The sequence below is a fragment of the Aurantiacibacter rhizosphaerae genome, assembly GCF_009807005.1.
Lineage (GTDB): Bacteria > Pseudomonadota > Alphaproteobacteria > Sphingomonadales > Sphingomonadaceae > Alteraurantiacibacter > Alteraurantiacibacter rhizosphaerae.
The window spans coordinates 1-56,749 of record NZ_WUBR01000002.1; the positions used below are offsets into that span (position 1 = coordinate 1).

56 protein-coding genes (1 of these 56 cut by a window edge) are annotated in these 56,749 nt (G+C 60.4%); 30 read left to right on the top strand and 26 right to left on the bottom strand.

Translation table 11 applies throughout. The annotated features are described in order from the left end of the window. On the top strand, positions 1–122 hold a 122-nt coding region (locus tag GRF63_RS07525), incomplete at its 5' end, for an NAD(P)(+) transhydrogenase (Re/Si-specific) subunit beta (RefSeq protein ID WP_160485435.1). Positions 123–213: 91 nt separating this feature from the next. On the opposite strand, the gene GRF63_RS07530 is transcribed toward GRF63_RS07525, so the two are convergent. Beyond that, a complete protein-coding gene (locus tag GRF63_RS07530) occupies positions 214–552 on the bottom strand; it encodes a Rieske (2Fe-2S) protein (protein WP_160485436.1) in 339 nt (112 codons plus the stop codon). 225 nt (positions 553–777) lie between these two features. Between GRF63_RS07530 and GRF63_RS07535 the strand changes: the two genes are divergently transcribed. Then, the gene (locus tag GRF63_RS07535) at positions 778–1,734 is read left to right on the top strand and encodes an SDR family NAD(P)-dependent oxidoreductase (RefSeq protein WP_160485437.1); all 957 of its coding nucleotides are present in this window, start codon (positions 778–780) and stop codon (positions 1,732–1,734) included. Positions 1,735–1,736: 2 nt separating this feature from the next. Here GRF63_RS07535 and GRF63_RS07540 read toward each other — a convergent pair whose 3' ends face one another. From GRF63_RS07540 to GRF63_RS07585, 10 genes are all read right to left on the bottom strand, one after another. Beyond that, on the bottom strand, positions 1,737–2,075 hold the full coding sequence (locus GRF63_RS07540) for a DMT family transporter (protein ID WP_202131655.1): 339 nt from the start codon (positions 2,073–2,075) through the stop codon (positions 1,737–1,739). Between the two features lie 111 nt (positions 2,076–2,186). Further along, the gene (locus GRF63_RS07545) at positions 2,187–2,627 is read right to left on the bottom strand and encodes a nuclear transport factor 2 family protein (RefSeq protein WP_160485438.1); all 441 of its coding nucleotides are present in this window, start codon (positions 2,625–2,627) and stop codon (positions 2,187–2,189) included. A 17-nt stretch (positions 2,628–2,644) separates the two neighbouring features. Beyond that, positions 2,645–3,754 carry an NAD(P)H-dependent amine dehydrogenase family protein gene (locus GRF63_RS07550; RefSeq protein ID WP_160485439.1) on the bottom strand — a complete coding sequence of 370 codons (1,110 nt, stop codon included), beginning with the start codon at positions 3,752–3,754 and terminating at the stop codon, positions 2,645–2,647. Positions 3,755–3,817: 63 nt separating this feature from the next. Next, positions 3,818–4,618 carry a hypothetical protein gene (locus GRF63_RS07555; protein WP_160485440.1) on the bottom strand — a complete coding sequence of 267 codons (801 nt, stop codon included), beginning with the start codon at positions 4,616–4,618 and terminating at the stop codon, positions 3,818–3,820. A gap of 84 nt (positions 4,619–4,702) precedes the next feature. Further along, positions 4,703–6,061 (bottom strand): FAD-dependent oxidoreductase, encoded by a 1,359-nt coding sequence (locus tag GRF63_RS07560; RefSeq protein WP_160485441.1) that lies wholly within the window; start codon positions 6,059–6,061, stop codon positions 4,703–4,705. Between the two features lie 106 nt (positions 6,062–6,167). Beyond that, positions 6,168–6,953, bottom strand: a complete 786-nt coding sequence (locus GRF63_RS07565; protein ID WP_160485442.1) for an SDR family NAD(P)-dependent oxidoreductase — start codon at positions 6,951–6,953, stop codon at positions 6,168–6,170. Positions 6,954–6,998: 45 nt separating this feature from the next. After that, positions 6,999–7,394 (bottom strand): nuclear transport factor 2 family protein, encoded by a 396-nt coding sequence (locus GRF63_RS07570; protein ID WP_160485443.1) that lies wholly within the window; start codon positions 7,392–7,394, stop codon positions 6,999–7,001. A 129-nt stretch (positions 7,395–7,523) separates the two neighbouring features. After that, positions 7,524–8,606 carry an NAD(P)H-dependent amine dehydrogenase family protein gene (locus GRF63_RS07575; protein ID WP_160485444.1) on the bottom strand — a complete coding sequence of 361 codons (1,083 nt, stop codon included), beginning with the start codon at positions 8,604–8,606 and terminating at the stop codon, positions 7,524–7,526. 31 nt (positions 8,607–8,637) lie between these two features. Further along, positions 8,638–9,048, bottom strand: a complete 411-nt coding sequence (locus GRF63_RS07580; RefSeq protein ID WP_160485445.1) for a nuclear transport factor 2 family protein — start codon at positions 9,046–9,048, stop codon at positions 8,638–8,640. 43 nt (positions 9,049–9,091) lie between these two features. After that, positions 9,092–9,571 (bottom strand): YybH family protein, encoded by a 480-nt coding sequence (locus tag GRF63_RS07585; RefSeq protein ID WP_160485446.1) that lies wholly within the window; start codon positions 9,569–9,571, stop codon positions 9,092–9,094. 333 nt (positions 9,572–9,904) lie between these two features. Here GRF63_RS07585 and GRF63_RS07590 point away from each other — a divergent pair, with 333 nt between their 5' ends. After that, on the top strand, positions 9,905–10,990 hold the full coding sequence (locus GRF63_RS07590; RefSeq protein WP_160485447.1) for an NAD(P)H-dependent amine dehydrogenase family protein: 1,086 nt from the start codon (positions 9,905–9,907) through the stop codon (positions 10,988–10,990). 101 nt (positions 10,991–11,091) lie between these two features. On the opposite strand, the gene GRF63_RS07595 is transcribed toward GRF63_RS07590, so the two are convergent. Then, positions 11,092–12,117, bottom strand: coding sequence for a helix-turn-helix domain-containing protein (locus GRF63_RS07595; RefSeq protein WP_160485448.1), 1,026 nt, complete (start codon positions 12,115–12,117; stop codon positions 11,092–11,094). A 437-nt stretch (positions 12,118–12,554) separates the two neighbouring features. Here GRF63_RS07595 and GRF63_RS07600 point away from each other — a divergent pair, with 437 nt between their 5' ends. The 3 genes from GRF63_RS07600 (at position 12,555) to GRF63_RS07610 (ending at position 14,777) form a co-directional block, all read left to right on the top strand. Beyond that, a complete protein-coding gene (locus tag GRF63_RS07600) occupies positions 12,555–13,661 on the top strand; it encodes a hypothetical protein (protein WP_160485449.1) in 1,107 nt (368 codons plus the stop codon). Between the two features lie 81 nt (positions 13,662–13,742). After that, positions 13,743–14,534, top strand: a complete 792-nt coding sequence (locus GRF63_RS07605) for a hypothetical protein (protein WP_160485450.1) — start codon at positions 13,743–13,745, stop codon at positions 14,532–14,534. Between the two features lie 30 nt (positions 14,535–14,564). Beyond that, positions 14,565–14,777: a hypothetical protein gene (locus GRF63_RS07610; protein ID WP_337189633.1), complete on the top strand. Its 213-nt coding sequence runs from the start codon at positions 14,565–14,567 to the stop codon at positions 14,775–14,777. A 66-nt stretch (positions 14,778–14,843) separates the two neighbouring features. Here GRF63_RS07610 and GRF63_RS07615 read toward each other — a convergent pair whose 3' ends face one another. Then, complete coding sequence (locus GRF63_RS07615) at positions 14,844–15,599, bottom strand: 2-oxo acid dehydrogenase subunit E2 (protein ID WP_160485451.1); 756 nt, start codon at positions 15,597–15,599, stop codon at positions 14,844–14,846. A gap of 191 nt (positions 15,600–15,790) precedes the next feature. Between GRF63_RS07615 and GRF63_RS07620 the strand changes: the two genes are divergently transcribed. The 3 genes from GRF63_RS07620 to GRF63_RS07630 all read left to right on the top strand — a co-directional run bounded on the left by GRF63_RS07620 (position 15,791) and on the right by GRF63_RS07630 (position 19,728). Beyond that, entirely contained in the window at positions 15,791–16,318 is a 528-nt protein-coding gene (locus tag GRF63_RS07620) for an N-acetyltransferase (RefSeq protein WP_160485452.1), read from the top strand. Between the two features lie 168 nt (positions 16,319–16,486). After that, on the top strand, positions 16,487–16,894 hold the full coding sequence (locus GRF63_RS07625; protein WP_160485453.1) for a response regulator transcription factor: 408 nt from the start codon (positions 16,487–16,489) through the stop codon (positions 16,892–16,894). Beyond that, entirely contained in the window at positions 16,891–19,728 is a 2,838-nt protein-coding gene (locus GRF63_RS07630; RefSeq protein WP_160485454.1) for an ATP-binding protein, read from the top strand. Before GRF63_RS07625 ends, GRF63_RS07630 begins: the two co-directional genes overlap by 4 nt. A 23-nt stretch (positions 19,729–19,751) precedes the next feature. On the opposite strand, the gene GRF63_RS07635 is transcribed toward GRF63_RS07630, so the two are convergent. Further along, positions 19,752–21,638, bottom strand: a complete 1,887-nt coding sequence (locus GRF63_RS07635) for a DEAD/DEAH box helicase (protein ID WP_160485455.1) — start codon at positions 21,636–21,638, stop codon at positions 19,752–19,754. A gap of 314 nt (positions 21,639–21,952) precedes the next feature. Between GRF63_RS07635 and otsB the strand changes: the two genes are divergently transcribed. The 3 genes from otsB to GRF63_RS07650 are packed head-to-tail and all read left to right on the top strand — an operon-like array spanning position 21,953 to position 25,897. Next, positions 21,953–22,687: a trehalose-phosphatase gene (otsB, locus tag GRF63_RS07640; protein WP_237392389.1), complete on the top strand. Its 735-nt coding sequence runs from the start codon at positions 21,953–21,955 to the stop codon at positions 22,685–22,687. Beyond that, the gene (locus GRF63_RS07645) at positions 22,684–24,486 is read left to right on the top strand and encodes a glycoside hydrolase family 15 protein (RefSeq protein WP_160485456.1); all 1,803 of its coding nucleotides are present in this window, start codon (positions 22,684–22,686) and stop codon (positions 24,484–24,486) included. The genes otsB and GRF63_RS07645 overlap by 4 nt, the downstream gene beginning before the upstream one ends. 10 nt (positions 24,487–24,496) lie before the next feature. Continuing rightward, on the top strand, positions 24,497–25,897 hold the full coding sequence (locus GRF63_RS07650) for an alpha,alpha-trehalose-phosphate synthase (UDP-forming) (RefSeq protein WP_160485457.1): 1,401 nt from the start codon (positions 24,497–24,499) through the stop codon (positions 25,895–25,897). Positions 25,898–25,918: 21 nt separating this feature from the next. On the opposite strand, the gene GRF63_RS07655 is transcribed toward GRF63_RS07650, so the two are convergent. Further along, on the bottom strand, positions 25,919–26,341 hold the full coding sequence (locus tag GRF63_RS07655; protein WP_160485458.1) for an MAPEG family protein: 423 nt from the start codon (positions 26,339–26,341) through the stop codon (positions 25,919–25,921). A gap of 91 nt (positions 26,342–26,432) precedes the next feature. Further along, positions 26,433–27,404, bottom strand: a complete 972-nt coding sequence (locus tag GRF63_RS07660) for a threonine ammonia-lyase (RefSeq protein ID WP_160485459.1) — start codon at positions 27,402–27,404, stop codon at positions 26,433–26,435. Between the two features lie 282 nt (positions 27,405–27,686). Between GRF63_RS07660 and GRF63_RS07665 the strand changes: the two genes are divergently transcribed. Further along, on the top strand, positions 27,687–28,742 hold the full coding sequence (locus GRF63_RS07665; RefSeq protein WP_160485460.1) for a 1,9-bis(guanidino)-5-aza-nonane synthase: 1,056 nt from the start codon (positions 27,687–27,689) through the stop codon (positions 28,740–28,742). 21 nt (positions 28,743–28,763) lie between these two features. On the opposite strand, the gene GRF63_RS07670 is transcribed toward GRF63_RS07665, so the two are convergent. After that, positions 28,764–29,720 carry a DUF3137 domain-containing protein gene (locus GRF63_RS07670; protein ID WP_160485461.1) on the bottom strand — a complete coding sequence of 319 codons (957 nt, stop codon included), beginning with the start codon at positions 29,718–29,720 and terminating at the stop codon, positions 28,764–28,766. Positions 29,721–29,820: 100 nt separating this feature from the next. On the opposite strand from GRF63_RS07670, the gene GRF63_RS07675 reads away from it, so the two are divergent. Together GRF63_RS07675 and GRF63_RS07680 are read left to right on the top strand one after the other, a co-directional pair. Beyond that, positions 29,821–30,372 carry a LemA family protein gene (locus GRF63_RS07675; RefSeq protein ID WP_160485462.1) on the top strand — a complete coding sequence of 184 codons (552 nt, stop codon included), beginning with the start codon at positions 29,821–29,823 and terminating at the stop codon, positions 30,370–30,372. Between the two features lie 143 nt (positions 30,373–30,515). Beyond that, a complete protein-coding gene (locus GRF63_RS07680; RefSeq protein WP_160485463.1) occupies positions 30,516–31,721 on the top strand; it encodes a type III PLP-dependent enzyme in 1,206 nt (401 codons plus the stop codon). Positions 31,722–31,743: 22 nt separating this feature from the next. Here GRF63_RS07680 and GRF63_RS07685 read toward each other — a convergent pair whose 3' ends face one another. The 3 genes from GRF63_RS07685 to murI form a co-directional block, all read right to left on the bottom strand. Next, positions 31,744–33,846 carry a putative bifunctional diguanylate cyclase/phosphodiesterase gene (locus GRF63_RS07685; RefSeq protein ID WP_237392390.1) on the bottom strand — a complete coding sequence of 701 codons (2,103 nt, stop codon included), beginning with the start codon at positions 33,844–33,846 and terminating at the stop codon, positions 31,744–31,746. A 194-nt stretch (positions 33,847–34,040) separates the two neighbouring features. Next, complete coding sequence (gene hemA / locus GRF63_RS07690) at positions 34,041–35,261, bottom strand: 5-aminolevulinate synthase (protein ID WP_160486262.1); 1,221 nt, start codon at positions 35,259–35,261, stop codon at positions 34,041–34,043. 105 nt (positions 35,262–35,366) lie between these two features. Continuing rightward, positions 35,367–36,161 carry a glutamate racemase gene (murI, locus tag GRF63_RS07695; protein WP_160486263.1) on the bottom strand — a complete coding sequence of 265 codons (795 nt, stop codon included), beginning with the start codon at positions 36,159–36,161 and terminating at the stop codon, positions 35,367–35,369. 71 nt (positions 36,162–36,232) lie between these two features. On the opposite strand from murI, the gene plsY reads away from it, so the two are divergent. From plsY to GRF63_RS07725, 6 genes are all read left to right on the top strand, one after another. After that, the gene (plsY, locus tag GRF63_RS07700; RefSeq protein ID WP_160486264.1) at positions 36,233–36,886 is read left to right on the top strand and encodes a glycerol-3-phosphate 1-O-acyltransferase PlsY; all 654 of its coding nucleotides are present in this window, start codon (positions 36,233–36,235) and stop codon (positions 36,884–36,886) included. Then, entirely contained in the window at positions 36,883–37,983 is a 1,101-nt protein-coding gene (gene dprA / locus GRF63_RS07705; protein WP_160485465.1) for a DNA-processing protein DprA, read from the top strand. Before plsY ends, dprA begins: the two co-directional genes overlap by 4 nt. Continuing rightward, positions 37,976–38,347 (top strand): hypothetical protein, encoded by a 372-nt coding sequence (locus GRF63_RS07710; protein ID WP_160485466.1) that lies wholly within the window; start codon positions 37,976–37,978, stop codon positions 38,345–38,347. Before dprA ends, GRF63_RS07710 begins: the two co-directional genes overlap by 8 nt. Positions 38,348–38,444: 97 nt before the next feature. Continuing rightward, positions 38,445–41,042, top strand: coding sequence for a type I DNA topoisomerase (gene topA, locus GRF63_RS07715; protein WP_160485467.1), 2,598 nt, complete (start codon positions 38,445–38,447; stop codon positions 41,040–41,042). Next, positions 41,042–41,224, top strand: coding sequence for a hypothetical protein (locus tag GRF63_RS07720; protein ID WP_160485468.1), 183 nt, complete (start codon positions 41,042–41,044; stop codon positions 41,222–41,224). The genes topA and GRF63_RS07720 overlap by 1 nt, the downstream gene beginning before the upstream one ends. A gap of 94 nt (positions 41,225–41,318) precedes the next feature. Then, the gene (locus tag GRF63_RS07725) at positions 41,319–42,725 is read left to right on the top strand and encodes an MFS transporter (protein WP_160485469.1); all 1,407 of its coding nucleotides are present in this window, start codon (positions 41,319–41,321) and stop codon (positions 42,723–42,725) included. 30 nt (positions 42,726–42,755) lie between these two features. Here the strand turns inward: GRF63_RS07725 and era are convergent, their stop codons facing one another. Genes era through lepB form a run of 3 tightly spaced genes read right to left on the bottom strand, consistent with a single transcriptional unit; the run spans position 42,756 to position 45,141 of the window. After that, a complete protein-coding gene (gene era / locus GRF63_RS07730; protein ID WP_419865954.1) occupies positions 42,756–43,676 on the bottom strand; it encodes a GTPase Era in 921 nt (306 codons plus the stop codon). Beyond that, positions 43,673–44,344, bottom strand: coding sequence for a ribonuclease III (gene rnc / locus GRF63_RS07735; protein ID WP_160485470.1), 672 nt, complete (start codon positions 44,342–44,344; stop codon positions 43,673–43,675). The genes era and rnc overlap by 4 nt, the downstream gene beginning before the upstream one ends. Continuing rightward, the gene (gene lepB / locus GRF63_RS07740; protein ID WP_160485471.1) at positions 44,341–45,141 is read right to left on the bottom strand and encodes a signal peptidase I; all 801 of its coding nucleotides are present in this window, start codon (positions 45,139–45,141) and stop codon (positions 44,341–44,343) included. The genes rnc and lepB overlap by 4 nt, the downstream gene beginning before the upstream one ends. A gap of 237 nt (positions 45,142–45,378) precedes the next feature. On the opposite strand from lepB, the gene pgi reads away from it, so the two are divergent. The 4 genes from pgi to gorA all read left to right on the top strand — a co-directional run bounded on the left by pgi (position 45,379) and on the right by gorA (position 51,167). After that, complete coding sequence (gene pgi, locus GRF63_RS07745) at positions 45,379–46,893, top strand: glucose-6-phosphate isomerase (protein ID WP_160485472.1); 1,515 nt, start codon at positions 45,379–45,381, stop codon at positions 46,891–46,893. A gap of 313 nt (positions 46,894–47,206) precedes the next feature. After that, on the top strand, positions 47,207–48,589 hold the full coding sequence (locus tag GRF63_RS07750; RefSeq protein WP_160485473.1) for a DEAD/DEAH box helicase: 1,383 nt from the start codon (positions 47,207–47,209) through the stop codon (positions 48,587–48,589). Between the two features lie 117 nt (positions 48,590–48,706). Beyond that, the gene (locus tag GRF63_RS07755; protein ID WP_160485474.1) at positions 48,707–49,723 is read left to right on the top strand and encodes a hypothetical protein; all 1,017 of its coding nucleotides are present in this window, start codon (positions 48,707–48,709) and stop codon (positions 49,721–49,723) included. A gap of 94 nt (positions 49,724–49,817) precedes the next feature. Beyond that, positions 49,818–51,167: a glutathione-disulfide reductase gene (gorA, locus tag GRF63_RS07760; protein WP_160485475.1), complete on the top strand. Its 1,350-nt coding sequence runs from the start codon at positions 49,818–49,820 to the stop codon at positions 51,165–51,167. A 22-nt stretch (positions 51,168–51,189) separates the two neighbouring features. Here the strand turns inward: gorA and GRF63_RS07765 are convergent, their stop codons facing one another. Beyond that, complete coding sequence (locus GRF63_RS07765) at positions 51,190–51,768, bottom strand: hypothetical protein (RefSeq protein WP_160485476.1); 579 nt, start codon at positions 51,766–51,768, stop codon at positions 51,190–51,192. Between the two features lie 114 nt (positions 51,769–51,882). Here GRF63_RS07765 and GRF63_RS07770 point away from each other — a divergent pair, with 114 nt between their 5' ends. Both GRF63_RS07770 and GRF63_RS07775 read left to right on the top strand, forming a co-directional pair. Further along, positions 51,883–52,326 (top strand): DUF488 domain-containing protein, encoded by a 444-nt coding sequence (locus GRF63_RS07770; protein WP_419865959.1) that lies wholly within the window; start codon positions 51,883–51,885, stop codon positions 52,324–52,326. 32 nt (positions 52,327–52,358) lie between these two features. Continuing rightward, a complete protein-coding gene (locus tag GRF63_RS07775) occupies positions 52,359–52,895 on the top strand; it encodes a DUF421 domain-containing protein (RefSeq protein ID WP_160485478.1) in 537 nt (178 codons plus the stop codon). Here the strand turns inward: GRF63_RS07775 and aroB are convergent. Continuing rightward, on the bottom strand, positions 52,892–54,001 hold the full coding sequence (gene aroB / locus GRF63_RS07780; RefSeq protein WP_160485479.1) for a 3-dehydroquinate synthase: 1,110 nt from the start codon (positions 53,999–54,001) through the stop codon (positions 52,892–52,894). The two genes, GRF63_RS07775 and aroB, sit on opposite strands and share 4 nt — an antisense overlap. Continuing rightward, positions 53,992–54,567, bottom strand: coding sequence for a shikimate kinase (locus tag GRF63_RS07785; RefSeq protein WP_160485480.1), 576 nt, complete (start codon positions 54,565–54,567; stop codon positions 53,992–53,994). The genes aroB and GRF63_RS07785 overlap by 10 nt, the downstream gene beginning before the upstream one ends. A 122-nt stretch (positions 54,568–54,689) precedes the next feature. Between GRF63_RS07785 and GRF63_RS16675 the strand changes: the two genes are divergently transcribed. The 3 genes in view from GRF63_RS16675 to GRF63_RS07795 are tightly spaced (at most 4 nt apart) and all read left to right on the top strand, a layout consistent with a single transcriptional unit that may run on beyond the window. Further along, positions 54,690–54,815 (top strand): hypothetical protein, encoded by a 126-nt coding sequence (locus GRF63_RS16675; protein ID WP_272914660.1) that lies wholly within the window; start codon positions 54,690–54,692, stop codon positions 54,813–54,815. Next, on the top strand, positions 54,812–56,668 hold the full coding sequence (locus tag GRF63_RS07790) for a hypothetical protein (RefSeq protein WP_337189634.1): 1,857 nt from the start codon (positions 54,812–54,814) through the stop codon (positions 56,666–56,668). Before GRF63_RS16675 ends, GRF63_RS07790 begins: the two co-directional genes overlap by 4 nt. Positions 56,669–56,672: 4 nt before the next feature. Then, positions 56,673–56,749, top strand: the beginning of a protein-coding gene (locus tag GRF63_RS07795) for a tyrosine recombinase (RefSeq protein WP_160485481.1). Its footprint extends 802 nt past the window's final position; 77 of the gene's 879 nt are visible here — the first part of the coding sequence; its start codon is at positions 56,673–56,675; its stop codon lies off the right edge, out of view.

Genomic DNA, 56,749 nt, shown 5'->3' on the forward strand with positions numbered 1-56,749 from the left:
GCAGCATGGGCGGCGTGGGCTATGCGGGCGTCGACAATGACGTGTTCTACATGGACCAGACCATGATGCTGCTCAGCGATGCCAAGAAGATGGTCGAGGAAATCGTGAAGGCGATGGATTGATAAAATACCGGCGCGGGACTGGGATGGCGCATCACTGCCCACCGGTCCCGCGCCGAATTGTTAAAAGAGCGGCGCGCAGCCGCTCCTTTGCTCAGGCTTCGCCAATATCGCTCATGACCTTGTCGCCCTCGATCTGGACAGGGTAAGTCCGCAGGCCGCCGCGAATGTTCAGATCCATGAACAGGATGTGCGGATCACGCAGAACCTCTCCCGAATTCAGGTCAAAACGCGCGCGGTGAAGCGGGCACATCACTGTTTCCCCCTCCAGCTTGCCCCGGCACAGGTTCACGCCAAAATGCGGGCACTTGCGGTCTGCCACATAAAAGCGGCCATCCACATTGACCACCATCAGCTTGCGTTTGCCGATGGTGACGGCGCGCATTTCTCCCGCGGGGACTTCAGACGATCGGATGATGTTTGTGTAGCTCATGTTCTTCCTATCAGCTGAATGGAACACTTCCTTACTATATGGATGCCTTACCAATCTTGCGAGGCATAATTGGAGAATGCCTGCGACACCTCTCAGTGGCGGTTCAGCAAAACAGCACTTTTTGCCCGCGCCGATGCGAAATCGACAAGGAGGAGGGCAGGGCAAGGCGTAACTTCGCAACCAGAATGGCAATCAATGTCGCGTGTGGGAGCGGAGGGAAAAACAGTGCGTGAAGATCGATCATCCAAGGGTTCGCCGGCCGTCATCGTCACGGGCGCGGCAGGTGGCGTAGGCCATGATGCGGTGCAGACCCTGCGCGACAGGGGATACCACGTCTATGCTGGTGCGATTGATCCGTGGGAGTGGGACATCGTGTCCGCTCTGGCCGCACAGCCAGCGAGTGCGGGCGAACTGACGCCCGTCATGTTGGACCTGCGCAAGCATGAGCAGATGGCGGAGCTGGCGGAAAAGATTGCGGCATCGGGGGAGCGCCTGGCAGGGCTGGTGTTGAACGGTGCGGCCTCGCCCGAAGGGGTTCCGGCAGAGCACACATCGGTTGCCCTTTTGCGCGATACTTACGAGACGAATGTCATCGGCAATTTTGCGGCGATCATGGCCTGCCTGCCTTTGCTGAAGCGGGATCGCGGGCGGATCATTTTCATCAGCTCTGCCACCACCTTTGCCCCGCCGCCGATGGTGCTGCCTTATGTCACGGCCAAGTGCGCGATGAACGGAATGTCTCACGTGCTGCGGCGGGAATTGAAGAACACGGGCATCGGCGTCAGCCTGCTGCTGCCGGGGGTGATCAAGCACACGTATATGGCGCAGGGCCTGCACGAAGCCACGAAGCACAGGCTGGCGGAAATTCGCGGATGTACACCTGAAGAGGTGACGCATCGCAGTTATGAGCGGGATCAGAACACCGCTCTGATGCAGCCCGAAGGTGGCGCGGATCCGTTTTACGAACAGATGCTGCAGGGTCAGCTGACCACTATCGGTGTTGGGCTTGAAACCGGCTTCATGCCGTCGCTCGTCACGAAGGATATCGTGAAAGCGCTGGAGGCGAGGCGGCCCAAGCCGGTTTACGTGCAGGGCGTGGCATCGCACGCCTTCCGCTTCATATCCTGGTTGCTGTCTTTCCGCGCGCTGGACTGGGTGACGCGGCGCATGGGTTATCGCTGAATTCAGCCCGCGATCTTCGGGGTCGAGAGGTTGAGGCCGATGGCCCCGATCAGGATCAATGCCATGAACCCGGTTTGCGCAAGGGACAGGTTCTGGCGGAACACGGTCCACCCGATAAGAGAGATCGCCACGATCCCCACGCCAGACCAAACGGCGTAGGCGACCCCCATGGGTATGCGCGTCATCGCCATGGCCAGCAGCCACAGGCACACGCCGTAACCCGCCATTGCGGGCAGGCCATATCTCCACCGGGTCAGACCCTGGGAAGCGTTCAGCAGGCTGGTCGACACCACTTCAAGCGCGATCGCCGCCAGCAACAACACCCATGCATTAATGGCCATCTGCGCAAATCCTTATGATGAGGGGCGGCCCCTTGTAAGGACCGCCCCATGAAATGGACGAAGCTTTATGCAGCCATGCGGTCAGCAGATCCAGCCGTCCGCCGCATGGGTTTACCTCAGGTGCTGGCGATAAGCCTCTGGCACCTGCGCCCAGCCTTCCTGCTGAAACTGGACTTTGCCCTCTGCATTCAGCCTGAAATATGTGAAGCCATCGAATTCGATTGCCGCATCGCCGGAATCATAGGCAGCTTCGCCTTCGAACCCTTCGCCGGAGTGCATGAAGAAGCCCCACCGCACGAATAGGTTTCCTTCAGACAGTGCCCATTCCTGAACCGTCAGGCCAACTTTCGCCGCGCTTTGGAAATGCATGAAGGCGTTGCCGTATGCCTCCCAGCTTTCATAAGTCTGGCCGGGGTCCTCAAAATGCAGATCGGGCGAGTAGTAGGCCTGGAGACGCTCCAGATTTTCCTTCGATGGCTGGTTGGCCATCGTCGAGAACGCATTCAGGAACTCCTGCGCGCTGTCGTTATCCGTCACCTTGTCTTTATGCATGATCGATCTTTCCCGTCTTATCGTAGCTTCAGGGCGAACCGGCCACCGTGGCGCGGCGTTTCGAAGAACAGGCGCCAGCCCGGTTCGGCATCGACAATGCTTTCAACGGCGTTCACCAGCCGCGCCGACGTCATCGCCATGGCATCGGACCAGCCACGTCCGGTTCCCTCATCATAGCCGAAAGGAAATTCTGCATTGATCGGCGGGTAGCCGGCGATGTGAACGGCGTAGCCGCCATCATGGCCGATGTTGCGGAAGTCTGGCCCAGCCTGCGGCCCGATGCGGGTGACATGGTTGATGCCGAACACATCCTTGCCCTTGTAAACACCGGCGACGCGGAACATCATCGCCTCTATCGATCTTTCCGCGATCTCCAGACCTGCCTGCCCGGTGTAGGCTTCCTTGGCGAGGGCGACATCCACATCCAGGCGAATATCATCCAGTTCAATATGGAAGGCATCCGCCAGCACGTGCAGCGCGCCGCCCCAGCCGATCTTCAAGGTCTCCAGCCCTTCCGGCGGCATATCCTGCGGACGTGCGCCAAAGCCCAGCATGCGCACTGTGTCGAGCGCACCGTAAGAGCCGTAATCGAGAATTTCCCAGGTATCGATGGAATCGATTTCGCCCGTCGCCGTGCTGGCAAAGAAGGCGAAGGCATCGGTGACGTAACCCGGATCCAGCCCGGCACCCAGCAGGCTGGCGTTGCCTGCCTTCGCTGCATCTTCCAACCGTGCGCGCAGGGCGTCCCCATTCTTGAGGTGGCGCCAGTGCGTGAAGGAGAGGATCGGCGTCAGCACATTCTTGCCGCTCCGCAGCAGCGCCTCGATATGCGGCACGGATTGCGATGAAGGGGAGCCTTCAATTGAAGGATCAGCCAGCGCATCCTTGGGCGCATAGATTACCACGTCTGCATCCAGCGCCATGAAGGCGTCCACGTCATTGCTCACCTTGATGCCGCTGTCGGGATGATCCCCATCGGCAAGCTCTGCCGCGTCCTTGCCAACCTTGTCGTCAGACCAGCACAGGACGCCCACCAGATCCAGCTCCGGGCGACCGAGAATGTAGCGCAAGGCGTACTGGCCGATCATGCCGGTGCCCCACACTGCGACTTTGAAGGATTTACTCATGTCTCAAATCTCCTCGGATCAGCTTTCGCTGTAAACGTGAATTCTTTTCCTGCGTTCAGCGGCTCACAAGGCCGATGGCGCGGTGCCCAGCGGCGCGAAGGTCTGGCCTTTGCCCTCGATACGGGCGATGCGGCGAAGACCGCGAAGGGCGAGGGCAGCAAGCGATGTCGCGATGATGCAGCTGGCGATTGCACCGGCCCAAGCATAGGCATAGTTGCCGGAATCAAGCCCGGATGCGAGCGGCAGGATCATGAAGACGAAGACGCCCGGCGCGATCAGCGGCGCCAGCGGCACCAGCAGCCAGCGCGTGCCGCCCTGGAATGTCGCAAACCAGATGCGCGCCACCAGCACGAAGGCCAGCGCCTGCGTTGCATTCACCAATCCCATATAGGCCGGGAAACCGCCGATCATCATAGGCTGCGGACCGTAATAGGTGAGCATGCCGATGTGGGTCGCGTAAACCTCGAAAGCGCCTTCGGAAACGACAAGATAGAGCCAAGTGCCCCAGAACGCCTTGCCCGATACGCCGGTGCCGAAAGACTTCAGCATCAGATATCCGCCAAGCCCGAAGAACACGATGTAAAGCAGCGCCATCCACCAGGGCACGTGGACGCCAAAGGCCTCAAACGCCTCGTACTGGCCCACGGGCGAGTGATCGACCTTGATCAGGAAAGCGGCAAGGCCTTCCTCCAGCGTCAGAAACAGACCGGCAAACATCAGGATCAGCATGCGGTTGTCACCCTTGGACAGCATGCGCAGCGCGTAGATCAGGGAGAGGACCACAAGCACGCCGAGGATCACCATGATCACCATCTGCGGCATGGCGGGCATTACGGCGTCTACCGGTTTTGGTATGATGTTCATTTGCCTTGTTCCTCATCCTCTATCGGCCAGCCAGCACTCCTTATCGGCGGAGAAGGCGGCCTGTAATTTTCGGCAATTGGCGCTTTATGCTTTCAGTTCGGCCAAGCTCTCTGCGGGAGCATTCCGGCGGCCGATATGCTTGATGATATTGTCCGCGGCCCGCTGCCCCCAATGGATGGCGGAGTTCTGGCCGGTGGTGGTGAAATAGTCCCCCGCAAGCTGAATGGGGCCGGCAGGATCGATCCGACCCTTCATCTCATTCACTGCGCGATAGTGGCCGGGCGTGGGATGCGGGATGGCAAGGTTCCAGCGGGACACTGCCATCATGTCCTGATGCCCCTTCAATTCCGGATAGAGCTTTTCCAGATAGTCGGCGGCGATCTTGCCGTATTCCTCGTCACTGCCCGATTTCACATCGTCCAGCGCGGCTTCGTCAAAATACACGGTGAACAGGCCGTGGCCGGGCGGGGTGATGTCATCCTCGCCCTTGTTATGCTCCAGCCAGATCAGCGCGATATAGGGGTTCTCAACCGTCGGCACCATCACACCGACAGAGCGGGTTTTTGGCTTCACGCTGTAACCCAGGTGAACCAGGAAACCGCGATTGTATTCGATGCGGCTTGCCAGTGGCTTTGCCACCTCAGCCATCTCTTCGCTCATCTCCACCGCCTCTGGCAGGCGGGTCGCCAAGACGCAGGCATCGGCGGTGAGGGATTGCGGCACGCCGTCCTGGGTGAAGTTTACCTCCACGCCGCCAGTGGTGCGTTTGACATCGGTAACGCGCGCATTCACCCGCGTATCCACCTTGGCGGCGAGCAGGTGCGACAGGCGCTGCACCCCGCCGCGCAGGGTGATGAACTTCACCCCGCCAAGTGTTGAGAGTGCAGAGAACCACTCCAGCGCCGAAACCGCGTCACCCCGGTTCAGCGTGCATGCCCGCATCAGCGGGTCGACCAGCACGTCGTAACTCTGCTGGTTCATCCGCTCCATCGCGAAATCCTTCGCGGTGCGGCCATCGTCCACGGCGTGGTTCGCGCTCATGTCCAGCGGGCTGAGCTTTGGCTCCATCGCGCGCATTTCCATCATGGAGCGCGCGATCAGATATTTGCTGCGCAGGCTGAGAGCACCCGTCAGTGCGACGGTGAGCGGTTTCGTGCCGTCAATTTCGTAAAGCTTACCATCGCGGATCAGGCTGACCATGTTGCTGCCGGCAACGAAATCATCATCCACGCCCAGCTCTTTGCACAGCGCGATGTAATCGTGATAGCCGGTGGACACCTGCGTGGCGCCGGTGGGAATGGAATATCCGTTGCGCTCAATCATCTTGGCGCGCCCGCCTACTTCCTCGTCAGCCTCCAGAACGGTGACTTCCCATCCGTTCTTGTGCAGCCTGTATGCTGCACCCAAACCGGCCAATCCGCCGCCTACTACGATCGCTTTCACAGCAAATGTCCTCTAATCTTACAGGGCAGGGCAGGGTGCCCGCGTGGGGGCGGCGCCGCGTCGATAGGCGCACTTGTGAGTGCGTGCCGACGGGGCGCCGCCTGCATCACAGATTGCTCACCGTGGTGGAGCCGCCATCGGCCACAATCGCCTGACCGGTGATGTAAGCGCCAGCGTTTGTGGCAAGGAAGGCGCCCAGGCCGCCGATATCGGCAGGCTGGCCCATGCGGCCCAGCGGGGTCGTCGCCTCGAAATGGGCGAGCAGCTCCTCGTTTTCCCACAATCCGCGAGACAGTTCTGTCTGGATCAGGCCGGGCAGGATCGCATTGATCCGAACGTTCTGGCTGCCCCATTCGACCGCAAGCTGCCGCACCAGGCCAAGCTCTGCCGTCTTTGACACCGAATAGACCGGCGCCGCCAGCGTGCCGAATAGCGCACCGTTCGATGAAATGATGGTGAAGCTGCCACCGCCCTGCTTGGCGATTTCTGGCAGCGTCAGCTTGGCCAGCTGGACCACGGCCTTCACATTGACGGCCATCACGATGTCCCAATCCTCATCAGGGCGCTGCGTAATCGGGCCCATGCCGGGATTGACGGCCACATTGGCCACCACGTTGTCGATACGCCCGAAGGCTTCCAGCGTCTTCTTGGTAAGAGCCTCGAGGTCTTCCTTCTTGCTCATTTCGACAGCCACGGCCAGCGCCTTGCCGCCCGCCGCCTCGATAGCGTCAACGGTGTCCTGCGCGTCTTCCACCTTGCGCGCGGTGACGACTACGGACGCGCCAAGCGCTGCGGATTCCTCTGCAATCGAGCGGCCGATGCCGCGAGACGAGCCAAGCACGATCGACACCTTGCCGGCGAGCGAGAACAATTCACTGGGTGCGTTTGCCATATCAATATTCCTTAAAAATCAGCGGCGCGGGCCATGGAGGATGGATCAACCGAACACATCGTCCACAAGGCGCGTATCCATGTATTCCGTCATCGAATGGACCTTGCCATCCGCGATATGCAGGATGAAGAGATACTGATTGTCGTAGGCCTTGCCGTCCACGCTCTTGCCCTTGCCTTCCATCTCGATCGCCACGCGATCACCCTCTGCAATCATGCTGAGGATTTCGGTCTGGACCGGACCGTCGAGCTTCGCGCTCATCTTCTCGGTCAGCGCGGGCATATCGGCCATGGTGCGCTCACCGGAGAGGACAGAAGTGCCCTTCGTGATGATTTTGAAATCATCGGACACCAGCGACATGATGGTGGCAGCGTCGAAATTGGACACGGCCTCCATGTATTTGCGGGCGATTGCCTTCTTGTCTTCGAGCGTGTCGGACATTGTCTGTTCTCCCTAACTATTTCCGCTTTGCGGCCACATGCTGGCCTGCCTTGCGGTGAGTCCTCAATCTACGCGACAATCCTGCCGCGCTCCTAGAATGATCATGCTGCGACGGTACTATTTTTGCTGCTATCGGCGCAGGTCCGGTTTCCAGTAAAACTCCGGCATCTCTGCGATCATGATGCCCGGTTCGGCATCGATAACCTTGGGGATGGCCTGCACCGATGGGGCCATGGTGGCGAGGTAGGCGGCCGGCGTCGGATCCCTGTCCGTTATGGCCAGATTGTCCTTCATCGATCCCTTGATCTCCAGCCCCAGACGCGACGACGGCGTGCCTTCAACCTCGATGATCCAGTAATCGTCCGATAGCGCAGCGTCGGGCCGCATGGAGCGGTCAAGATACCAGACCACCTGCACCTGGAACATCGGGGTGTCATCTTCAGCATAGGCGATCCATTCGAAGGATACGGTGCCCACGGTGCCGGCCTTTGCGCTGAAGCCATTGTTCAGATTGATGTCGCTGTCTGTCAGTTTGTGGTGACTGCGACGTTCGATATTCTTGATCGGAACGCCAAGGTGATCGGCCAGGTACTGAATGCCCATGGTCAGATAGTTTTCGGCCATGGTGGATGGAACAGCGTTCTGCTCCAGCTCTTCCAGGCTGGTGCCAAAGCCGTAGAGCTTCAGGATCTCTCCGTTCTCCAGGCCGGAACAGTTGAAATATTCTTCAAGCCGGATCTGGGTAATCTCGTTCGACATCCCCGTCATAGTGGCGGCCAGACGTTCATACAGGAAACCCGGATCGATGCCCGTGCCGTGCAGCGTTGCACCGCCCTTCACGGCTGCGGCCTGCAACTTGTCATGCGCGTCCTGCCCGCGCGCTATGGGGTATTGATAGGGCAGCACGCTGATGACGTTGATCCCCGCTTCCAGCAGCGCGATGATCTCCTCGTCATTGCGGAAATCGCCAAAATCGCGCGCGGTGTGCAGCACGACTTCGGGCTTTGCGGCAACGAAGGTGTTTATGTCCGTGGTGATCTGCACGCCGGTTTTCGGCAGGCCGACAAGGTCACCTGCATCAACGCCGTTCTTTTCCGCGCTATAGGCCATGACGGCCACCAGATCGGTTTCGGGCAGGCGCAGCAATTGCCGGATGGCGCTCTGGCCCAGGCTTCCGGGGCCCCAGATGCCAACACGATATGGCTCACGCATTTCTCTCTCCTCGATATTTTGTTGAATAACGTCAGGCTGCTGCGAACACCTCGTTCACCAAGATGCTGTCGAGATATTCGGTCATCGACACGACGCGCCCGTCGCGCACTTTGAACAGCAGCAGATATGTGTTGTTGTACGGCTTGCCCGATGCCGAAGTGGCAGTGCCCGTTGCCTGCACGATCACCGCATCACGCTCGGCAAACATGTCCGTGATATGCAGCTGGATGCCGTTGGGCAGAGTGGCAGTAATCTTTTCGGCCAGGGCGGGCATTTCGGCTGCGGAGTACGTCCCGTGAAGCACCGACGCCGGTGTGTGAACGATGGTGAAATCATCGGTGATCCACTTCGCCATTTCCGGCGCATTCATCGCGGACATGTGCTTCAGAAACTCGCGCACCACACGCTTGTTCGCCTCACCCGACTTATCTGCGCTTTCCATAAAACCTCCGCAAACCTGAATGTGCCCAAGCGCCGCCAGCGCGCTATTCCTTGGACAGGTAATCAACCTCGCCGGTTTCCCAATTGATGGGGAAGGAGCCGTGCTCATGCTGAACTACCCAGCGCCCGTTCTGCTTCACCAGCACATGGGTAACGCGCAGCACCACGCTCATCTGCGTTCCGTCGAGCATGGTGAGATCGGATGAGTGAAAAAGGAAACCGCCCGCCAGATCGCCCGCTTCGGAAACCCACATGGTCGGCTCGCTGGAGCTGTAGCTGTCGAGTGACTTCACCTTGTTTTCAAGAAAGTCGTTCCAGATGTCGATCATGGCCTGCCTGCCGTTGTACTGGCGCGGCGTCATCTGGTCGAACAGCACGAGGCTGTCATTATCGACATAGTGGGTCATGACTTCGGGAATATCGAGGCGCGCTATCGCCTTGGACATATCCGCTTCCATCTGACGAATAGCTTCCAGTTCCCTGGCCTTGTTGGCGCCAGGGCCATTTGCTGTGTCTGCCATCATCCTGCTCTCCTGTAGAATGCCTTGTCGCCCCGGTTTTCCGGCCAGATGCCGACACCGCGATCATTGTGGGATGATCCGCCACTGCGCGGCGCGAGAATCTGCGCCAGCGATCGGGAAGTCACCGCATTTCAGCAGGCTAGGTGGAGCAGCGGCAGGCAGCTTGTACAAAGCCGCTGCGAAGCATCCAATCGTGCTGCTATGTATAGTATGCTGACTGCCGATGGTTGCCAAGGGAAGGTGGGCTTTTCACAATTCTACTCCTGCAAGGGCCTGATTGCCGGGCTCATCATGTCGCGCCCAGGCGGAAAACCGCACGGGCCAAGGGAGAAGAGAATGACCCGTAAACCCTATCGCGTCGCCGTCTGGGGGCCAGGAACAATGGGCAAGGCCGCGATCCGTGAGATCCTGCGCCTGCCAGAAGTCGAACTGGTATCCGTGCTGGGATACAACACGGATAATAACGGCCGCGATGTGGGCGAGTTTCTGGGCAAGGAGCCATGCGGCGTGGCGATCACCACGGATATGGATACATTCCTCGCCGCAAAGCCCGAAGTCATCCTGCACACAGCCCGCGACTTCGCCGATTTCCGCGCCGATGACGAGATCGTGCATGTGCTGGAACAGGGCTTCAACGTCATCAGCGTGCTGCCCTATCAATATCCCGCCGCGCGCGGGCAGGATGTGCATGACAGGCTGCACGCCGCCGGCGTGAAGGGCGGGGCAACGCTGTATGGCACCGGCATCGATCCGGGCTTTTTCTACGAACGCCTTGCCCCGTTGATGACTGGCCTTTCCAGCGAGATCGAACAGATCAAGCTGAAGGAATACACGTCCCTCATCAATCAGGGGCCGGACATTCTGCCGCTGTTCGGCTTCGGCACGACGATAGAGCAGGTGGAGAAGGATCCGATCGCGGCGACCATGGCAGGCAATTACCTGACCATGGGCATGCATTATCTGGCGGATCATCTTGGTCTGCACATCGACAGGATCGAGCGCACGGCGCACCACGTTCTTGCGCCGGAGAAAATGTCCATCGACAGCGGTTTTTCCGTCGAACCCGATACCGTTGGCATGCTGCGTTATGATTGGGTGGGTTATGTGGATGAGAAGCCCATGTTCCAGATCGAGGTGTTCTGGTATCTGAACGAGGTGCTGCGCCCCGATAATGTGCCCTGCGATGATTACTGGGTCATCGAGATCGAGGGCAGGCCGTCCACCCGGCTGGGGCTGGAAGTTGTCGGATCCTTAAAGCGGGCAGAACGGCTGGTGCCGGATAATCCCGCGCCGCTGGCCTATATCGCTTCGATCATTCCAGCCATTCAGGCGATCCCGGCCGTGGTCCGCGCCGATCCCGGTATTCTGGACACCGAAATGCCGCAGTTCCACTGGCTGCCCGATCTGCGCGACGCGAAGTGAATTTCATTCAAATAGAAAAGATGGCGCCGGTCAGGTTGACCGGCGCCTAGGGAGAGATTTGGGAGAGGGTGAGGCGCTGCGAATTGCAGCCCCGTCAGTGACTAATTGCCATCCACCAGCGTGTGCCTGCTGGATCGTCCGCAGCTTCTCAGGAAAGTCGCGGGCGGCAGGCCATAGGATTGCTTGAAGGCGCGGGTTAGATGCGCCTGATCGGAAAAACCCGCCACGGCCGCAGCTTCACCCACGGAATAGCCGGAGTAGATGGCGTGCCGTGCCTTCTTCAATCGCAGGTCAATGATGAACCGCCACGGCGTGGTACCGGTGGATCGTTTGAACTCGCGGGAGAAATGGGCGGATGAAAGTTCCACGCGGGCGGCCATGTCGGCCACGGATAGCGACTGGTCCAGCCGCGATTCCGCCCAGCTTTTCAGCGCGCGAAGCTGGCTGGGTGCGATACCGCCCTTGTTGACGCATGCGCCAACCCGCTTGCCGAACCGCATGGCCAGCGCATCCAGAAAATTGCCGATGATCTCGTTGGAAAGCTGGCGTGTCTTCTCGTCCGCCTGCTGTTCAAACAGACATGCGATCATCGCTTCCATCAGGCTGGCGAGGAGGCGATCGGAGGCACCGCAGACATTCTGCAGCGCGCAATGATGGCCCACGCGATTATCCAGATATCCGCCGTCTATCAGGCAGGTAGCGAAATAGGTGTGGCTCGAATGGCGAAGGGAAAATGGATGACCTTCGGTGTTAATCCAGAATGATTTTGGCGGAAGGCTGGCCGATACCCATTCGTCATCACGCTTGGTTTCCAGCTCAATCGTTTCTTCGCCAAGGTTCAGCACCAGATAGTGGCCGTCGACGACAAGATCCTCGACATCCAGCCCGCGGCTAACGCCCACTTCCAGCTTCATGCCTTCCCAGTTCAGCGCACGCGATGATGCGACAAGGTTGATCCCGTCGAGCGGGTTGACCTGCGCCCCTGTCAAAAGCTTGCGAAAACGCACCTCCGTCTCGAGGCGAGACCGCGTTTGCGGCGCGAAGGACACATTTTCCATCCGGTGGTGCGGGGCGTTGCCCGGTTGCAGCGGGGCAGGGCGGCTGGCCGTTTGAACACTGGCTGACATCTTAAGCCTCCCCCTCATTTGCAAACCGGGGGGCCGCTGCTTTGCGGGCCACCGCAGTTGCAGTGACACGAAGAATGCTCGAATTTGCAGTATCGAGCGAATGATGGCGCAAGTTCATGCCTTATTCCTCTCCATCGAGATTCTTGTCATCAAACACCGGGTATGGCCCATGCTTGCGCTGAATCTTCGATCACGAATGCCAGCCTCGATTAGTGTAGGCTAGCTAACCATACGGCATAGTACCATTTATTTTCGTGAGAGCAAGGTGTCTTGAGCAGGTTTGTAAAATGGCGCGCAGATTTGAACGATAATCGCGGCCAATCACCTTATGAGGCTTCCGCAGTTTTACAAACCAAGTCGAGACGTATTAGAATCGCTAGCATATTGTAAGCTAGCGATTGATACGGTACTGATGTTCCAGCATGAGGAGAGAGCGGGTGGATTCTTACAAGGTCATCGTCTGGGGCACGGGCATGGTTGGGCAATATGCCCTTCGTTACTTGCTGCCGCGCCCTGATCTGACGCTGGTCGGCGTGAAATGTTATCACGATGCCAAGGTGGACAAGGATGCGGCCAATCTTGCCAATGGCGAACATGCGGCCACCGGGATAACCGCTACGAATGATCGCGAAGCCATTCTGGCGATGGATGCCGATGTCTGCATCTTCGTGCCGTTCGATGCTCTCACCGATCCGAGCGTGGAGGGCACGCCGTCATCTGCATGGGTGCCCGATCTGCTGGACCTGCTGCGCAGCGGCAAGAATGTGGTCACCTCTATCCTTTCCATTTCGCACTGGCGCCATCTGAAGAATGGAGAGGCGTTCAAGGCTGGGGTGGAAGCCGCGTGCCAGGAAGGTGGCAGCTCGCTGTATGTCGGCGGTATCGATCCCGGCTTCGTGCCCGATGCGCTGGGCTATATCTCCAGCTGCATCGTCAGCGAGATCACTTCGATCGATACGTGGGAAGTGCTGGACTATGGCTCCTACGAAATCCTGCCTGCCATGCGCATGCTGGGCTTTGGCTCCAGGCCGGAGGATATGAGCGCCGACGGGATCGAGACCCTGCGCACCTGCTGGGGCGGATGCCCGCACATCATGGCAGATGCTTTCGGCGTCACCCTGGACGATGTGCGCGTGGATGTGGATGTGGCGCTGGCAAAAGAAGCCTATGTCTCCGATTCAGGGCTGGAAATTGGCGAGGGAACGATAGAGGCGATCAAGTTCCGCGTGGCCGGCGTGCGCAATGGGAAGGACCTGTTCGCAGTCAACCACGTCACCCGCATGGGGCAGCAATCCGGCCCCGATTTTTACCGGATCGGCCATGATGGCGGCTATGGTATCGACATCAAGGGCTTCCCGCCCGTGAAGGCCGATTTCCCCTTCGGTCTGGAAGGCGGCACCGGCAAGGGATGGTCAGATGCGATGGTGATGACATCATCCCGCCTGGTGAATGCCATTGAAAGTATCACGCTGGCAGAACCGGGCTGGAGGCTCTTCACCGAAATGCCGCGCCAGGGCGGGCGTTTCGCGCTGAAGGACGCGTGATCATCACCCGTTCTGGCCACCCCGAACTATATACCATCAATTTGCGAGTGAAGCGGATATCGAGACGCTGTGGAGAGACCCATGAATCCTGAAAGCACCATTCCAGTCGCCCCGGCACTCAGCATGCCGGAGCCGCTGCAGACGATCTTCTTCTGGGTGTCGCTGGTGGCGGCAATCGGCATGCTGATCTACGCGATTTTCGTGGCGCGCCGCTTCGGCTCTTTCATCCCGGTGTTCCTGGTCATCGGTGCGTTCTGCTCGATCCCGCTGGAATCGCTGGCGGGCTATCTGGGGCACGTCGTCCATCCGGCGGGAGGCAGCATCGCGCTGTTCAGCGCTGTTGATCGCACGATCCCCTGGCACATCGCGCTGGGTTACACTGCGGGCTTTGGCGCGGTTTACCTGGTGATCTACCAGAAGGCGCTGCACGGAACGCTCTACCGCTCCACCGTCTTCAAGACCGCGGCGACCACGGCGGTTCTATATTTTCTTGGCGAGACAATCGGGGTGTCGACGGGCCTGTGGGTCTATTTCGAGCCGCAGCCGCTGTGGATCTGGAAGATGACGGAGCCACCGATCTGGGGCATTCTGAATGCGTCGTCCGAGATTTTCGGAGCCTGCCTGATCGTGTTCCTGCTGCCGCATCTTACCGGCATCAAGCAGGCACTGGTGATCGTGATCTGTCCGATCGCGACTTTGATGGCGCATTTCGGCGCGGGCTTTCCGTGGTACAACGCAATCAATTCATCGGCATCGCCAGCGTTCATGACCGCTACGACGTTCTTGAGCATGGGGCTGGCATTCGTGGTCTGGTGGATTTCATCCATCCTCGCCACTACGCATGACAATTCGATCAAGACAGCGAAGCGGTAGAACTCGCGGGCGCTAGCAGGAGAACGACTGGTGGAACTTAAGACGATCGATAGCGACTCCCTGATGGACGTGAAGGCGCTGCGCAAGGATGGCGACAACCTCGTCATCGAAGGGCGCATCATGGGCGCGCTTCCCATTCAGGCCATGCTGACGCCGGATCAGGCGAGGGCGGCCTTGAAGCTTCTCGACTTCAAGACGCTGCTGTTCCTGCTCACGATCCTGTTTCGCAAGGGGCAGCGCTAATAGTTAGGGGGGCATTTTGCCCCCCTGAAGAATTACCGGATCTGATGCAGGCGTCTCTGCCGGCGCTTAGGCGAACAGGGCCTTGTCATTCAAGGCTTTGCCGAGGGCCACCACGAAGCGCGCCGCATCCGCACCATTGATCACGCGGTGATCGTAGCTGAGCGATACCGGCAGGAACAGCCGCCACTCCGGTGCATCATCCGCGCCGCGCACGGGGCGTTCGATCAGCTTCGTCAGCCCCACAATCGCCACGTCCGGCGAATTGATGATCGGCGTGAAAGACGTGCCGCCGATATGGCCCAGCGAACTCACCGTGATGGAGCTGCCGCTCATTTCCGCCATGCTCAGCCCCTTGTCGCGCGCCTTTTCAGCAAGGATAGCCATGCTCGCGGCTATTTCGGCGGTTGTCTGTGTGTTGCACCCGTGGATCACCGGCACCAGCAATCCGTTCGGCGTATCCACCGCGATGCCGATATTGAAATAACGCTTCAGGATCAGCGCGTCCCCATCTTCTGACAGGGAGGCGTTGAACATGGGAAACTGGCGCAACACCTCTACCAGCGCCTTTGCCGCCATCGCCACCGGCGTGATCTTCTCTTCGGGATTATCCGCATTCCAGGCGCGGCGATTGGCTTCAGCCTCGGTCACATCAACCTCGTCATTGTGCGTGACGTGAGGAATGCCCACCCAGTTGCGGCCCAGGAATTGCCCGGTAAGTTTCTGATAGCGCGTGGTGGGCGTGATCTCGACCTCACCCCATTCGGAAAAATCCATGGCCGGGAAGGGGGCCAGTCTGTCGAGCAGCTCTGTAATCTTGGTCATGCATGCATCCTGAAAGCTGAAAAATCGGTACGATGCTAAAAGGTAAGCTTGCTTACGACAAGGACAAAGTGCGCTTTGGGGAAGGGTGTCCGTTTTCGCAAGAAAGCGCCACGGTTCGCGCAATTGTGGCGAGGCCAACAGAGGGTTAGCGCGCCGGATGAAGATCGTGCCGCTTTTGGAATGAGATAAAGATGACCGAACGCCAAGTAACCCTTGTGCCCGCAGAGGAAGCCGATTTCCCTGAATTCAAGCGGGAACTGCAAGCAGCCTTCTCGCTCCCGCTGATGGAACTGCTGGGGGAGGTGCCGAAGGGCGCCATCCCGTCTGACGAGGATCTGGACGGGATGATGAGCGCTGAGAATGCGCAGGTCCTGCATATCCTTCACGATGGGCGCAAGGTTGGTGGCGCGGTGGTGACGATCAACGAAGAAACGCAGGAAAATTCGCTGGACCTGCTGTATATGGCAGTGGGCAACCATAGCCGCGGGCTGGGCCAGGCAGCGTGGCTGGCGATCGAGGCGATGTTTCCGAACACGCGCAGCTGGGAAACCCACACTCCCTACTTCGAGAAGCGCAATATCCATTTCTACGTCAACGTCTGCGGCTTTCAGATCGTCGAGTATTTCCATGCGCGCCATCCCGGATCGCATGAGCCGCGCCCGGAAGGGATGCCGGAGAATGGAGAGATGTTTCGCTTTATCAAGAAGATGACGCCGTGATGCCGCTCCTGCCCTCGTAGGGGCGCCCCCACTGGCCACGGTTTCGACGTGATCTGGACGTGGTCGCCAAACGCTGGGTCGCACCATGCGGCTTCTACTTAGTAGCCTGCACATTAACCAACAAGTTTACCGCCTTATGCCGTTCCCTGTACTGATCAGGGAAAAGATATGGCGCGTATTATCGTAGTAGACGACCATGAGATCGTTGGGGCTATCCTCAGCGAAACACTGATCGACGCAGGCCATAGCGTGGGCTGGTTGAGCGATGGGGAACAGGCCCTCGCCGCCATGAAACGGCGCCCACCACATCTCGCCATCCTTGATCAGAACATGCCCAATATCAGCGGCAGGGACGTGCTGCGGGCAATGCGGTCTGACGCCAATCTGGTGATGACGCCTGTCATGATGCTGACAGCCATTTCCGGGGAAGAGGACGAGCGCATCTCCTATTACGAGGGCGCCGATTGTTACATGACGAAGCCTTTCGATCCGCAGGAGGTGCTCTTCTGGGCTGAAGAGCTGATCGCGAAAAAGATCACGCGGACATCGCCGCTTGGCTGCGCCACGCATCCGTGAATAGCAAGATGACGCAGGTTACCGACAGACAGCCCGGCTTCTCGATCCCAAGACTGGGCGCAGTCTCGTCCATCCAGTTGGGGATCTTTTGTGCCACCGCGCTGGTGTTTGGCGTGCTGGCCTATTTCAGCGTGATGCTGACGCGCGACGAGACGCGGATTGCTGCGGTATGGATTCCCAATGCGGTGCTGGTGGCGCTGATCATCCGGCAACGCGAAGGCCACTGGCCCGCCATGCTGATCGGCGCAGTGATCGGCAATTTTTCCGCCAACATTCTGGGCGGCGACGAGACGTTGCGTGCAGCTTCCCTTGCGCTTGCCAATGTGATCGAAGTGATGGTGGTGCTGCTGCTGTTGACGCGCCTTGGCTGTGAGCGGCCCAATTTTTCTCGCAACACTGACATCGGGCTATTCGCGCTTGCGGCAGTAGGTGCGGCATCATGCTCCGGCCTTGCGGCTAGCCTGGTGCTGAACCCAGCTGGCCTTGCCGGGGCTTTCGATTTCTGGTGGCCCTGGGCGCGCGGTGATGCATTGGGTCTGCTGCTGTTTGTCCCGGCCATCACGATCATTCTCGATGCCTTTGAGAACCGCAAGGCGCTGACGAAGCGAGCCTTTATCGAAGCCTGCCTGATCATCTGCTTCGGCACGGCGGTGAGCGTCTTCACCTTCTGGCAGACAAGCTATCCCTTCCTGTTCCTGGATGCGCCGGTGGTGCTGCTATATGCCTTGCGCCTCGGCACGCTGGGCAATGCCATTGCCATCATCAACCTGGCAATCGTGGCAACGGTCGCCACCTCGCTGGGTTATGGGCCGATCAATCTGGTTAAGGGCGGCATGGCAGACAAGCTGATGGTGCTGCAGGTCTTCCTCACCAGTTCATTCGCCGTCGGCCTGCCGTTTGCGGCGCTGGTGCAGTCTCTGAAAGAGCGCAAAACGAGCTATCGGCTGCTGGCGGAAAATCTGGCCGATGCAAATCGCACATTCGATACGGTGGCGCAGATTTCTCCTGCAGGCATCTTCCGTTGCGATCTGCAGGGCAAGTGTACCTATGCCAATGCCAAATCCCTGAAGCTGAGCGGGATGACATTGGAGGAGGCGACGCAGGGAAAATTCGCCCGCCATGTGCATCCGGAAGATCGTGACCGCCTGCTGGAACAATGGGCCGCCGAAGTCAAAACGGGCAGGGGTTACGAGGTGGAATTCAGGATTTGCGTTCCGGGAGAACCCGTGCGCTGGATCCATTCGCAGGTTGCACCGGAGCATGACAGCGAAGGCAAAATCATCGGTTACGTCGGCGTGCAGATGGACATTACTGCGCGGCACCACATAGAGCAGGAATTGCGCGACGCGCGCGACAAGGCCGAAAGTGCCGACCGCGCCAAGACCAGTTTCCTGGCGAATATGAGCCATGAGATCAGAACGCCGATGAACGGCGTGCTGGGCTTTGCCGATCTGTTGCTGACCACCAGCCTGGATGAAAAGCAGCGCCAGCATATCGAACTGATCGCGGAATCCGGGCGATCCATGGTTACACTGATTGACGATATCCTGGACCTTTCGAAGATCGATGCCGATGCGATGCGCATCGCCTCTGTCCCGATCGACGTGCGCCATACGGTGGACGGGGCAGTCCGGCTGATGCGCGCCACGGCCACCGCCAAGGGGATCGATCTGAACCTGAGCATTGCCGGAGATCTTCCCACCACGATGGCGGGGGACAAGCTGCGCATCCGGCAGGTGATCTCGAACCTGCTGGGCAATGCCATCAAATTCACCAAGGAAGGCGCGATCAATGTGCAGGTGGCATGCCACCCACAGGGCGATACGAAGTGTATCGAGATACTGGTGAAAGATGACGGCATCGGCATCGCGGAAGACCGGCTAGAAGCGATTTTCGGTGAATTCACGCAGGCGGATGGCGCTGTTGCCTCGAATTATGGTGGCACCGGCCTTGGCCTGGCCATCAGCCGCAGACTGGCTCGACTCATGGGAGGAGATATCACTGTGACAAGCAGAGTTGGCGAAGGTTCTACCTTCCGTTTCGTACTGCCTTTCAGGGATGTCGAGAGGTCAGACCCACAGACTGTTGAGAGAAGCCCTGAAAGGCCCTTGGCGAGTGAGCCTGAGGCAAGCAGCGGCAAGATCCTGATCGTGGAGGATCACCCGATCAATCAGGAACTGATCTCTGCGCTTGTCGGCAATCTGGGCCATGATTTCGATCTGGCGGTGGATGGACTGGAAGCCATCGAAATGGTGGAAAAGACGGCGGGGCAGGGCGTCTACAAGCTCGTGTTGATGGATATCCAGATGCCCCGCTGCGACGGGGTTACCGCCACCAGGAAAATTCGCGAGGCGGGGCACAGCCCGCAGGACCTGCCGATCGTTGCGCTGACGGCCAATGCCTTTGGCGATGACGTGGAAAAATGCCTGGATGCAGGGATGCAGGCGCATCTTGCGAAGCCTATCAATGCCGGCAAGCTGGAGGCCTGCATCGGCCAGTGGCAGCGCGAAGCCCGCAGGCCTGCAAAAAGCGATGGCAACAGCGTGGTGGAGCGGATGCGGCCCAAGTTCGATGAGCTGAAAGAGCAGGTGCACGCCGCCGCGACGGACTGGCTGGCAGGGGCGGAGGGCAAGGAGCCTGCCTGCGCGCAGCAGCTGCGCATACGCCTGCACCAGATCGCTGGCGTAGCGGCGCTGTTCGGGGACGAAAAGATCGGCACGCTCGCCTCTCGCAGCGAACGCTATTTCACTCTCAACGCAGACACACCCGCAGCGCAATCCGCCGATGGTGAAATCGGTGATGCGCTGCGAGAGCTGGTGCAGCTTACCCGCTAAGCCGCGATGATCGCTGGCTGGGCCTAGTCAGGCTTGCGGTTGTGCTGCGACTTGGGCTTGCCTGATTTGAACGGCTTGCCCGATTTGCCACCATTAGGCTTTCCCCCGGCGGGCTTTCCGCCAGAAGGCTTGCCATTAGCAGGCTTTGCGTAGGGCGGCTTCCCGCCAGCCGCGTTGGGCCCGTCCTTGCGCTTCTTCGCCTTGTCGAATTTTTTGCCGTTCGACTTTGGCTTTACGCGGAAGCCGCCGGCATTATCGCTGTTCGGCCCACGTTTGCGATTGGTGCGCGCTTCCACGCGCGGCCCGGTTTCGGACTGCGTGATGGTGACGGGTTCGTCATCCGGGTCCGCACCAGCGGTGCGAGCGGCAGCATCGGCGAATTTCTCGGCAATAGTGCGCGGGATCTGAAAGAAGGTTTCGGCAGGGCCGATGCGAATGGCGCCAATCTCGTTGCGGGTGATATGGCCCCGGCGGCACAGCAGCGGCAGGATCCAGCGCGGATCGGCGTTCTGGCGGCGGCCAATGTCCATGCGGAACCACACCGTATCTTCAAAGCCGGGACGATGCCGTTCCTGCTGCGCGGCCTTGCGCGCTTCGGGCGTGTTGGCGATCAGATCTTCCGGCTCCGGCATGGCAGAGCGATGGGCGTGGACCAGCATGGCCGCGATTTCGGCCGGGGTCTTTTCCTGCAACAGCCGATCCGCCAGATCGCGGTCGGCATCTTCCACCTCAACGGGTTGCAGCAGCTTTTCCAGCAGGCGCTCGCGATCCTTGGTCTTGATAGCCTGCCGGTCTGGCGCATCGGTCCATTCGGCAGTGATCTTTGCGCTGCGCAGCATGGATTCAACGCGCTTGCGACGCGAGAACGGCACGATCAGCACAGCCGTGCCCTTGCGCCCGGCACGGCCCGTGCGGCCGGAACGGTGCTGCAAGGCCTCCGCATCGCGCGGAATTTCCACATGCACCACCAGGCTGAGCGAGGGCAGATCGATACCGCGCGCCGCAACATCGGTGGCAACGCAAACGCGCGCCCGCTTATCTCGCAAGGCCTGCAGCGCCTGGTTACGCTCCGACTGCGAATGCTCGCCCGACAAGGCGACCACGGCAAAGCCGCGTTCCTGCAGGGTGGAGTGCAAATGGCGCACCTTTTCGCGCGTGGCGCAGAACAGGATTGCCGTCTCCGCCTCATGATAACGCAGCAGGTTGACCACCGCGTTCTCGATCTCTGGCGGTGATACGGTGACGGCCTGATATTCGATATCGCCGTGGCCGCGGCCTTCGTTGATGGTGGCAATGCGCAGGGCATCGCGCTGATAACGGCGGGCCAATGCCTCGATCGGCTTCGGCATGGTGGCGGAGAACAGCAGCGTGCGGCGCCCCTCTGGCGTGGCGTCGAGAATCTCTTCCAGCTCTTCACGAAACCCCATGTCCAGCATTTCGTCTGCCTCATCCAGCACGACGGCGGCGAGGGAGGACAGGTCCAGCGCGCCGCGTTCCAGGTGATCGCGCAGGCGGCCTGGCGTGCCCACCACGATGCTGGCGCCTGATCGCAGGGACTTTCGTTCCTGCGAGGGGTTCATCCCGCCAACGCAGGTGGCAACGCGCCCGCCGGATTTGCCGTAAAGCCACGCCAGTTCGCGGCTGACCTGAAGCGCCAGTTCACGCGTGGGCGCAATCACCAGGGCAAGCGGGGCGGTGGCAAAGCGAATACGCTCATCATCGCCCAGCAGTTGTTCTGCCATCGCCAGCCCGAATGCCACGGTCTTCCCCGATCCCGTTTGCGCGGAAACGACCAGGTCGCGCCCGGCTGCCTCTGGCTGGAGAACTTCGGACTGAACCTTGGTGGCAGAAGCATACTCACGTTCGGCAAGGGCAGCTTCAAGGGTGGATGGCAATTTGGGGAAAGTCATTACATACGCTCATATAGGGGCACCCCCCGCAAGAGCGCGGCGAGCAACAGTTTGGCTTTGGAAAGCTGGAGGCGGCATTCGCGCCAGCCTCTCTTCGCGGGTTCCCATAGGCGTATTGTGCGCGTTTGGCTTCAAAAAAGTGCGGCCAGTAGCGGTGTCATGTGTCGCGGTGCGAGCGGTCGGCCTTTTGGGATGTAGGCAATGCCGCAGGAAAACCCTGTTTTTCAGCGTATCCTCCAGCGGGTCCGCATCAAGAGCTGCACGCTGCGCAGGCTTTCTTGACGTTGCAGGCTGTCTCGTTAGACGGGCTGTCCATGCAGAACCTTCCGCCCCCGCCAAGCTTTGAAGCGCTACTCTCCTCGCAGGATATAGCGCTGTTTCTGGATTTCGATGGCACGCTGGTGGAGCTGGCGGAAACGCCGGACGGGATCGATGTGCCGCAGCATCTGGCCAAGAACCTGCATGCCCTTTTCGACAGGCTGAACGGCCGTCTCGCGCTTGTGAGTGGCCGGGCAATTGTCGATCTGGAGCAGCATCTTGGCCCGCTCACCATTGCCAAGGCCGGGTCGCACGGCGGCGATTGCCGGCATGCGGACGGAAAGAACATCGGCAAGATCCCCAAAGGGCTGCCGCCCGAACTGCTGGCCCGCGTGGCGGAATTTGCCGAGCGTCGCGGCTTTACGCTGGAGGACAAGCCCCACGGCGCGGCGCTGCATTACCGCTCCGATCCCTCGCTGGAGGAGGAGGGCGTAGAATTTGCGCAGGCCATGGCGGAGGAGGGCGACCTTGATATCAAGCGCGGCAAATGCGTGATCGAATTGGTCGGGCGCGGCGCCAACAAGGGGTCTGCGCTGCGCGGTTTCATGGAATGCGCGCCCTTTGCAGGGGCCATGCCAATCTTTGTGGGGGATGATATTACCGACGAAGACGGCATGCGCGCCGCCCGCGACATGGGCGGTTTTGGCGTGCTGGTGGGGGAAAGAGAGCCCACGGTTGCGAAATACGGTCTTGCCAGCCCTGCTGCAGTGCACCATTGGTTGGAACTGTGACAGCCCATACTAGTGATCTCGACCTTTGGCCCATCGGCAATTGCCAGGTTTCCGGCCTCATTGATAATCGCGGCGGCATCGTGTGGGGCTGTGTGCCCCGCGTTGATGGCGACCCTGCCTTTTGCGCGCTGCTGAACGGCGATTCGCAAGATGTGGGCGTGTGGCGCTTTGAACTGGAAGGGCAGGTCAGCGCCCACCAGGAATATATCCGCAACACGCCAATCCTGCTGACGCGGCTTGAGGCTGAGGATGGCAGCGCGGTGGAAATCCTGGATTTCTGCCCCCGCTACGAAGGGTCTGGCCGGATGTATCGCCCGGTCGCCTATGCCCGGATCGTGCGGCCCGTTTCCGGCAATCCGCGGATCAAGGTGATCATCAAGCCGATGAAGAATTACGGTGCTTCGCTGGCAGACAGCACCAATGGCACCAACCATATCCGCTATCTCACCAAGGGGCAGGCGCTGCGCCTGTCTACCGATGCATCCGTCGGTTACATCCTCGAAAACCGGACCTTCCGGATCGAGAACGACACGCATTTCTTCCTTGGCCCGGACGAGCCCTTCGTCGGCAATCTGCGAGAGCAGGTGCGGCGGATGGAGCAATCCACGCGCAGCTATTGGCAAAACTGGGCGCGCAGCCTGGCGACCCCGTTCGAATGGCAGGCAGAGGTTATCCGCGCCGCCATCACGCTGAAACTGTGCCAGCACGAGGAAACCGGCGCCATCGTCGCCGCCCTCACTACCTCGATCCCCGAAGCGCCTTATTCGGAGCGGAACTGGGACTATCGCTACTGCTGGATCCGCGATTCCTATTACACCGTACAGGCGTTGAACCGCCTAGGCGCGCTGGATGTGCTGGAGAAGTATCTCGGCTATCTGCGCAATATCGTGGACGATGCGAAGGGCGGACAGATTCAGCCGCTGTATTCCGTCATGGGCGTTGCCGAATTGAACGAAACCACGGCCAGCTGGCTGGCGGGCTATCGCGGCATGGGGCCAGTGCGGGTGGGCAACGCCGCCTACAAGCAGGTGCAGCACGATTGCTATGGCCAGATCGTTCTGCCGACAGTGCAGGGCTTTCTCGACAAGCGCCTGCTGCGCATGGCCGATGATCACGATTTCGAAAGCCTTGAGCAGGTGGGCGAAATGGCGTGGAAGATGCACGATCAGCCCGACGCCGGCCTGTGGGAATTCCGCACGCGTACGGAGGTGCACACCTACTCCGCCGTGATGAGCTGGGCCGCGTGTGATCGCCTTGCCAATGCCGCCGCTCATTTGAACAAGGATGATCGCGCGGCGTTCTGGCGCGACCGGGCCAACACCATTGCCGCCACGATCGAGGCGAAGGCGTGGAAGGAAAACGGCGGGGAGGGCGGCCATTATGGCGCCAGCTTCGAAAGCGATTACCTCGACGCCAGCCTGCTGCAATTGCTGGAACTGCGCTTCATCGATCCCGATGACGACAAGTTCGTCTCCACCTTCGAGATGATCGAGAAGGAACTGCGCCGTGGAGAGCACATGCTGCGCTATGCCGCGGAAGATGATTTCGGCGCGCCCGAAACGGCCTTCAACATCTGTACTTTCTGGCTGATCGAGGCGCTGGCGCTGATGGACCGCAAGGAAGAGGCGCGCACCCTGTTCTGCACCATGCTGGACCACCGCACTGGTTCCGGCCTTTTGTCGGAAGATATGGATTTCGAAACCGGTGAATTGTGGGGGAACTTCCCCCAGACCTATTCCTTGGTTGGTATAATCAACTGCGCCTCGCTGTTGTCGAAAAGCTGGAACACCGTTCGCTAGGAGGCTGAAATTGCCACGTCTTGTTGTTATCTCGAACCGCGTTGCCGTACCCAAGGCGCGCGGGGTTGCGGGAGCGCAGGGCGGGCTTGCCGGTGCTCTGAATTCCGCGTTGAAGGCCAATGGCGGCATCTGGTTTGGCTGGTCCGGCCAGGAGACAGAGGAATTCACCGGATCGATCAACTACGTGAAGTCTTCGGACGGCGTGACCACGGCCACCATCGATCTGGAAACGCAGGATCTTGACGAATATTACAACGGCTACGCCAATTCCACGCTGTGGCCGCTGTTTCACTATCGCATTGATCTGACGAAGTACGAACGCGAGTTCGGCAAGGGGTATGAGCGCGTAAACGAGCGGTTTGCCGAAAGTGCGCTGCCGCTGATTTCCGATGGCGATCTGGTGTGGGTGCATGATTATCACCTGATGCCGATGGGCGAGCGCCTGCGATCCATGGGCGTGACAAACCGCATGGGCTTTTTCCTGCACACGCCGTGGCCGCCCACCAATCTGTTCGTATCGCTGCCCTATCACGAGCGCCTGGTGCGAGCCTTGCTGCATTATGACCTGCTCGGCTTCCAGAACGACACCTGGCTGGACAGCTTCCTGCACTATTGCTGGAAGGAACTGGGTGCGGAGGTGAATTACGACACTGGCGAAGTGACGGTTGACGGCAAGACCACCATCGCGCGCGCCTATCCCATCGGTATCGATTACGACTTTTTCACCGCAAAGGGCGAAACCGGCGAAGCGCGGCAGGCCTCGCAGCGATTGCTATCCTCCACCCGCCACCGCACCGCGATGATCGGCGTGGATCGCCTCGATTATTCCAAGGGTCTGCCAGAGCGACTGGACGGCATTGCCCGCTTTTTTGATCGGCATCCGGACCGTGTGCGGGACCTTGTGTTCATCCAGATCGCGCCGCCCAGCCGGGAAGATATCGGCAGTTACCAGCAGATCCGTGAAACGCTGGAGCAGAAGGCGGGCCAGATCAATGGCGCGCGTTCCGAAGTGGATGTGGTGCCCATCCGCTACGTCAACCGCGGGCATACGCAGGAAGAGCTTTACGGCTTCTACCGCGCCGCAAAGATCGCCCTTGTCACGCCATTGCGTGACGGGATGAACCTTGTGGCGAAGGAATATGTCGCGGCGCAAGACCCCGAAGATCCGGGCGTGCTGATCCTGTCGCGCTTTGCCGGCGCGGCGCAGCAACTGGATTGCGATGGGGAGGGCGCGCTGATGATCAATCCGCACAGCGCGGACGATATCTCCCACAACATCCGCCTTGCGCTCGATATGCCATTGGCAGAGCGCAAGGTGCGTTACGAGAAGATGATCGTAACCGTGCGCGAGGAAAACGTGCAGCGCTGGACCGAGAACTTTATCGAGGACCTTGCCGATACCGGCCAGTGATCGCCTGGCCGATCGGTCGCCCTAAATCGTGATCAGCAGCGCGCGGACTGCCATGATCGTCAGTGTTATGCTGGAAATCATGAACAGCGTGATGCGGATGGGGATCGTGTTCACCAGCGATTGCCAGAACGAATGCACCACGCGCACGCCGACATAAAGCCAGGCAAGGATAAGGTCGAACTGCGATCCGCCTACCAGCGCAAGGATGATGACAATCGCATAGAACACCGTAGGTTGTTCCATCAAATGATTGTAATTATGCGCTTTCCACTGGATATTGTCCGGGATAACCCCGTCCAGATCTGCGCCACGACCACCGCGTGACTGTTCAGACGGCATCTTCAATTTCGCCAGCGCAGGCAGTCGCGTTGCGGCCATCCATACCAGCATGATCATGGACCACACAGCAAGCGCGGCAGCCGGGGCAAGCATTTCGATGTTCATAGGTAAGGTCCTCTCCCTGGATCGGGGTGGAGCCTGCGTGTTCAAAATTACATTGTCAATTGCAACGCAACGCGGGCCTGTGCAGCTTTAATCAGCTGTTTGCGATCACCTTGGCGAATTGCTGCGGATCGACATTGCCGCCGGAGAGGATGATGACCGTGGTGCCATCCAGCTTTGCCTTGCCAGCCAATGCCGCCGCCAGCGCCACCGCGCCGCCCGGTTCCAGCACAAGGCGCAGGTTCGCAAAGGCAAAGCGCTGGGCTTCCTTCACCTCCTCCTCCGTCGCGCGCAGTCCGTGGTCGCAGCGCTCTTTCAACACGGCAAAGTTGATCGGGCTAGTCTGAAAGGTTTGCAGGGCATCGCAAGCCGTAGTCGGGGGACAGGCGCCAACGGACTGGATCGCCCCTGTTTCGAGTGAGCGGCATACGTCGTCCCAGCCTTTGGGCTCCACCGGCACGATCTGCGCCTCAGGGCAGGCGAGGGCGAGGCCGGCGGACAATCCACCACCGCCGCAACAGGCCAGGATGCGGGTAGGAGGCGGCGCGCCCTGCTGCTGTAATTGCGCAAGCACTTCGATCCCGGCGCTGCCCTGTCCCTCTATCACCCATGCATCCGCGAAAGCGTGGACATAGGCCGCCCCCTTTTCCGCCGCGAGTTTCTGGGCGATTTCCTCACGGTTCTGCGTCATCCGGTCATAAGTCACCACCGTTGCGCCAAGCTGCTTCGTCCGCTCCAATTTAATGGGCGGGGCATCGCGCGGCATGACGATGGTGGCCTCTATCCCCAGTCGCCGTGCTGCCCAGGCAACGCCCTGCGCATGATTGCCGCTGGACACTGCGACAACGCCCCGCGCTCTCTCATCCTCGTCCAGCGCGCTTAGCCGGTGCCACGCCCCGCGTATCTTGAACGCGCCCACGGGTTGGAGGCATTCCGCCTTCACCCAGACCTGTGCCTCTCCGATTTCGAGCGGGATAAGCGGCGTTGCAGGCAGTATGGCGCTTACCTTGCGGGCTGCCTTAAGAACGCCGTCACGGGTTGGCTGTCGGATAGTATGCTCAGTCATCGGGCGCCATTCTATGGCGAAACTGGCGATGGGTGGCCAGCGCCTTCACGCTTTCCTACCACGGGCCTCGCGAACATGCCGCCGGGATGCTTTTCACTCCGGCCAATTTCCGCAGATATCCCCGGCTTGTCGCACAGTTTGCAGGTGCCCCAAAGTTTTGGGTCAGGACAGTGTTCCAGGTGTTCCACATTAGTTGGAAAACCCCTTCCATTTGGCAGCATTTTAGGGAACGGGGAGCCGCGCATCCCGTTTTCCGGGCAAGACGGACAGGAGAATACCACAATGACCGATTCGAAGATCAACGACACGCGCAAGGCAGAGCTGCTTTCCACCACTGTCGAGCATATCGACATCACCAGCTTCGATGCGCGGCCGATCATCGATTCGATGAAGAAGATGAGCTTCACCAGCCGCGATCTGGCCAATGCCACGGGCATCTACAACCAGATGCTGGAGGACAAGGATTGCACCATCTTCCTCGTCATCGCCGGGTCCACCAGCGCGGCGGGCTGCATGGATCTGTATGCAGAGCTGATCCGATCAAACATGGTCGATTGCGTGGTAGCCACCGGCGCCACCATCGTGGACATGGATTTCTTCGAAGGCCTTGGCCACAAGCACTATCAAGCGCTTGAAATTCCTGACGATGATACGCTGCGCAGCCTGTATATCGACCGTATCTACGACACTTATATCGATGAAGAGCAGCTGCAGGATTGCGACTTCACGATCAACAAGATCGCCAATTCGCTTGAACATCGCGGCTATTCAAGCCGCGAGTTCATCCGCGAGATGGGCAAGTATCTTGTCGAGAACGGCAAGAAGGAAAACAGCCTCGTCAAGCTGGCGTATGAACATGACGTGCCGATCTTCTGCCCCGCCTTCGTGGACAGCTCTGCCGGTTTCGGCCTGGTGAAGCACCAGGTCGACCAGATGGAGAAGGGCGAGGGTTACATGATGATCGACGCGGTGGCCGATTTCCGCGAGCTGACCCAGATCAAGATCGAGGCTGGCGAAAGCGGCCTGCTGATGATCGGCGGCGGTGTGCCCAAGAATTTCATTCAGGACACGGTGGTTTGCGCCGAGATCCTGGGTCACGAGGATGTATCCGTGCACAAATACGCGGTGCAGATCACCGTGGCTGACGTGCGTGACGGCGCCTGTTCATCCTCCACGCTGCAAGAGGCAGCAAGCTGGGGCAAGGTGAACACCGGCATCGAACAGATGGTGTTTGCAGAAGCCGGATCGGTCATGCCGCTGCTGGCAAGCGACGCCTATCACCGCGAACACTGGAAAAGCCGTGACAAGCGCCGTTGGGCAAAGCTGTTCGACAAGTAGGGTTGGTGCAATCGTGGCGGGCTATCTGTAGCCCGTCACCGGTTCCCTGCTGTTAAGCTCTCTGGCCAGATCCGCGATGCGGCGAAACTGATTGATAGTGGTTTCCATCCGGCGCCGATCATTGCGCGCGTCGATATGGCCGCTTTCGAACATATTGCCGGTTTTCAGGGTCACCACCAGGCTGCCATCGTGGAAGATCGTGGCAACATCCTCGCCCTGATAGCTGTCCTCCACCGCGATCAGCCGCTCAACATACAGCGGGTCGATTAGGTGCCGCGCCTCGGTCTGGTCTGAGGTGTAGATGTCGAACTTGTCCTCGAAATCGGGATGGGTCATCTCGGCATAATCAAGCTGCTTGCCGATCACCTTGATGGAGTCTTTCTTGGTGCCGAAGAAATGCTTGTAAGCATTGTTGCGCACCAGCAGTGTGGTGCCATAGAAACGGCGGGAATAGCCGACGCTCATCACCAGTCCGCGAAACACGGTGACCCAGCGCTTGTTCTTGCCGGAGCCTCTGCGCTCCTCCAGCTTGGCCTCGTGTACGGTGATGGCAATATCGCCCAGCTGGCCGCTCCAGTGGTCTTCAAAATGGGCGCGATCGTACTTGGGTAGGAGCTTACATGATTTCGCCAGTTCGAACGCGGCATCCGGCTCGCAATCGTGGCGGTATTGCAGGTCCAGCGCATCGGCAATCGCCTCGTTGATGCCGATTTTTACTGCTCTCACGGCATTGGTCACCGGCCTTTGCGCCCATGCAAATGCGATCCCGCCCAGAACCGCGGTGCCCCAGATGACGGGCATTAATTCCATCTGGAACGCTATCAGCACAAACAGAGCAAGCGGCAGCAGAACGATGAGAACCAGAAACCGCCGGTTCCAGGTCTTTTTCTTGGCATCCGCGCGAACCTGTTCCTGGTCAACCAGCCACTGGCCCAGCGGACCGGCCATCAACAGGTCCACATCCGGGTGCTCGATCATGCAATTCCCCCCTTTTCATGAAGACTAATAGCGAAACCTTTGCCTTTGTCCGCCATCATGGCAAACCTTCATCTATCAAGGTTGAGTTTGGGGGATCATCATGGAACTGATTATCGCGATTATCGTCATCGTGCTGCTGCTGCTGGTGCTGATCGGCATTTATAACAGGCTGGTGGCGCTGCGGCAGAACGTGAACCAGGGCGTGGCCGATATCGATGCGCAATTGCGCCAGCGGCATGACCTGATCCCCAATCTGGTGAGCACGGTAAAGGGCTATGCCGCGCATGAGCAGGATACGCTCGAGGGCGTAATCACCGCGCGCAACATGGCAGCGCAAGGCTCCATCAATTCGCAGGACGAGGCGCAGCTGCGCGTCGCGCTGGATCGGCTGCTTGCCCTTGGGGAGGCTTATCCAGAACTCAAGGCATCCAGCAACTTTCAGGAATTGCAGCGAGAATTGTCCGATGTGGAAGACAAGCTGGCGGCCGCCCGCCGCGCGCTGAATGCCGCGGTTTCCCGCTACAACACGGGGAGGGAGAGTTTCCCGGCCGTGATGTTTGCCGGCGCGATGGGCTTTGAGGAAGCCGATTTCCACCGGTTGGACGACAGTGAAAAGGGCGTGGTGGACCAGGCGCCGAAGGTGCAATTCTAACGGCGCTTCCAATCGGGGCTCGACCCAACCGATTTCTCTTGCAATTCAGCCGATGCGGCTTAAATGCGCGCTTCCGCTGCCCCAAGGGATTCCCACCGCAAGGCAGCTACTTGTTCGGTTAACACCTTAGGGGGTCCCTTGAATTGCTCCAGTATCCTGATGCCAAGGCTGTAGTCCGCGCTCTCGAGCCGGACGAACCCGTGACCCTACTGCGCCCGCATGCGGCGTCGCGCGCTGCCCGCTTCTTTACAGATAAGTTTCCGGGCAAGGCGATGTATGCCGTGAAGGCGAACCCGTCGCCTGACCTGATCCGCATCTTGTGGGATGCCGGCGTCACGCATTACGATGTCGCCTCCATCGCCGAAGTGCGGATGGTGCGCGATACGCTGCCCGATGCGGTGCTGTGCTTCATGCACCCGGTGAAGACCAGCCGCGCCGTTCGTGAGGCTTATTTTCAGCATGGCGTGAAAACCTACAGCCTCGATACGCTGGAAGAGCTGAAGAAGGTCGTGGAAGCGACCACGGCTGAAGACGGCACGCGGGCCAAGGATCTGAACCTGCTGGTCCGCCTGCGCGTTTCCTCCGAACATTCCGAGCTGTCGCTTGCCGCCAAATTCGGCGTGGATCTGGCCGATGCAGCGCCGCTGTTGCAGGCTACCCGCCAGCATTGCGATGCGCTGGGCATCTGTTTCCATGTCGGCAGCCAGGCGATGACGCCGTTTGCTTATGTGCAGGCGCTGGAGCGTGTGCGCGCCGCCATTGCGGAGGCCGCAGTGACCGTTGACATCATCGATGTTGGCGGCGGTTTCCCCAGCGTCTATCCCGATCTCGATCCGCCTGCGCTGGAAGATTATTTCCGCCTGATCCACGAGCATTTCGAGGCGCTGCCGATCTCCTATTCGGCAGAGCTGTGGGCAGAGCCGGGCAGGGCGCTTTGCGCTGAATATTCCTCCATCATCGTGAAGGTGGAAAAGCGCCGCGGAGACGAGCTGTACATCAACGACGGCGCCTATGGCGCGCTGTTCGATGCAGCCCATGTCGCTTGGCGCTTCCCCGTAACGGCACTGGAAGACGATCTGCTGCAGCCGCTGGCCGAGTTCGCCTTCTACGGGCCGACTTGCGACGATGCCGATTACATGAAGGGACCCTTCATGTTGCCGGAGGATATCCAGGCAGGCGATTATATCGAGATCGGCATGCTGGGCGCCTATGGCGCGGCGATGAAGACCGCGTTCAACGGCTTTGGCGCGAGCGAGGCCGTGGTGGTGGCGGATGAGCCCATGTTCAGCCTCTATCGCGGTGATCGCCCCGATCCGCGCGAAAGCGACAATGTGGTGAGCCTGCGCTGATTGTGCGGAGCGGCGCGGCCTGTCAGCTGCGCTGCACCGTCACCTGCATGAATTGTGGTTGGCTTCCTGAGCCACTACCCAGCATGGAGTCCGGGTAATTGCCCGGCGGCAGGGATGTTAGCGGCATACCGGCAGCGGCCAGCACATAAGGTGACACACGGTGGCGCGTGCACAATCCGCCGGAGCCATCGCTGATAAGCGGGTTTTCGAATTCCACACCGATGGTGGAATCTTCAGACCGGCGCACTTCGCATACGGCCAATTGGCCGCCGCCAAGATCCAGCACCAGGCCGGTGCCTACCGGAACCCCGACCAGGCCTTCGATGCGAGATCCTGTCTTGCTGAGATCGCGCATCACCGCCTCGTAGCGGTGATCTTCGTGGATCACGCCGATGCGGCGGAAAACGCTGCGACGCTCCGGGCGATATTGATCGGGTCCGCTGGGCTTGATCTTGAAACCGCCATTGGCGATTTCATCGAGGATTTCGGCCTGTGGGCGAGCTTTTGAGTAGATCCAGCCCTGGATGTACTTCGCGCCCTTTTTGCAGACGAGATCGAACTGGTCGAACGCCTCGACGCCCTCGACCGTCACATCCATGCCCAGCGCATTGGACAGGCCGATGATGGCCGAGATGATCTTGGCGCTGTTCTGATCCTTTTGCGTACAGCTATCGACGAAGCTCTTGTCCACCTTCAACTTGTCGAACGGGGCGGAGCGCAAATAGCTGAGCGAGGAATAGCCGGTGCCGAAATCGTCCAGCGCCAGTCGAACGCCGATCCTTTTCAGCTCGGCAAAAGTCTTTTCCGTCGTTTCCAGATCGCCGACGAAGACTGTTTCGGTCAGCTCCAGTTCCAGCCTGTCCGGGTCCAGCCCGGTGGCTTCCAGAGCCTGCGTCACGCCAGCAACGAAGGTCTTGTTGGCAAACTGCTTTGCCGACACGTTCACGGCGATGCGCACGGTTTCAGGCCAGGCCGTTGCGTCCTCGCAAGCGCGGCGGATGGCCCATTCGCCCAGCCGGTTGATCAGATCGGAATCCTCTGCAACCGGGATGAAGTGGTTGGGGGGAATATTCCCCTTTTCAGGGTGTTCCCACCGCATCAGCGCCTCGAAACCAACGATGGAATTGTCACTGGTGCGCACAACGGGCTGGTAATGCAGCTTGAGGGTTTCGTTCTCCATCGCCTCTCGCAGATCGTCCAGCATGATCTGGCGTTCCTGCTCCACGTCCTTCAGTTCCGCGGAATAGAAGCGATACATGCCGCGGCCACCGTTCTTCGCGGCATAAAGGGCAAGGTCGGCAGAGCGGGTCAGCTCATCGCGTTCCAGCCCGTCATAGGGCGCGATGGAAACGCCGACTGAGGCACCGATGATGGCTCGCTTTCCTTCCACCTGATAGGGGGAGGACAGCATTTGAATGATCTTGTCGGAGAGTTCGCCCAGCTCTCCACGGTCGTCCATATCGGGCAGGATAACCTGAAATTCATCGCCGCCAAGACGGCCGATTTCGCCGCGATTGCCGATTACGGAGCGCAGCCTGTCACCCACTTGGCGCAAAAGATCGTCACCGGCGGGATGGCCCATCGTGTCGTTCACATATTTGAACTTGTCGAGGTCCATCATCAGCAGCGCGCAGGATCGCTTTGCGGATTTGTATGCCGCAAGCGTGGAATCCAGTCGGCGATCCATGCGGTGGCGATTGGCAAGACCGGTGAGCGCGTCGAACTCCGCCGCGCGCGAATCCTCCAGCTTTCGCTGGAACTCCAGCGTGATGTCCTTCGCGCTTCCGCGATATCCGTGGAAGGTGCCGTCTTCGGAAACTTTCGGGTGGCCGCTGAGCGCCCACCACTTGGGGCGATCGGTATCGGCCCCGAACTTCACCACCAGATCGGATAGCTTGTTGCGGGCCGAAAGCTGGAAGTTCAGCGGCCGGTCCGATTTCTCATCCGGGTTGGAGCGATCGACCTCGAACAGCTCCACCAGCGGTTTCCCCAGCATGGCGGAAGGTTCGCGGCCCAGGCTCTGGATTGCGCGTTCGGAAAGATAGATCAGGCGACCTTCGGCGTCGCTTGCCCAGATCCAGCCAATGCCGGCCTGTTCAAAGTCGTCCAGAACCTCCCGGCGCAAAGAATCGTCTGCGACAACCTTTTCTCCAGTGAGTCCTCTGAAAAGACCTCTGACTGCCATTTCGATCCATCAATCCTATACGCGCCGTAATCCGGCATCCATAGGAACGCTGTGGCATGCAATGGTTAATTAGCGGCTAAATCTATCGTGAAATTGCCCGTAGGCGAGGGTGCCTTTGAGCGAGCTGAGGCAGGTCAGGCGGCTGCGCGCAATTCCAGTTCCAGCCGGTCCCAGATCTCCACCAGGGCCTTGGTCAGCTCTTCCATCATGGCCTCGCTGTGGGCGGGGCCTGGGGTGAAGCGAAGCCGCTCCGTTCCGCGCGGCACCGTGGGGAAATTGATGGGCTGCACATACACGCCGTATTCGGCCAGCAGGATATCGCTGATCTTCTTGGCCCGCACGGGATCGCCCACCATCAGCGGCACGATATGCGTGGTGGAATCCATGACCGGCAGGCCCGCGTCGCGCAGCTTCTGCTTCAGCATGGCGGCTGCAGCCTGCTGCGCATCACGCTCCTCGCAGCTGCCCTTCAAATGCTTTACCGAGGCGAGCACGCCTGCGACCAGCACCGGGCTGAGCGAGGTGGTGAAGATGAAGCCGGGCGCATAAGAACGAATGCAGTCGATAACCTTGCGACTGGAGGCGACATAGCCGCCCATCACGCCGAATGCCTTGCCCAGGGTGCCTTCGATCAGATCGATACGGTGTGCAGCATCGTCCCGTTCGGAAATGCCGCCGCCGCGCTGGCCATACATGCCCACGGCATGCACTTCGTCGATATAGGTGAGGGCGTTATACTTTTCCGCCAGATCGCAGATCGCGTGGATCGGTGCCACGTCGCCATCCATCGAATAGACGCTTTCGAAGGCGATGACCTTGGGCGTTTCGTGATCCTCGGCAGCCAGAAGCTGCTCCAGATGCTCGATATCATTATGGCGGAAGACGCGCTTCTCGCAGCCGGAATTGCGAATGCCGGCAATCATGCTGGCATGGTTCAGCTCGTCAGAGAAGATCATGCAACCCGGCAGCAGCTTCGCCAGCGTGGAAAGCGTTGCATCGTTGGAAACATATCCGCTGGTGAACAGCAGCGCGGCTTCCTTGCCGTGCAGGTCTGCCAGTTCGTTTTCCAGCTCGATATGGTAATGCGTGTTGCCGCCGATGTTACGAGTGCCGCCGGAGCCAGCGCCAACATCGTGCAGCGCCTCTTCCATCGCTTCCACCACCTTGGGATGCTGGCCCATGGCGAGGTAATCGTTGGAACACCACACGGTGATGGGCTTGGGGCCGTTATGCCCGGCAAAACAGCGGGCATTGGGGTAGGCGCCCTTGTTGCGCAGGATATCGATAAAGACGCGGTAACGCCCTTCGGAATGCAGACGGTCAATCGCCTGGTCGAAGATCTGGTCGTAGTTCAGCGTACCTGTCCAAGCTGCGCCGCATCCAGAATCGCGGCTGTTCACGCGGCGGATTTAGTCAATAACGATGCGATTTTAAAGCCCGGAGTTTGCGAACCACTCGCATTAAAACCGCGCAATTCTGCCGATGCCAAATTGTGCCAAACCGTGCAGCAGGGCGGGGTCATCCTCTCCCTCGCCGGTGACGATGGCCAGATCATCGCCCTGTCGATCAAATGACTGGCCTTGCGTGAGAAAGGCGATGCGGCGCGCGATGCCTTGCGCACCATCGATAAATTGCACCTGCTCTCCGAAAGCCTCGGCCAGTTCATCCTGCACCAGCGGAAAGTGCGTGCATGCCAGCACGACTGTGTCGATATTTTCGCCGCCATCCTGTTGCCGCAAGCCATCGGCCGCGCGCCGAAACACCGCGGGATCGGGCGTCTGGTCACGAAGCTTGCATTCAGCAGCAGCCACCAGTTCGGGCGCGGCATGGCGCAGCAGGCGGCTACCATTGGCGAACTTGGCTTCAAGATTGTCGACATAGGCCTGCCGAATGGTCGCCGCAGTGCCCAGCAGACCGATGGTGCCCGTCTTCGTCATCGCGGCGGCAGGTTTGATGGCGGGAACGGTGCCCACGATGGGCGTTTCCAGCACATCGCGCACCATGCCCAGCGCTATGGTGCTGGCAGTGTTGCAGGCAATGCAGATCAGGCGCGGTTGATACCGTTCTGCCAGGCGGCCCAGCAGCCCGGCGACCCTTGCGGCAACCTCGGCCTCCGTCTTCTCGCCATAGGGCAGACCTGCCGTATCGGCGGCATAGATGACCGGCGCCTGCGGCAATTGTGCGCGCAGGGCAGATAGCACGGTAAGCCCGCCAAACCCCGAATCGAACAGCAGGATGGGGGAATTCGAATTGATTTTCTGCACTTTGTGCTAACCCTGCGCTTGTGGAATGAAGGCCATTACCGTTAACGGTGCGCTATAAGACAATGCCGTCTCCGAACAAGCTTGCGACGGGCAGGAGTAGTAATTTGGACCAGATTTTCGGACTGCTGATAGGTTATCTGGCAGGCTCCATCCCGTTTGGCCTGTTGCTGGCAAAGGCCGGCGGCATGGGCGACATCCGCAATATCGGCAGCGGCAATATCGGCGCGACCAATGTGCTGCGCACGGGATCAAAGAAACTGGCGGCGGCCACCCTGCTGCTGGACCTGGCGAAAGGCTTGGTGCCTGTTCTGGTGGCAAAGGCGCTGTTCGATCAGCCCGCCGGAATGCCCGATGCCATGTTCGGTGCTGCGCCGCTGGCAGCGGTGGGCGCGGTTTTGGGCCATTGTTTTCCAATCTGGCTGGGTTTCAAGGGCGGGAAGGGCGTGGCCACCAATCTGGGCGTTTCGATCGGCCTCGCCTGGGAAATCGGGCTGGCCTATGCGCTGGTGTGGCTGGCGGTTGCCTATTTCTCGCGCATCAGCTCGCTGGCCGGAATGTGCGCTGTTGTTGCGGCAGCGGTTGCGGCGGCCGTGCTCGGCTACGTGGCCTATGTGCCTGCCCTCGGCGTGATTGCGGTGCTGGTGCTGTGGCTGCACCGCGCCAATATCGGGCGGCTTTCTCGCGGAGAGGAGCCGAAGATCGGGCAGGGCAAATGAGCGAGGCTCCGTCGCTTTCTCAGGAAGAGGCTTTTGCCCGCATCCGGCTGCTGCGCTCTGCCAACATCGGGCCTGTCAGCTATCGACAGTTGCTGCGCCGGTTCGGCACCGCGCGGGAGGCTGTGGAGGCTCTGCCGGATCTTGCTGCACGCGGGGCGAAGCGGAACTACAAAGCTGCCGAGCGGGAGCGGATAGAGCGCGAGGTGCAGGCTGCGCGCAAGGCAGGGGCACGATACCTGTTTCACGATCAGCCCGATTACCCGGCCAATCTGGCTGCGCTGGATGGCGCGCCGCCGATCGTCACCATGCGCGGCAACCTGTCGCTGGCATCGCGGCCCTGCGTGGCGCTGGTGGGTGCACGCAATGCCTCTGCCGCCGCAGTGAAGCTGGCGCGCGATTTCGGAAGGGAGCTGGCCTCGGCAGGCTTCGTCGTCGTGTCCGGCCTTGCCAAGGGCATTGACGGGGCCAGCCACGAAGGCGCGATGCCAAGCACGATTGGCGTCATCGCCAGCGGTATCGACATCGCCTATCCCGCGCAGCACGCCAAATTGCAGGAACAGATCGCGAGCGAGGCCCTGCTAATTGCAGAAGAGCCACCGGGAACGGAGCCGCGCGGCCAGCAATTTCCAAAGCGCAATCGCATCATCGCCGGGCTGGCCCTTGGCACGCTGGTGGTGGAAGCCGCGCCAAAGTCCGGATCGCTGATCACCGCGCGGCTCGCCGGTGAAGCGGGCAGAGAGGTGATGGCGATACCGGGCCATCCGGCAGACAGCCGGTCCCACGGATGCAACCAGTTGATCCGCGAAGGCGCCGTGCTGGTGCAATCGCCTGATGACGTGGTGGAATTGCTGTCCGGCTTCGACGGGAAACCTTTGTCTTCCGTGCGCGAAAACACCGATGAATTCATCTACAGCGATACCGATGACGAGATGCCAGCCGGCGACATTGCCGCAATCCTCTCCTCCGCGCCGGTCTCCGTTGACGAGCTGGTGCGCCAGACGGGCACCACGCCGGGCACGGTGCAGATGGCGCTACTGGAGCTTGAGATTGCCGGACGGTTGGAACGCCACGCCGGGGGGCGGGTGAGCCTTGCCTGACCTATCCGTACCATCCGCCAAATTCGCACGCCGCGTTTACATCATCGCTGCGATCTACGGGTTCCTCGCCGTGCCCGCCCTTTATTTCACCGGTGCACCTGATCCGCACCGCTTGCTGTATTTCGCCTTTGCGGGAATTGCGCTGGTGTTTCAGGGCGTGTTCCTGGTTATCGCTCGCGATCCCTTGAAACACGCGGCCTTTGTACCGCTCACCGTGTTCGAGAAAATCAGCTTCGGCATTCCCGCGCTGGCATTCTGGTCCGAAGGTCAGGCAGGTGATGACATGGCATTGGGCGGAGCGGTGGACCTGCTGTTTGCCGGACTGTTCTTGATTGTGTGGCTGAAGCTGCGAAAGGCCGCTTGACGAATCTTTGCGAAGCGCACCACCCTCGCGCACACGTACACACATGCACACGTAAGGCCCGGTCCTGGGCCCAGTGTCAGGAATATCCGGAACCACAATGCAGCTTGTCATCGTAGAATCGCCAGCCAAGGCAAAAACCATCGAGAAATATCTGGGCGGAGACTTCAAGGTCCTCGCCTCCTACGGCCACGTGCGCGATCTGCCGCCCAAGGATGGCTCCGTCCGCCCGGACGAGGATTTCGCGATGGATTGGGAAGTCTATTCCGATCAGCGCAACCGCGCGCAGGTAAAAGCCATCGCCGATGCCGCCAAGGGCGCAAGCCGCCTCGTGCTGGCGACTGACCCTGATCGTGAGGGGGAGGCGATCAGCTGGCACGTGATGGACCTGCTGAAGAAGCGAAAGGCCCTGCCAACCAAGGTGGACCGCGTCACGTTCAACGCCATCACCAAGAAGGCCGTGACCGATGCGATGAAGGCCCCGCGTGAGCTGGATCAGGACCTGATCGACGCCTACCTTGGCCGCCGCGCGCTGGATTACCTGTTCGGCTTCACCCTCTCGCCTGTGTTGTGGCGCAAGCTGCCGGGCGCGAAATCGGCAGGCCGCGTGCAATCCGTGGCGCTTCGCCTGATCTGCGAGCGCGAGCGCGAGATCGAGGTGTTCAAGGCAGACGAGTACTGGTCCGTCACCGCGAAGATGGAGCAGGACGGCACCGGTTTCGACGCGCGCCTGGTACGCTATGACGGCAAGAAGCTGGAAAAGCTTTCCATCGGGGACAAGGGCACGGCTGACGCTGCAAAAGCTGCCGTGGAACAGGGCGCCTTCACGGTTGAGGAGGTTGAGACCAAGCCGCTGAAGCGCAATCCCGCACCGCCGTTCACCACCTCCACCCTGCAGCAGGAAGCCGCGCGCAAGCTGGGCTTTTCCGCCAGCCACACCATGCGCTGTGCGCAGACGCTGTATGAAGCGGGCGCGATCACCTACATGCGTACCGACGGCGTGCAGATGGACATGAGCGCCATCATGGCCTGCCGCGATGCGATTTCGGAACGGTATTCGGAAGAATATCGCCCGGAAAAGCCGCGTTTCTATTCCACCAAGGCGAAGAATGCGCAGGAAGCGCACGAGGCGATCCGGCCTACCAATTTCAGCAAGGATCGCGCCGGATCGGGCGATGATGCCAAATTGTATGCCCTGATCTTCAAGCGCGCGATGGCCAGCCAGATGGCAACCGCGCAGCTGGAGCGCACCACCGTCACCATGCGTGATCCCACCGGCAAGCACGAGCTGCGCGCCACGGGTCAGGTGGTGAAATTCCCCGGCTTCCTGGCCGTCTATTCCGAAAGCTTTGACGAGAAGTCGGAGGAGGATGACGACAACCTCCTGCCGGTGATGCGCAAGGGCGATGCACCCGCGAAGAAATCTGTCGAAGCCTTGCAGCATTTCACCCAGCCACCGCCGCGTTTTTCCGAAGCTTCGCTGGTGAAACGTCTGGAAGAACTGGGCATCGGTCGTCCGTCCACCTACGCCTCCACCATTCAGACCCTGCGTGATCGCGATTATGTGCGGATGGAGCAAAAGCGTTTCTTTGCAGAGGATTCTGGCCGTCTCCTCACAGCATTTCTGGAGCGTTTCTTCCCCCGTTATGTCGCCTATGATTTCACGGCCAGCATGGAAGACGAGCTTGACGAAGTGTCCGGCGGCCGCGCGCAGTACAAGGCGCTGTTGGCGGACTTCTGGCGGGACTTCAAACCCAAGAGCGACGAGGTGATGGAGCGCCAGCCTTCGGAAGTGACTGAGGTGCTGGACGAATTCCTCGCCGATTTCCTCTTCCCAGAACGCGAGGATGGCCATGATCCGCGCTGGTGTCCGCTCTGTGCGGAACAGAACCGCGAAGGCGGAGAACTGCACCTGCGCGGCGGGCGCTATGGCGCCTTCATCGGCTGCGTGAATTATCCGGAATGCAACTTCCGCCGCAAGTTCGGCCAGCCCGGCAACGACGATGGCAGCGAAGATGGCGCGATGGGTGAAGACCCCGAAACCGGCCTGCCGGTGGAGCGCAAGTCCGGCCGCTTTGGTCCCTATGTGCAGACGGGTGAGGGCAAGGACATCAAGCGCGCCTCCATCCCCAAGGACATTGACGATTTCGATCTGGAATGGGCGCTGAAGCTGCTGGCTCTGCCCCGCGTGGTCGGCCAGCATCCCGATACCGGCAAGGATATCGAGGCGGGCTTGTGGCGGTACGGGCCGGCCGTGCGGCATGATGGCGCTTATGGGAAGCTGCAGAACACGGCCGAGATATTCGAGATAGGCATGAACCGTGCAGTCGATCTGATCGCCCAGTCCGCCAAGACCAAGGGTGGCCGTGGCAGCCGTGAACCGCTGAAGGTTCTGGGCAAAACGGAAGCTGGCGAAGAGGTAAAGCTGATGGATGGCCGTTACGGCCCCTACATCACCGATGGCAGCGTGAACGCCACACTTCCCAAGGACAAGGACAAGGATTCGCTCACGCTGGAAGAGGCGCTGGTTCTGATCGCGGAGAAGGCGGCGAAGGCACCCGCTAAGAAGAAGCGCAAGGCTCCGGCCAAAAAGAAGGCTCCTGCGAAAAATGCGGCGGCAAAGAAACCTGCTGCGAAGAAAGCGCCAGCCAAGAAACCGGCGAAGAAAAAGCCCGCAGCCAAGAGCGAGGCGGAGTAGTGTCGAAAGAGCAATTCTCTCGGCACAAGCAACCGTGGAAATCGGATGAGGCGGCGCAGCTGAAAATGCTTGCCACCAAGGGGCAGGGCCTGAAGCAGATTGCCAAGGCCCTGAACCGCAGCGAGGAATCCACGCGCGATTTCGCCAAGAAAAACAAGATCGCCATCGCCAAGAAACGGTGATCTGTCAGCGGCGCAGCAAGCGAAAAGTATTTCTGACATCGCGCAATAAAATGCTGCACTTGCACAATCACTGGCGAAGTCGCACCTGTTGGCGATGAATGAGCATGGCGCGATACATCCGGGCGTGAACCCGGCGCGGGTGGTGGACGATCACCCAGGCTTGCCCAAGCCGCGCCGCTGGTGGGCCATCGCGGCCATCAGCTTTGGCACGGCCCTGCTCGTTCTCGATGGCTCCATCGCCAATGTCGCATTGCCTACCATCGCCCGCGATCTTGGCGTCAGCGAGGCCGCGGTCACCAATGTGGTGACGGTTTACCAGCTTGTGCTGGTGATGCTGCTGCTGCCGTTCTCCTCGCTGGGAGACAGACTGGGGCACCGGCGGCTTTATCAGGCGGGGCAGGTCATCTTCATGATCGCTTCTGCCGCGTGCTATTTCGCGGATACGTTTACAATATTACTGGTGCTGCGTGGCATGCAGGCCGTTGGCGCAGGCATGGCGCTGAGTGTTTCGGCAGCGCTGCTGCGGCAGATTTACCCCGCCTCGCGGCTTGGCGCGGGGCTGGGGTTCAACAGCGTGATCCTGGCCAGCTCTGCCGCCATGGCGCCGACGCTGGGTGGCTATATCGTCGGCCATCTGTATTGGGAGCTGATCTTTGTCGCTGCCGCGCCGCTGGCGGTGATTTCGTTGATGCTAGGGCGTTTCCTGCCGGATAACGAGCCGCGCAAGCAGCCATCCAATTTCATAAACGGTGCGCTGAGCGCGCTGACCATGCTGTTGCTGGTGGGCGGTATCCAGCTGGGCACGCATGAGCAATTGCCCTGGGGCATCGCCGTGTTCGTTCTTGGCGTGCTGGCCCTCCTGCTGCTGATCGCCCGTGAAAGGCGCCGGGACGCGCCGGTATTTCCCGTGGACTTGCTGGCAAAGCCGGTAATCGGGCTTTCGATCCTGGCCAATTTCAGCAGCTTCATTTCCGCCGGCCTCCTGATGCTGGCCCTGCCGTTTCGCCTGGAGAACGGCATGGGCTATGCACCGCAGACCGTGGGGCTCTTGCTGCTGCCATATCCGCTGACGATGCTGATCGTCTCCCCATTGGCGGGCTGGGCGTCTGACAGGATCGCGGCGACCAAGCTTGGGGTGACAGGCATGGTCATTGCCATCATCGGCCTGGTCCTGCTGTCCACCATGCCCGAACAGCCCGGAGCCTTTGGCATTGCCTGGCGCCTGAGCCTGACCGCGCTGGGCTTCGGTCTGTTCTTCAGCCCCAATTCCCGCCTGCTGATCGGTCGCGCCCCGCGGAACAGGGCGGCTGCGGCGGGCGGGTTGCTATCCACCTCCCGCCTGTTCGGGCAGACGATGGCGGCGGTTGTCCTCGGCATCGTGCTGGCAGGCGGGCTGGGCCTTGGTCCGACACCGCTTTATGTCTGTTGCGCGCTTGCCGTGGTGGCCGCGCTGGCCAGCATGGCGCGCTTCAGCCAGCGGGACAATCCGGCGAACAGGTAAGCAGGCCTTAAGGGCGCGCGATCGTTTCGCTCACTTTACCCAGTCGAGGCCGATTTCCTCGTAAACTTCGCGGTTTTCGGCCCATTTCTCGTCCACCTTCACATGCAGGAACAGGTGGACTTTCACGCCGAGGATATCGCTCAGTTCCTTGCGCGCGGCCTCTCCGATTTCCTTGATGCGTCGGCCACCCTTGCCCAGTACGATGGGCTTCTGGCTGTCGCGCGAGATGACGATCTGCTGGCGCACCTCTACGCTGCCATCCTTGCGCACTTCATAGCTTTCGGGACGCACTGCCGCATCATAGGGCAGTTCCTCGTGCAATTGCTGGTAAAGCTGTTCGCGCGTCACTTCTGTTGCCAGCAGACGCTCGCTGGCGTCCGACACCTGGTCTTCGGGATAATGCCACGGACCCTCGGACATCAGGCCCGCCAGCGAATCCTTCAATTCGGGAACACCATCACCCGTCAGGGCAGAGATGAAATACACCTCGCTGAAATCGGCAAGCGCGTTCAGTTCCTGCGCCAGTTCCAGCAGCGGCTCTTTCTTCGAACGGTCGACCTTGTTGAGCACCAGGATCTTGCGCTCCTTGCGATCCTTCAACTGTTCCACCAGCGGCATCAGTTCATGCCTACGCTGCTTAATAGGGTCCACCACCAGCAGCACTGCATCGGCCGCCACCGCGCCTTCCCAGGCCGCGCTCACCATCGCCCGGTCCAGCCTGCGCTTGGGTTCGAAAATGCCCGGCGTATCCACCAGGATCATCTGCGCCGTGCCGTGCAACGCAATACCCAGCAGGCGCGCCCGCGTGGTTTGCGCCTTGGCGCTGGTGATGGCGACCTTCTGGCCCACCAGCTGGTTCACCAGCGTTGATTTGCCCGCATTGGGCGCGCCGATCACGGCCACCACGCCGCATTGGGTTTTGGCATCTGTCATATCAGCGTTCTGGCTCATCCGTATTTCTCCATGAACAGCCGCGCAGCCTCTGTCTCGGCTTCCCGCTTGCCGCCGGCTGTGGCTTTCACCGCGCCCACATTGTGCACGCTGACCTGCACGGTGTAGAGGCGATTGTGATCGGGGCCCGACGTATCGGTAACTTCGTAATCGGGCGGGCGGCGCTGATTGCCAGCGGCCCATTCCTGCAACGCGCTTTTGGGGTGCTTGCGGCGTCCGGTGCTGCCGTCGAACACTTCGCGCCACAGCGCGCGGATCAGATCGCGCGTGGCATCAAAGCCTGCATCCAGAAAATTCGCGCCCAGCAGCGATTCCATGATGTCGCCCAGCACATTGTCACTATCCTGTGCGCCGTCTTCTCTTGCCTGTTTTCCCAACCGCACGTGGGCGGAGGTGTTGATCGCACGCGCGCGCCCGGCGCAGGTCTGCTTGCTGACCAGCGCGTTCAACCTCTGCGCCAGCTTGCCCTCTGCGCTTTGCGATTGATCGTAAAGCCAATCTGCAATCGTCAGCCCCAGCACGCGGTCTCCCAGGAATTCCAGCCTGTCGTAATCCTTGGCCTCGCCAGTGCTGCCATGGGTCAAGGCCTCGTGCCAGATGGCCTCGTTGCGGATGGTGAAGCCGTGCTGTTCCAGCCAGCTTCGCGTCCTTGGCTCCAGCGAGCTCATATGCCCTTGAAGATCCGGTTCCAGCGAACGCCATTGCCGTAAGACCAGTACATGAAGCTGGCTTCGGCGACGAGGTTCTCTGTCGGCACCAGGCCGACCCAGCCGCCCGAAACCGTGGCCCGGCGGCTATCCTGCGAATTGTCGCGATTGTCGCCCATCATGAACACGTGATCATCCGGCACGATGACAGGCGCGGTATTGTCCACGCCAACAACCCCAAGGTCCAGCACGTTATAGCTCACGTCATTGGGCAGCGTTTCGCGGAATTGGGGGTAGCGGCAGGCGGGCGTGCCATCGTCCATCTGCATGGCAAAGCGGCCGGAATAGCAGCGATCCCCGTCAGCCAGCTCGACGATGAAATCCTCCACCCGCTCCTTAGGCACGGGCTTGCCGTTCAGATGCAGTTGCCCGTCGATCATCTGCACGGTGTCACCCGGCAGGGCGATCACGCGCTTGATATAGTCGGTCTTGTCGATCGGATGTTTGAAGATCGCCACATCGCCATGTTCCGGCAGGGTCGCGAAGATGCGCCCGTCGCCTACGTCGATATCGAAGGGCAGAGAATAGCGCGAATAGCCGTAGGACCACTTTTGCGCGAACAGGTAATCACCCACCAGCAGGCGCGGCATCATGCTTTCGGAAGGGATGTTGAAACTGGTGAAGAAGAAGGTGCGGAAAATCAGCACCACCAGCACCAGCTTGATCAGGAACCAGCCGAAGCTCTTCCAGTCTTCCTTTTCCTCGACCTTTGCCGTTTTGGGCTCGGTCACTTCGCGCGGGGTTACAGTGTCAGTCATCGGCGGCGGTCTTGTTGCCACAGCGCGCCTTCGTCAAGCATGGCTTTGCGCGGCAGCGCGAAATTGACGGCTAATGTGGAACACATGGAACACTGTCCTGAGGGGAAAAACACGGGCCAGCGCAAAACCCCTCGGCCACAGGCATGGGGCGGGGCGGGAAGGGCGGTATTTGCGGTTTTCATTCATGGCCCAAGCGACTAGCCAGCAATCTCACCGGTAGGAAAGGAATCGCCCCTAGTGACTAAGACCCGCGACGAAGCCTGGAAGGCACTGGCCCTCCATCCCGATCCCACGCTGGTGGAATTGTTTGCGGATGATAAAGATCGGGTGGCCAAGCTTTCGGCCAGGCTGGAACTGGCGGAAACTGGCATCCTGTTCGACTGGTCCAAAACGCACCTGACCGACAGCCTGCTGTCCGATTTTGAAGAACTGGCGGCGGCATCCGATTTCACCGCCATGCGGCGCAAGCTTTTCACAGGCGAAGTGGTGAACCCCACGGAGAACCGGGCGGCAGAACATTCCGCCCTGCGCGGCGTGGGCCTGGATACCAGCGTGGAGGAGGCAGAGGCACTGCGCCATCGCATGATGTTGCTGGTGAACGCGATCCACGATGGCGCGATGGGAGAGGTGAAGCACCTCATCCACGTCGGCATTGGCGGCAGCGCGCTTGGTCCGGCGCTGGCGGTGGATGCGCTGGGGCGTGATGCGCCCAAGGTGGATGTGCACGTCGTCTCCAACATCGATGGCGTCGCGCTGGAGGAAGCGTTCGAGGCCTGCGATCCGGCCACCACGCTGATCGCGGTTGCATCCAAGACCTTCACCACGATCGAAACCATGACGAACGCGCAGTCGGCGCTGAAATGGCTGGCCGATAGCGGGGTGGAAGACCCAACCGGCCGCGTGATCGCGCTGACCGCTGCGCCGGAAAAGGCAGTGGAATGGGGCGTGGACGAAACCCGCATCCTTCCTTTTGCGGAGAGCGTTGGCGGGCGGTACTCGCTCTGGTCCAGCATCGGCTTCCCTGTCGCGACTTCGATTGGCTGGGACGAATTTGAGCAGGTGCTGGCAGGCGCTGCCAAGGTGGATGAGCATTTCCGCGATACGGACGGGCGCGACAATCTGCCGCTGCGCGCTGCCTTTTCGGATCTTTACTACCTGCGCCTGCGCGGCTGCCAGACCCGCGCTGTGTTCGCCTATGACGAGCGTTTGCGCCTGCTGCCGGACTATCTCCAGCAGCTGGAAATGGAATCCAACGGCAAGCGCGTGACCGTGGATGGGCAGCCGAGCGGCCCCACCGCGCCGATCACATGGGGCGGGGTGGGCACCGATGCCCAGCACGCCGTGTTCCAACTGCTGCACCAGGGCACGCACCTTGTGCCGATAGACTTCATCGCCAGCGTGGAGCCGGGCGATATGCTGGATGCCGCGCACCACCACATCCTGCTGATGAACTGCTTCGCGCAAGGAGCCGCGCTGATGTCCGGCAAGCAGAGCGACGATCCGCACCGCAGCTATCCGGGTGATCGCCCGTCTGCCACCATTCTGTGTGACGATCTGGACCCGGCCACCTTCGGCGCGCTGATCGCGTTTCACGAACATCGCGTTTTCGCCGCCGCCGTGATGCTGGATATCAACCCGTTCGATCAGTTCGGCGTTGAACTGGGCAAGGACATGGCCAAGAAGATCGAGGCAGGCGGCGAAAGCTTTGATGCCAGTACGGAAGCCTTGCTGAAGGCTGCCGGCCTCAATTAATGCAGGCCGGGTGCGGCCATTCTTCACAATTGAAGATGGCCGCACCCAAAGATTTACGCATGCAGGGCCGTATCGCGGCGCGTAATGATCGAACCCTTTCTTGAAATAGATTGACTTTTGCGGGTCTGTCGCCCAAATGGCGTCCATCGAAGCGCGCGCCAGCGTGAAGTGGTTGTAGCGAGAAAGCTGCAAACCCCGGCAGCCCTTCGGTCCTTTTCCCTGAGACTTCCCTTTTCACGCGGGTCGTTTTGACACCCGCGCCGCGCGAGCTGTAGCTATGCGCGCCGCATATTTTGCGAGTTCAATACTACACATGACTATTCAATTTTCCGATCTCGGGCTGTCGCAGCCGGTGATGCAGGCGCTCGACATGCAGGGCTATAAAGAACCTACGCCTATCCAGGCGCAGGCCATTCCGCCCGTGCTGGAAGGCCGTGACCTGTTGGGCATCGCGCAGACCGGCACCGGCAAGACCGCCGCATTCATGCTGCCCAGCATCGACAATCTGCGCAAGGCCGACAACCAGATCCCGTTCAAATCCTGCCGCATGCTGGTTCTCGCCCCGACGCGTGAACTGGCCGGGCAGATCGCCCAGAGCGCCAAGGATTACGGCGCACTGGCTGGCCTGAAGGTTCATTCCATCGTCGGCGGCACATCCGTGAACAAGGATCGTAACAAGCTGCATCGCGGTTGTGACATTCTCGTCGCGACGCCGGGCCGCCTGCTGGACCTTATCGACCAGAAGGCCTTTAATCTCTCTGGCGTGGAAATCTTGATCCTGGACGAAGCGGACCAGATGCTGGATCTCGGCTTCATCCATGCGCTGCGCCGCATCAGCGAACTGGTGCCCAGCGATCGCCAGACGCTGTTCTTCAGCGCCACGATGCCCAAGCAGATCAAGGAGCTGGTGGGCAAATATTGCCATGATCCGGTCACCGTATCGGTCACCCCCGCAGCCACCACGGCAGAGCGGATCGACCAGTATCTGTTCATGGTTCAGCAGGACGAGAAGCAATCGCTGCTCGAACTGATGCTGTCGGAAAAGCACGAGGTGCCCGGCAAGTTCGAGCGTGTCCTGATTTTCACCCGTACCAAGCATGGCGCGGATAGGATCGTGAAGAAGCTGTCGCAGGTGGGCATTCCCGCCAACGCCATTCACGGCAACAAGAGCCAGCCCCAGCGTGAGCGCGCGCTGAGCGAGTTCAAGCGCGCCAAGACGCCGATCCTGGTGGCCACCGATGTGGCCGCGCGCGGTATCGACATTCCCGGCGTCAGCCACGTGATCAATTACGAACTGCCCAACGTGCCAGAGCAATATGTCCACCGCATCGGCCGCACCGCGCGTGCCGGCGCCGATGGTGTGGCGATTGCCTTTTGTGCCGAGGATGAACGCGCATATCTGAAGGATATCAACAAGCAGACCGACGCCACGTTTGAGCGCCTTCCCCTGCCGGATAACTTCCGTGCCGTGGTGGAAGGCGTTGGCCCCACCAAGCCTGCGCCAAAGCAGCAGCGCCAGCGGGTTAACCCAAAGCCGCGCGGTGCATCTGCAGAGCGTGGCGATGGTGCCAAGGGTGGCCGCGGTCGCGGTGGCTCCAAGCCCGGCGGACCGCGTCGCTCCGGCGGCCCGAAGCAGGGCGGCGGACAACGTCGCGGCGGCGGTCGTGGCCGCTCGCAAGGCTCATCGCAGGGCTGATAGCTCCACCGGCCGGTTTTCCCGGTCGGCAACAAACTGTCTGAAAAGATAGTCCAATCTTAACCATGCGCGCTCTAGGACATTCGTGTTTCAGGGCGCGCAAGGTTAGGACTATCGATGATCAGGACGAAGACCGCCATTATCATTGGCGCAGGTGCCGGTGTCGAAATAGAGATGCCGGGCGAGCGTGAATTGCTCAGCAAGATCGCCCACGGTTTCGATTTCCAGCGCCTGGGTTCTGATCTGCAAACGCGCGAGATGCAGGATTTTGACGCGCTTTTCAAAAAGGTAAAAGGCGAAGGTGACAAGCTGCGTGAAGCAGCCCTTCGCATCCGCGCCGGTTCACGGCTCACCAGTTCGATCCACGCCCTGTTGCAGCAGCATGGGGAGGACAAGCACGTATTGGCCGTGGGCAAGTTGGCCATTGCCTATTACACGCTGCAGGCCGAACAGCAGTCCGCCATGGAAGCAGAGCCGCGCGATCCGGGCGAAATGCCCTTTCGCGGTGCCGAGAACTGGCTGTTCCAGCTTGGCCGCATGGTGGTGGACGGTGTCAGCCGATCGCGCGCGCAGAACTGCTTCGACAATCTCCACATCGTGAATTTCAACACCGATCGCTCTATCCAGCATTACATGCCGTGGGTGCTGCATTCAGGCTTTGGTATGCCGATCACCGAAGCGCAGGCAATCTGTGCGGAGAAGCTGAACGTGGTGCAACCCTTCGGCCGTGCCGGACGCCTGGACTGGCAGACCGGATCGGAGCCAGTGGCCGCCTGGGGCGAGGAAAAGCCGGGCAATTTCTTCAAGGTGGCAGAGACTGTTCGCACGGCATCGGAATTCAGCGAAGATCGCCAACTGAAGGCGTCGATGCACAGCGGTATTTCCGGTGCTCGCCGCCTGGTGTTCATCGGCTTCAACTTCAATTCGCTCAACACCTCTTTGCTTTTTCAGGAAAAACTCTCCCACGGGCCAGAAACGCTGGTGGCGCTGGGCGAGGATGAATTGGGCCGCGCCGATGGCATTCGCCGGCTGCTGAAGACAAGTGCAGGCATCGCGCCAGAAATGCTGCTGACGATGCGCTTTGGCCCCAGCTGGCAAATGCTGGCGGATAACGATCTGCTGCTAGAAAGCTGATCGCCTGCGCGCAAAAGGTTCGAAACCCTTGCCCGCTGCCGAACGTATGGCCATGGACCATCACGTTAACCCACAGCAGGAGCATTTCGCGCCAATGTCCGAATATGATTATGATCTTTTCACCATCGGCGCAGGGTCCGGCGGCGTGCGCGCCAGCAGGGTTTCTGCGGGACACGGCGCAAAAGTTGCCATTGCAGAGGAATTTCGCGTCGGCGGCACCTGCGTAATCCGCGGCTGTGTGCCCAAGAAGATGCTGGTTTACGGCGCGCATTTTGCCGAAGATCTGGAAGATTGCCAGAAGTTTGGTTGGGAGATCGAGGGCGCCACGTTCAACTGGAAAAAGCTTCGCGATAACGTGCTGGCCGATGTGGACCGCCTGGAGGGTGCCTATACCAACACTCTGGAAAGCCACGATGTCGAAATCTTCAAGGAACGCGCCAGGCTGACCGGGCCGCATGAGGTGACTTTGGAGAGTGGGCGCAAGGTTACGGCGAAGCATATTCTGATTGCCACGGGCGCGCGGCCGCGCATGCCGGAGTGCCAGGGCGCGGAACATGCGATCAGTTCGAACGAAGCCTTCCATCTTGATGAGATTCCAAAGAAAATCATTATTGCAGGTGGCGGTTACATCGCCAATGAATTTGCCGGTATCTTCAATGAATTCGGCAGCCAAGTAACCATAGTGAACCGCGGCGACAGATTGCTGCGCAGCTATGACGAGGCCGTGCGCGACCGCCTGCTACAAATTTCAATGACCAAGGGCATCGCTTTTAAATTCAACACGATTTTTGAATATATCAAGCCGTGTGACGATGGCGGCTATTTTGTCAAAATGTCGGATTGCGATGAAGAGCATGTCGATTGCGTGATGTTCGCAGTGGGCCGGATTCCGAACACTGAGGGCCTGGGATTGGACGATGTGGGCGTGGAGCTGGGCGAGGGCGGCGAAATCGTGGTCGACCGCTTCAGCAAGACCAGCGTGGACCATATTTACGCCGTCGGCGATGTGACGGATCGTGTGCAACTCACCCCCGTTGCCATCCGTGAGGGGCAGGCCTTTGCCGATACGGTGTTTGGCGGTCATGAACCCATCGCCGTGGATCACGGCTGCATTCCCAGCGCGGTTTTCAGTCACCCGCCCATCGCATCTGTCGGCATGACGGAGGGCGAGGCCAAGAACCAGCTTGGCTCTGTAAAAGTGTATCAGTCGGATTTCCGCCCGATGAAAAACGTGCTGGCGGGGCGCAATGAGCGATCGCTGTTCAAGATGATCTGCGATCCCAGCAATGACAAGATCGTGGGCATCCACATGATCGCGCCCGAAGCGCCGGAAATGATGCAGGCAGCGGCAATCGCCGTGAAAGCCGGGCTGACGAAAGCCGATTTCGATGCGACCGTGGCCATCCATCCCACGATGGCGGAAGAACTGGTGCTGATGAAGTAGGCGCGCCAGCAACGCGCCTACTTCATCGGAAGATGCCGGGCTCCCGCTCTCCGCGTGCGGTTGGCCCATCGGGCGGCGCCAATTTGCGGCTTGCGCGCTTCATGGCATCCTTGTCAGGCATCGTCAGCGGTGCGCCGTGCCGGATGGCAAATTCGATGTGGCGGGCGGCGACGATAAGATAGGCATCGTCCATTCGCTCATGACTTATGGCGATATCGGCCTTGCCGATGAAGGCAGCCGATGGCTGGATATGCAGCCCGTCCCAGGGCAGCAGGATCGGTGACTGGAAATAGAAATTGGGGCGGCGGGGCCGGATCGAAAGCCCTTCGCGATGCACGCCGATACGCTGCGCAAAATATCGCCCGAAGCGCAGGTTCAGCATGTCGTGAGAGGGGACGTTCGACACAAACACGACGCCCATTGCCTCCGAAGCGATTTCGGGCGGCAATCCATATCTTGGTGTGAACCGGGCGAACCAGCGCCACGGGACAAGCCTTGTTCTCACCATCATCGTCATGATGGCCAGAAAGACGCCGAGGCCCATCGCCAAGGAAAGGCCCCGGCTGACGATGTCACCGATCTCACCAAGAAGTTGCAGCATTTCCCCGTCTCGCGCTGTTCGACGCAGTGGATATCACGGTAAGGAAACCACAGCGTTAATGCGCAAGTCCGCACGTTTGACCATTGCAGGGCGACGTGCGACGGTTTGCCGATGATAGCCATCACAACCATCGGTTATGCCCACGCCACGCAAGACGCGCTGATCGCCGCGCTGCGGGAGGCGGGAGTTGAACTGCTCGCCGATATCCGCGCCCTGCCGCTTTCACGCCGTGCGGGCTTCTCCAAAACCTCTCTGCGTTCAGCGGTGGAGGCGGCGGGCATGGAGTATCGGCATTTCAAGCACCTTGGCACCCCGAAGGAAGGGCGAGATGCGGCACGCAAAGGCGATTATGCGACGTTGCGCCGTGTCTATGAAGGTCAGCTTGAGCTGCCCGAGGCGCTGGCGCAGATGGCCGAGATACAGGCGCTGGCCACCGAGAAGCGTATCTGCCTGCTATGCTATTGCGAAGAAGCGGAAAAGTGCCACCGCTCCCTGCTGATCGAGCACGCATTTGGGGATGCCAATGTCACCCATCTGCATGCCGCCATGCCCGGCTAGGCACGGAACCGTGCGCCGAGCGTTGAGGGCGCATGTGGTTTGATAGCTGGACGGACATCGGGCGGATCGCCCTCACGACGCTGGTAATATATGCGGCGCTTATCGGCATCCTTCAGGTTGCGGGCAAGCGAAGCATCGCCAAGCTCAATATTTTCGATCTGGTGGTGACGGTGGCGCTGGGTTCTATCCTGGCCTCCGTCATGCTGACCAAGGCCCTGTCGATTGCAGACGGGCTTGCGGCCTTCATCGTGCTGGCGTTCCTGCAATGGCTGGTGAGCTTTGTCTCCGTGCGTTTCGGATGGTTCAAACAGGTCATCCGGTCGGATTCCCGCCTGCTGCTGAAGGATGGCAAGTTCCTGGAAGCCGAAATGAAGGCGGAGCGGGTAACACACGGCGAGATAGAGGCCGCCATTCGCGGAAAGGGCCATGGGGAGATCGAGAAGATTGCCGCCGTGGTGCTGGAATCCGATGGCAGTTTCAGCGTTATCGAGGGGCTTCCCGCCAGCCAGTACAGCGCGCTGGACCGGATGCTGAAGGGCGATACCGATACCGAAACCGGCGGGTCTTAATGAGCCTGTAGCTGCTCGCCCAGGAACGCGGCGATGTCCGCCATATCCACCTGTTTATCAACGAATGCCTGCCCGATCCCGCGCAGCAGGATGAAGGGCAGGGTGCCTGCATCCATCTTCTTGTCATGCAGCATGTGCGCGGCCAATTGATCGCCGGAACATTCCAGCCCCAGCGATGCGATTTCCGAACGCAGCCCGGCCTTGTCTATGGCGGCAGTGATGCGCGCCGCATTGTCCAGCGAAATATACTCGCGCCGCGCGGAATAGCGCGCGGCCAGCACCATGCCCAGCGCCACGGCCTCCCCATGCAACAGCGCGTCGGAAAAACCCGTTTCCGCCTCCAGCGCATGGCCGAAGGTGTGTCCAAGGTTTAGCAGGGCACGCGTGCCGGTGGTTTCGCGCTCATCCTCGGCAACGATGCGCGCCTTGGCCTGCACGCTTTGCGTCACGGCATATTCCAGCGCCGCCGGATCGCGCGCGGTCACTTTCGCGCCGTTTTCTTTGCACCATTCAAAGAAGGTGCGATCCCCAAGGATGCCGTATTTGATCACCTCTGCATAACCGGCGCCCATTTCACGCGGGGGGAGGGTATCCAGCGTGCCCGTGTCTGCCAGCACCAGAGCAGGCTGGTGAAATGCGCCGACAAGGTTCTTGCCCGCTGCGGTGTTGATCGCCGTCTTCCCGCCAACGGAGCTGTCTACCTGGGCCAGCAGTGTGGTGGGGATCTGCACGAAACCGCATCCACGCTTTAACACCGCAGCGGCAAAACCCGTCAGATCGCCAACCACGCCGCCGCCCAGCGCAAAGATGTGATCGCCGCGCTCCACTCCGCGTTCCAGCAGCCAGTCCAGCAGCTTTTCCAGCACGCCCCAGCTTTTCGCGCCTTCTCCAGGCTGCGTGATGAACCAGTCGATGGAAACGCCCTTGGCAGCCAGCGCATGTTCCAGCTGCTGGCCGTGGGCGCGATGCGAATTGCGATCTGCCACGGCGGCCACGCGATCCTTGCGGATGAAGCCTTCTGTAAGCTCGCCTGCATTGGCCAGCAGGCCGTGGCCGACTTGCACATCATAGCCGCGCCCGGCCAGTTCCACGCCGATTACAGCCATCGATCAAGCTCCTCCAGAATACGGCCAACTGCCACCACATGCGGGCCGGCATCGCTTTGCACCTTGATCGGCGCCTGCGCATAGGCAGGCTCCCGATCGGTTTTCATGCGGGTTACGATCTCGCGGGTGTCACCGTCACGCAGCAGGGGGCGCTTGTCATTGCGGCTGACGCGTTCGACAAGGGTTTCCACATCGCTATCCAGCCACACCGTGATCCCGCGTTCCAAGATCATGGCACGGGTTTCATCTTGCACGAAAGCGCCGCCGCCCGTGGCGATCACACAGTCGCCGCCCTTTTCTTCCAGCAGGCGCGCGATGACGCGGCGCTCTCCATCGCGGAAATAGCGTTCTCCGAACAGGTCGAAGATTTCCGGAATGGTCATGTTGGCAGCGTCGGCAATTTCCTCGTCCGCGTCGACGAAATCCATTTCCAGCACCGATGCGAGCTTACGGCCCACGGTGGATTTGCCCACGCCCATCATGCCCACCAGCACGATGGGGCGCGTGATGCGCTGGCGAATGGTGCGGATCGTCGCATCATCGGGTAGGGGCGTGGCAATGGTCATTGCCGCAAGGCCTATAGTTGGGCTAGTCGCGCTGGCAAGCACGAGCCGCTTTTCAGTGGCCAAGGCGAGCTTTGTGGCTAAAGTTTTCAGCCGGGGATTTTCAGAAGGTGTCGAAACGGCGGATGACGATTGTGGTTTTATGTGTTCTGGCGATCGCCGTGATACTGGGCGTGGCATGGTACGATGGCGGGCGGCAGGAGCAGCGCCTGATCGTGGAGCCTGTTTCGATGACGGAGAGCAATTCGTGAAGCGCGCCGTTTTGATGGTGACCGCGGCGGGCCTTGCGCTCACCTCCTCGCTGGCCATGGCAGGCGGGCCGGAAGACCTCTTGCCGCCGATGTTCCGTGATCCCCCGCCGCAGCAGCAGCCAACGCCAACGCCGGCGCCTTCGGCCAGCCAGACTGCCCGGCCTGCGCAGCCTTCCACCCCGGCGCCCACCAGCAGCGGCGAAGTGGTTCAACCCTTGCCCAGCGGTGGCGGCCAGTCCTCCTCCTCATCCACCCCGCGCATTGCCCTGCCGGCGGATTTCCCGTCCCTGGCAGAGATCAACGCGATGGAGGATGACGAGGTCAACGAACTGCTGGGCCTGCGCCCCAAGTTCGATATTCCCGCCGCTGCACGTCGCGCGGTGGAGAAGGTGGGTATTCTGTCGCAGGCGGAGGGCGGCTTTCCCGCCGGCTCCTTGAGAAATCAGCCCGGTGCGCTGGTGGCAGCCACATTGCAGGCCAGCAATGGTCCTGTCGCATCGCGCTGGGGGCACATCCTTCTTCGCCGCGTGCTGGCCAGCAGGCTGGATGCGCCGCGCGGGCTGGACCCCGTGGCCTTTGCCGCGCTTCGGGCGCAGGCGCTGAATGCGATCGGGGAAGATGCCGTGGCGCGCAGCCTGGTTCAGGATATCGACGGCTCGCAATATAATCGCGCGCTGGCCGATGCAGCGTTTGCGGCATATCTTGGCACGGGCGATATCCTCGGCATGTGCCCGGTGGCCCGCTTGCAGGGCGATCTGCGCGAGGACGGCGAATGGGAACTGCTGAAATCGATCTGCTCCGCCTATCTTGGTGAAGCGCGCAGCGCAGACCGGCGTTTGCAGCGTGCATTCGGCACCGGAGTGGCAGAGGAAATCGACGTGCGACTAGCGCAGCGCTATGCTGGCGCTGCAGGAGAAGCGAGCCGCGCGGTGAATATCGAGTGGGACGGCGTCGATGCGTTGTCTCCGTGGCGATATTCCCTCGCGCGGGCCGTGGGAGAGGACATTCCGGAAAGCCTGACGGCGGATCTTGATGCTGACTACGCCATTTCCGATGTGCTGATCCCCGCAACGCCGCTGCTGCGGCGCGTGGAAGTGGCCGATACGGCAGGCGAGCGCGGCGTGCTGTCCTCCTCCGCGATGGTCGATCTCTATTCGCAATTGTGGGCCAGCGATCTTTACGATGCTGCCGACAAGGGCACGGCCGCGCAATTGCGCGAGGCTTATGTGGCGAACTCTGCCGCTCAGCGGTTGGAGGCGATGCGCTCATTGTGGGGTGACGAGGGCGATTATGGCCGCCTTGTCCTTACCGCCTATGCCGCGGCGCGCCTTCCTGTAACGGAGACAATGGCAGACGATGCCGCAACGCTGATCGCATCCATGCTGTCTGCAGGGCTTGACCGCAATGCCATGCGGTGGAGCAGCGTCGTGCCGGAGGGCAGCCAGGGCTGGGCGCTGCTGGCGCTAGCACAGCCGGACATACAGGGCGCCGTAGATGGCGGCGCGGTGGACGAGTTTCTGGACAATGATGGCAGCGCGGACATGCGCCGATCCGCCTTCCTGGTGGCGGGCCTTGCCGGGCTAGGCCGTCTGGAAGCGGACGATCTGGAGGATTTCACCGATCGACTTGGCCGGAACCTGTCGCGCCGCAGCGCCTGGAGCGACAAGATCTCCCGCGCGGGCGAGCTTGGCAATTCCACGCTGGTCGCCATGTTGGCCGGGCTGGGGATGCAGGGTTCAGGCTGGGACCGGATGACCCCGCGCCACCTCTATTTCATCGTGCGCGCGCTGAATGCGGCGGGTCTTTCGGCAGAGGCCCGGATGATCGCGGCGGAGGCCGTTGCGCGCGGATAGCCTTGTGGCACATGCGATAGACAGCTTTCTGGCCATGCTGGCGGCAGAGCGCGGCGCGGTGGAAAATACGCTGGCCGCCTA

Excerpts from the sequence above, each read along its gene's own strand:
- GRF63_RS07530 (WP_160485436.1), bottom strand. The coding sequence starts at position 552 with ATGAGCTACACAAACATCATCCGATCGTCTGAAGTCCCCGCGGGAGAA.
- GRF63_RS07540 (WP_202131655.1), bottom strand. The coding sequence starts at position 2,075 with ATGGCCATTAATGCATGGGTGTTGTTGCTGGCGGCGATCGCGCTTGAA.
- GRF63_RS07545 (WP_160485438.1), bottom strand. The coding sequence starts at position 2,627 with ATGCATAAAGACAAGGTGACGGATAACGACAGCGCGCAGGAGTTCCTG.
- GRF63_RS07550 (WP_160485439.1), bottom strand. The coding sequence starts at position 3,754 with ATGAGTAAATCCTTCAAAGTCGCAGTGTGGGGCACCGGCATGATCGGC.
- GRF63_RS07555 (WP_160485440.1), bottom strand. The coding sequence starts at position 4,618 with ATGAACATCATACCAAAACCGGTAGACGCCGTAATGCCCGCCATGCCG.
- GRF63_RS07565 (WP_160485442.1), bottom strand. The coding sequence starts at position 6,953 with ATGGCAAACGCACCCAGTGAATTGTTCTCGCTCGCCGGCAAGGTGTCG.
- GRF63_RS07570 (WP_160485443.1), bottom strand. The coding sequence starts at position 7,394 with ATGTCCGACACGCTCGAAGACAAGAAGGCAATCGCCCGCAAATACATG.
- GRF63_RS07575 (WP_160485444.1), bottom strand. The coding sequence starts at position 8,606 with ATGCGTGAGCCATATCGTGTTGGCATCTGGGGCCCCGGAAGCCTGGGC.
- GRF63_RS07580 (WP_160485445.1), bottom strand. The coding sequence starts at position 9,048 with ATGGAAAGCGCAGATAAGTCGGGTGAGGCGAACAAGCGTGTGGTGCGC.
- GRF63_RS07585 (WP_160485446.1), bottom strand. The coding sequence starts at position 9,571 with ATGATGGCAGACACAGCAAATGGCCCTGGCGCCAACAAGGCCAGGGAA.
- GRF63_RS07590 (WP_160485447.1), top strand. The coding sequence starts at position 9,905 with ATGACCCGTAAACCCTATCGCGTCGCCGTCTGGGGGCCAGGAACAATG.
- GRF63_RS07595 (WP_160485448.1), bottom strand. The coding sequence starts at position 12,117 with ATGTCAGCCAGTGTTCAAACGGCCAGCCGCCCTGCCCCGCTGCAACCG.
- GRF63_RS07605 (WP_160485450.1), top strand. The coding sequence starts at position 13,743 with ATGAATCCTGAAAGCACCATTCCAGTCGCCCCGGCACTCAGCATGCCG.
- GRF63_RS07615 (WP_160485451.1), bottom strand. The coding sequence starts at position 15,599 with ATGACCAAGATTACAGAGCTGCTCGACAGACTGGCCCCCTTCCCGGCC.
- GRF63_RS07620 (WP_160485452.1), top strand. The coding sequence starts at position 15,791 with ATGACCGAACGCCAAGTAACCCTTGTGCCCGCAGAGGAAGCCGATTTC.
- GRF63_RS07625 (WP_160485453.1), top strand. The coding sequence starts at position 16,487 with ATGGCGCGTATTATCGTAGTAGACGACCATGAGATCGTTGGGGCTATC.
- GRF63_RS07635 (WP_160485455.1), bottom strand. The coding sequence starts at position 21,638 with ATGACTTTCCCCAAATTGCCATCCACCCTTGAAGCTGCCCTTGCCGAA.
- otsB (WP_237392389.1), top strand. The coding sequence starts at position 21,953 with ATGCAGAACCTTCCGCCCCCGCCAAGCTTTGAAGCGCTACTCTCCTCG.
- GRF63_RS07655 (WP_160485458.1), bottom strand. The coding sequence starts at position 26,341 with ATGAACATCGAAATGCTTGCCCCGGCTGCCGCGCTTGCTGTGTGGTCC.
- GRF63_RS07660 (WP_160485459.1), bottom strand. The coding sequence starts at position 27,404 with ATGACTGAGCATACTATCCGACAGCCAACCCGTGACGGCGTTCTTAAG.
- GRF63_RS07665 (WP_160485460.1), top strand. The coding sequence starts at position 27,687 with ATGACCGATTCGAAGATCAACGACACGCGCAAGGCAGAGCTGCTTTCC.
- GRF63_RS07670 (WP_160485461.1), bottom strand. The coding sequence starts at position 29,720 with ATGATCGAGCACCCGGATGTGGACCTGTTGATGGCCGGTCCGCTGGGC.
- GRF63_RS07675 (WP_160485462.1), top strand. The coding sequence starts at position 29,821 with ATGGAACTGATTATCGCGATTATCGTCATCGTGCTGCTGCTGCTGGTG.
- plsY (WP_160486264.1), top strand. The coding sequence starts at position 36,233 with ATGCCGTCTCCGAACAAGCTTGCGACGGGCAGGAGTAGTAATTTGGAC.
- dprA (WP_160485465.1), top strand. The coding sequence starts at position 36,883 with ATGAGCGAGGCTCCGTCGCTTTCTCAGGAAGAGGCTTTTGCCCGCATC.
- topA (WP_160485467.1), top strand. The coding sequence starts at position 38,445 with ATGCAGCTTGTCATCGTAGAATCGCCAGCCAAGGCAAAAACCATCGAG.
- GRF63_RS07725 (WP_160485469.1), top strand. The coding sequence starts at position 41,319 with ATGAATGAGCATGGCGCGATACATCCGGGCGTGAACCCGGCGCGGGTG.
- era (WP_419865954.1), bottom strand. The coding sequence starts at position 43,676 with ATGAGCCAGAACGCTGATATGACAGATGCCAAAACCCAATGCGGCGTG.
- rnc (WP_160485470.1), bottom strand. The coding sequence starts at position 44,344 with ATGAGCTCGCTGGAGCCAAGGACGCGAAGCTGGCTGGAACAGCACGGC.
- lepB (WP_160485471.1), bottom strand. The coding sequence starts at position 45,141 with ATGACTGACACTGTAACCCCGCGCGAAGTGACCGAGCCCAAAACGGCA.
- GRF63_RS07750 (WP_160485473.1), top strand. The coding sequence starts at position 47,207 with ATGACTATTCAATTTTCCGATCTCGGGCTGTCGCAGCCGGTGATGCAG.
- GRF63_RS07755 (WP_160485474.1), top strand. The coding sequence starts at position 48,707 with ATGATCAGGACGAAGACCGCCATTATCATTGGCGCAGGTGCCGGTGTC.
- gorA (WP_160485475.1), top strand. The coding sequence starts at position 49,818 with ATGTCCGAATATGATTATGATCTTTTCACCATCGGCGCAGGGTCCGGC.
- GRF63_RS07765 (WP_160485476.1), bottom strand. The coding sequence starts at position 51,768 with ATGCTGCAACTTCTTGGTGAGATCGGTGACATCGTCAGCCGGGGCCTT.
- GRF63_RS07775 (WP_160485478.1), top strand. The coding sequence starts at position 52,359 with ATGTGGTTTGATAGCTGGACGGACATCGGGCGGATCGCCCTCACGACG.
- aroB (WP_160485479.1), bottom strand. The coding sequence starts at position 54,001 with ATGGCTGTAATCGGCGTGGAACTGGCCGGGCGCGGCTATGATGTGCAA.
- GRF63_RS07785 (WP_160485480.1), bottom strand. The coding sequence starts at position 54,567 with ATGACCATTGCCACGCCCCTACCCGATGATGCGACGATCCGCACCATT.
- GRF63_RS16675 (WP_272914660.1), top strand. The coding sequence starts at position 54,690 with ATGACGATTGTGGTTTTATGTGTTCTGGCGATCGCCGTGATACTGGGC.